Source organism: Yersinia aldovae 670-83 (assembly GCF_000834395.1).
Classification (GTDB): domain Bacteria; phylum Pseudomonadota; class Gammaproteobacteria; order Enterobacterales; family Enterobacteriaceae; genus Yersinia; species Yersinia aldovae.
Genome location: NZ_CP009781.1, coordinates 4,148,982 through 4,206,652 on the forward strand (window position 1 = coordinate 4,148,982; position 57,671 = coordinate 4,206,652).

Here is a 57,671-nt window from a genome sequence, read left to right on the forward strand (position 1 = left end):
ATTACGCCACTGGACGCGCGGGTCCAGCTTCTTCACGGCATCTATCAGCGCAGTGCGAACCAGTGCAGGTTCAAAAATCGCGCGTTGTTTGCGTGTCATAGTAATTCTCTCATCAATGTGCTAACCAAATTTGCAGGTGTTCAGCCACCGGGCCTAGCGCCAGTGCTGGGATAAAGGTCAATGCGCCTACCAGCAATACGGTACCAACCAGTAAACCGATAAACAGCGGCCCGGAGGTCGGTAGCGTGCCGTTACCCGCAGGTTGCCGTTTCTTCGCCACCAGTGAACTGGCAATGGCCAATACCGGTAGGATCACACCAAAGCGCCCGAGGAACATGGCGGCCGCCAGCAGCAGGTTATAAAACGGTGTATTGACGCTCAGGCCAGCAAAGGCACTACCGTTGTTATTGGCAGCAGATGAAAGGGCGTACAACACTTCGCTGAAACCGTGTGCGCCAGGGTTAAGAATTCCTGCTCGCCCGGCATCGGAGCACAGCGCCAGCGCGGTGCCCAGTAGCACGATGGTCGGGGTAACCAGGATGGCCAGTGCGGTCATTTTCATATCGAATACATCGATTTTCTTACCGAGATATTCAGGGGATCGGCCAATCATCAGACCGGCGATAAACACCGTCAGCAGGACGAACAACAGCATACCGTACAAGCCAGAACCGACGCCGCCGAACACCACTTCGCCAATTTGCATCAGCCACATCGGCACCATGCCACCCAGCGCGGTAAGGGAGTCATGCATCGAGTTGACCGCGCCACAGGATGCGGCCGTGGTCACTACGGCATAGATGCTGGTAGACAGGATGCCAAAGCGTGACTCCTTACCTTCCATATTGATATTACTGTTCGCGCCCAACTGCGTTAGATGTGGGTTACCGGCCAGTTCGGCGTACATCACCACCACCACTGCCACCACAAAAATCAGTGACATGGCCCAGATCAATGCATGGCCTTGACGGTTATCTCCCACCACTTGGCCAAAGGCAAAACACAGGGCGCAAGGGATCAGGAAAATGGCCAGCATCTGTACAAAGTTGCTGAATGCGGTTGGGTTTTCAAATGGGTGTGCGGAGTTAGCGCCAAAGAAGCCGCCGCCGTTGGTTCCCAGCACTTTTATCGCTTCCTGCGAGGCCACCGGCCCCATAGGTAGGGTTTGTTTCACCCCTTCCAGCGTGGTGATGTGCAGGTAGCTATCCAGATTTTGCAATACCCCCTGACTGACAAAAATCAGGGCGATGATCAGGGCTATTGGCAGCAAGACATATAAGGTAATGCGTACCAAATCCACCCAGGCATTACCCAAAGTGGCGGCGGAGTGGCGGGCAAAAGCGCGGATCAGGGCAAACGCCACGGCAATACCGGTGGCGGCTGACAAAAAGTTTTGCACGGTCAGCCCAGCCATTTGGCTCAGATAACTGAGGGTACTTTCGCCGCTGTAGGCTTGCCAGTTGGTATTTGTGACAAAGCTGACTGCAGTATTGAGTGCCAGATGCCACGACATCCCCGGCATATTTTCCGGGTTGAGTGGCAAAGAGCCTTGTGTCATCAGCAATACAAATAGCACTACAACGCCCATCAAGTTGAAACAGAGGATAGCCAGCGCATATTGCCAGCCATTCATCTCTTCATTTTTTACGCCGCTACAACGCCATACTCCGGCCTCAATTCTTTGTAATCCTGCAAAAGGTTCACCTTCGATTATTCGGGCTAAAAAGCTCCCCAGAGGGCGGGACAGCACCAATAGCACCAGCATGAAACTGGCGATAAGCAGAAATCCTGACGCTGCCATTTAAAAGTCCTCTGCGTTAAATAAGGCGTAAACCAGATAGCCCAGAAGCAGCAGGACCAACAACGCACCACAAACGATGCTGAAACTCACGATACACCTCCACAGGTCTGACTTTTGACAACCAAGTTGTTAGTCACAACAGCTTAGGGAGACGGGCGAAAAGTTCTTGATAAAAAAGGAGGGTGGGGTGTAAAAAAAGTATAAAAACGGTCAAAAAAATGACACAAACTGAGTGTAATTTAATCAGTTGACGTGTGGGTTATTTAACGGGATGCGTTAAATGCGCTTTCATGCGGTGAATATGTTTAGTTTGCCAGTAGGTAAACAATATGTGAACGAAATATAACCAGAGTTGGTTTTAAATTAACTCAAACGTAACAAAATTACAGGATTGGCCGTTTTAATCTGTTTTTTGTGTAAATTAGTGGTCGGATGAGTGGTAAAGTTTCAATCAATGCGGTAAAATTTTGTTCAGTTTCCAGATTTACTTATTTTACTTTCAGCGCCACGCGGTAAACCGGCCTTCCTTTATTTATCGGGCCAATTCACTACACGACGGCGTTTTAAAAGGAGGATCGTATGTCCATGTACAACGCATATCCATTACATCAGGTTCTCTTGCGCCGTAGCGCGGTGATCCTGCTGGGTTTATTGGCGCTGCCAGTGATGCTTTTCCGTAAAGATCGTGCCCGTTTTTACAGCTACCTGCACCGTGTCTGGGCGAAAACCAGTGATAAACCGGTGTGGTTGGCGCAATCTGAATCGGCGATTCAAGATTTTTACTAAGAGACATCAATCGATTTCATCGTGGTAAACACGCTGTAAAATAGATGGCCCGTGAGTTAGCACTCGCGGGCTTTTTTATTGCCCACGTAAATGTGTTTAGGTAAAGATATCAAGCAATACCGTAGTTCTCTGGCGACAACTGTTATGATGAAATAAATGATGTGATATTTATGGCAGTAAAAATTGGGGAGAACAGCATGTCAGGAACCCATCAGCCGATGCACAGTGCTGAATATGACCAGGTGCGCGATGAACTCGATGCGTTATGTGCCACTGGAATCACCCGTGGCAAATTAATGACTTTTCACAGCCGCTATAAATTGGTGCTGCTAGCGCATTCGCAGCCTGAATATAGAGAGATCGGCCCATTTATTGCGTCGATGGATAAGTGGCCTTCGCTGGCGGAGTTTACCGCTGAATATCGCCAGCGTTTACTTCACTTATTGTCTCATCAGCCGACACCCGCTAATCACACCAATGTGTTAATGCATGTGCAGGGCTATTTTCGGCCTTATCTCACGTCAGCTCAGCGTCAGGCTTTGGCGCAACTTATTGATCAATACCGTACAGGTGAGCTGCCCTTGAGTGTGCCGGTTGTGCAGATAAAATCATATCTTGCTGAATTTACTAATGATTATCTGTCTGAACAGCACTATTTTACTTTTTACTGCGCGCAAGGATAAGGTATGGCAACGCATCTGGTCTGGTTTCGTAATGACTTACGTATCACTGATAATCTGGCGCTGAATGCGGCGTGTCAGGACCCACAAGCAAGGGTCATTGCGCTGTTTATTGCCACGCCTAAGCAGTGGGCCGCACATGATATGGCACCGCGTCAGGCGGCATTTTTGCAGCAAAATCTGCAACTGTTGCAGAGTGCTCTCGCTGCGAAAAGCATAGCGCTGCATTATCATCAATGTGATGATTTTCAGGATGCAGTTATCTGGTTGGATAACTTCTGCCAGCAGCAACAGGTCGATGCACTATTTTATAATCAGCAGTATGAATTGAACGAACGGCGGCGGGATGAGGCATTGGCGGTGCGGCTCAACAGTGGAGCGAACGGTAGAAATATCACCTGCCACCGTTTTCATGACAGCTTATTATTGCCGCCAGGCAGCGTCCTGACCGGTAATAACGAAATGTATAAAGTGTTCACGCCATTTCGCCGCGCTTTTATCCAACGATTACTTATGAGCGATAACGCATGTGTTCCGGCACCGATGGCTCGCGATAACATGGCTGCCGCGACATCATTCCCCCCGCTCTTATTTGATTATCCGCAACAGCCGGTTGACCCTATTTTGTTCCCCGCCGGTGAAGACGCGGCACTGCAGCGTTTGCGCAGTTTCTGTCGTGAGCAGGTACAAGATTATCACCAGCAACGTGATTTCCCTGCGGTGTCAGGTACCAGTTGCCTGTCACCTTATCTGGCGCTCGGCGTTTTATCACCACGTCAGTGCTTTAACCGCTTGCGTGCGGAGTGCCCGGCCGGGCTGGAAAATCCAGACAGCGGCGCTTTCACCTGGCTTAATGAGCTTATCTGGCGTGAGTTCTATTGCCATTTGTTAGTGGCCTATCCGCGTTTATGCCAGCACCATCCCTTTATCGGCTGGACTGATGCAGTAATATGGAATCACTCGGAACTGCAATTAACCGCCTGGCAGCAGGGGCGCACAGGGTATCCTATTGTTGATGCCGCTATGCGGCAGTTGAATGAAACCGGTTGGATGCATAACCGCCTGCGGATGATCAGTGCCAGCTTTTTGGTTAAAGACTTATTGATCGACTGGCGTGAGGGTGAGCGCTATTTTATGGCGCAATTAATCGACGGCTCACTGGCCGCCAATAATGGTGGCTGGCAGTGGGCGGCTTCAACGGGTACTGATGCGGCTCCCTATTTTCGTATTTTTAATCCCACCACGCAGGGAGAGCGCTTTGATAAAGACGGCGCTTTTATTCGCCGTTGGCTGCCAGAACTGGCTGCGGTACCCGACAGTGATATCCATCAGCCGTGGCGTTGGGCCGATCGGCAACAACGGCATTTGGATTACCCACTGCCGCTGGTGGACCATAAGCTGGCCAGATTGGCTACACTGGCGGCATTTGAAACCGCTAAGCGGGATGTTCGTAAGGACCCCTAATCACAAGGAGCCGTCATGTTTTTGACCGATATTTCGACCAGACCTGCATTCTATCTTGATAAAATTGCGCGCAACGCCGTTAAAACGGGCCTGATTTTATCGTTTAGTGTTTATAGTTCGCTGTCTGCTGCGGGTTTTGAGGTGGTGGCGCTTGGCGTGGATGGTGGTGTTAGCGATAGCAATTTGACCTCTTATCTGATTCGTGATGACAGCCAACCGGTCTATTTAGCGCTGGATGCAGGCTCTCTCTTGCCGGGCATTGCCAAAGCATTAGATAAAGGCAATTTCTCTGATGTGACCGAGGAAAAGGCGGCTCCATTGACTCGGCAGGGCTATATCTTTCGCCAAAGTATTAACAGCTATTTTATCAGTCATGCCCATCTTGACCATGTTTCCGGTCTGATTATCGGCTCACCGCAAGACAGCAAAAAGACCATTTATGGCTCCGCTGATACCATTGACGTGTTGCGCAACTACTATTTTAACTGGCGTGTCTGGCCGAACTTTACGGACAGTGGTAGTGGTGTCCGGCTGGGAACCTACCGTATGCAAATGGTGCGTCCTAATCAGCCCTTGAGCCTGGGGCTAACGCGTTTGACCGGTGAGATGTATCCACTGAGTCACGATAAATCGCCATCTTCTATGTTGCTGATCAGTAACAATAATCAGTCCTTTGCCTATTTTGGCGATACCGGCCCGGATGAGATAGAAAAGTCAAAACATCTGGATGCGGTGTGGCGCAAACTCGCTGAAAAGGTTAAACAGCAGCAATTAAAAGGGATGATTATTGAAGTTTCTTATCCAAATGAGGTGGCTACTGGCAAGCTCTATGGCCATATGACGCCTAAATGGCTATTGAAGGAACTGAAAAGCCTGGAGAAATACAGTGGTGAAGGTCAGCCATTAAAAGGATTGCCGGTGGTGATCAGCCATATAAAACCGTCATTTAAGCAGGGCCAGGATGTGCGTAAAGTGATTGCGGATGAGTTAGCGCAAGGTAATGATATGGGGGTTAACTTTATCCTGATGGAACAAGGCGATAGCCAGAAATTCTAAATATTCCCTTCATACTTGAAGTCGCAGGGGGGTTGTTCGTTTGCAGCTACCTGCACCGCCAATGAGGTTGGGTATATATTTTAATGATATTGATTCAAGAACATCTATTAGTGAGGCTGATAAAATGCGCAATATAGAACTGGAAACCCTACTTAATAACCAACTGAATACTGTAGCTTTTCAAGACTATGCGCCCAATGGTTTGCAGGTTGAAGGGCGGGCAGAAGTAAAGCGTATTATCACCGGTGTGACGGCCAGTCAGGCACTATTAGATGCCGCAGTTGAGCAGCAGGCAGACGCTATTTTGGTTCATCACGGCTATTTCTGGAAAAACGAACCGGTAGTCGTGCGCGGTATGAAGCGTCATCGCCTAAAAACACTGTTAACTAACGATATCAATTTGTATGGTTACCATCTGCCACTGGATGCACACCCCGAATTGGGTAACAACGCACAACTGGCAAAATTACTCAATATTAAGGTGTTAGGCGAAATTGAACCGTTATTACCCTATGGTGAGTTTACTACGTCGTTAAATGCAGTGATTTTACGTGAGCGGCTGGAAAAATTATTGGAGCGGCCTGTTTTGCATTGTGATGATCAGGCACCCGCCGATATCCGACGAATTGCCTGGTGTACCGGCGGTGGGCAGGGATATATTCAGCAAGCCGCGGAGTTTGGTGTGGATGCATTTATCACCGGCGAAGTTTCTGAACAAACAATTCATATTGCCCGCGAGATGGGGGTGAATTTTTATGCGGCGGGGCATCATGCCACCGAGCGTTATGGCATCAAAGCACTGGGAGAATGGCTGGCTGCACAACATCAATTAGAGGTTATTTTTATCGATATACCTAATCCAGCCTGACACCATGCGATATGCACCGGTAATCAGTATCGGTGCATAATTTTCTTCTGATATCTCCCTCTCAAAACAACATTAAGACCTATATAAAACAAGGTTTTATCCTCTCTCTGGCTATTTGAAATTATCATCTGGCGGTGCTTGGGAGATAAAACGGCAGTTTTTAAGCATATCTTCCCGCTTTACTCTGATTCTAAATAAGAAAAAAATCGTATTTATCTTCCTGTCATGGTCGAAAAACGCTAAAAAGAAGTATTTATAGGGATTAATATTGACCTTTTTATCAGGTTTAGTGATTGCTCGCGGCTATTGGATAATTCAGTTCTATTGACAGTGACCAGACGCTAACGCATAAATATAAACTTATAACGAGTATTTATATAAAAAATGAAAACTAGAAATTAATCAGGGGGACGGGAGTGCAACGAGCGCGATGCTATTTACTGGGAGAAAGTGCGGTGGTTCTGGAGCTAGAGCCGCCGGTGACATTAGCAAGTCAGCAACGAATTTGGGGTTTGGCTGACAGGCTGATTCATCATCCCGATGTCGTTGAAGCGATTCCGGGAATGAACAATCTGACCCTGCTACTGACAGACCCACACAATACCGCACTGGATGCTATTGAACGGTTACAACGCTGGTGGGAAGAGAGTGAATCACTGGTGCCTGAATCACGCGATATCACTATTCCGGTGATTTATGGCGGTGAGGCAGGGCCGGATCTGGCTGAAGTGGCACGTCATACCGGTATGAGCGAACGTCAGGTGGTTGAGTGCCATGCGGGTGCGAGCTATATCGTCTATTTTCTCGGTTTTCAACCGGGATTTTCTTATCTGGGCGGGATGCCAGAACAGCTTGCCACACCTCGCCGTGGGGAACCTCGTTTAGTGGTAGCCCCCGGTTCTGTTGGCATTGGCGGCAGCCAAACCGGTATCTATCCACTGGCAACCCCAGGTGGCTGGCAACTGATTGGCCGTACTTCATTGGCCTTATTTAATCCGTTAGAGATGCCGCCAACCTTGCTACGACCTGGTGATAATGTGCGCTTTCTGCCTTTAAAGGAGGGCGTATGCTGAAGATTATTCGTTCAGGTATTTACACCACGGTACAAGATACTGGCCGTGGTGGTTTTCGTCGCTTAGGCATTAGTCAGGGCGGAGCACTTGATTTACCGGCGCTGAGTATGGCGAATATGCTGGTGGGTAATGATGCCGGTGCCGCTGGACTGGAAATCACGCTGGGGCAATTTACCGCTGAATTTACCCAACCGGGCTGGATTGCGGTTACTGGCGCGGGTTGTAATGCGATGCTCGATGATCAGTTGCTTTGGACGGGATGGCGTTATCCGGTCAAGCCGGGCCAGCAGTTGAAACTCAGTGTGCCGTATCGTGGGATGCGCAGTTATCTGGCGATTTCGGGTGGTATTGATGTGCCGGAAATGCTGGGCTCACGCAGCACTGACCTGAAAGCCGGTTTCGGTGGGTATCTGGGGCGGCTCATCAAAGAGGGCGATGTATTGCCATTGGGTAAGGCAACCCGTTTGCCGCGTGAATCAGTCGGTATTAAACAGTTGTTGTTTGGTAACCGCGTTAGAGCACTGCCGGGGCCGGAATATCATGAGTTTGATGATATCGCACAGGGGGTATTCTGGCGTGAGGCGTGGCAACTCAGCCCGCAAAGTAATCGGATGGGATATCGCCTGACCGGGCGTGAACTGGCCCGCACAACTGATCGTGAGATGTTGTCGCACGGCTTGTTACCCGGCGTGGTGCAGGTTCCTCATAATGGTCAGCCAATCGTATTAATGGCTGATGCGCAAACGACTGGTGGTTACCCGCGTATTGCCTGCGTGATCGAAGCTGATCTCTACCATTTAGCGCAACTTCGCCTTGGGGAATCGGTGCATTTTGTGCCTTGCACTGTAGAGGATGCGCTCCGTGCCAAGTCTGAACAGCAGCATTTCCTACAACAGATTGAGTGGGGTTTGCAGCCAGGGTTCGATGCGACGGAGGTTGAATGAAAATTGATTTAAATGCAGATTTAGGTGAGGGCTGCGCCAATGATCAGGCGCTGCTGCAAGTGGTGAGTTCCGCCAATATTGCTTGCGGTTTTCATGCCGGAGATGCGCAGATCATGCGTCAGTCGGTGCGTTGGGCCATTGAATATGGTGTCGCTATTGGCGCGCATCCGAGCTTCCCTGATCGGGAGAACTTTGGGCGCACCGCAATGCAACTTCCGCCCGAAACCGTCTATGCCCAAGTGATTTATCAACTGGGCGCGCTGGCCGCCATCGTCCACGCTGAAGGTGGCGTAATGCAACATGTTAAGCCACATGGCATGTTGTATAACCAGGCGGCGGTCGATCCGCTGCTGGCAGATGCGATTGCGCAGGCAGTAAGGGCGGTTGACCCATCGCTACGGCTAGTGGGGTTGGCGGGGAGCGAATTAATCCGAGCCGGTGAGCGAGCAGGTTTAGTGACCCGACAAGAAGTCTTTGCCGACCGCCGCTATCAAGCGGATGGCACCTTAGTGCCTCGTAGCCAGCCGGATGCGTTGATTGAAAGTGACGAGCTGGCCTTGTCACAAACCTTAGCGATGGTGATGCGTCATCAGGTTCAAGCCCGTGATGGCAGTTGGGTGGCAGTTCAGGCTGATACTGTCTGCGTACATGGTGATGGCGCACATGCATTGGCCTTTGCGCGCCGTTTACGCGGCAGTTTTCAGCAGGAAAATATCAGCGTTAGTGCGCAGTAATCGGGCTATAAAAATCATAACCGTCTGGCCCGGCGGAAGGCAGTTATCCATTAAATCGACTTCAGGACAGGAGAATCACCTTGGAACAAACGGTAAATCTTTGGCCGCTGATTGGGATCGCGGCGATCGTCATCGGGTTTTTACTGCGTATAAACGCAGTGTTGGTGGTAATTACCGCTGGCATTATCACCGGTGTCGCAGCGTTAATGCCAATAGCGACAATTTTGGAAAAACTGGGCGAAGGGTTCCTTAATACCCGCAACTTGCCACTGATCTTGTTACTGCCATTGGCGGTGATTGGCTTGTTAGAGCGGCATGGCTTAAAAGAGCGGGCGCAGGCGTGGATTTCGCAAATTAAGAGTGCCACGTCCGGGCGTTTACTGATTGTGTACCTATTTGTGCGCGAAGCCACAGCCGCGTTGGGCCTAACCAGCCTTGGTGGTCACCCGCAAATGGTGCGGCCATTACTGGCTCCGATGGCTGAAGGGGCGGCGGAAACCCGTTATGGAGAACTGCCGGAGAAAGTGCGTTATCGTCTGCGTGCGATGTCGGCCGCGACCGATAACGTCGGGCTGTTCTTTGGCGAAGATATTTTTGTCGCCTTTGGTGCGATCATCTTTATGCATAACTTTATGTTGGAATCGGGCGGTATTCAGACCGAACCGTTACACATTGCACTGTGGGGGATTCCGACCGCAATTTGTGCCTTCCTTATTCATGCTTATCGCTTACAACGTTTAGATAAGCATCTCGCCGCTGAATTGACGGCGCTGAATCAGTCGGCTCAGGCTGCCAAGGGAGACGCAAAATGATTTTCCAACAACAATACCTCTATTGGCTGGCCGGTGCGGTCTTACTGATCGTGGCCGTTATGTCTTTTCGCGATAAAGCCAATCCGCGTCGTATCACCACCGGGCTATTTTGGGGGTTGTACGGGCTGGTTTTTCTGGTGGGCGACTGGACTTATCGCCTGGCGAATACGCTGGCGGGGGAAGGGCCGGATGAGAAACGCATTCTGAATATTACCGTCGGCGTGGTGGTGGTCATTATGGCGCTGATTGCCGGTTTTGGTGGCGTTAAGCTGGGCAGCTACCATCAGCGTACCCCAGAGCAACGTGAGATTAGCGCCAAGCGCCTGGGTAACCGGTTGTTTATTCCTGCGTTGGCGATTCCTGTGGTCACCGTTATCGGTGTGCTGCTGTTTAATAATATTCCAGCACTGGATCAATGGCTGTTTGGCACGGGCAACCATGCCACATTGGTCACGTTGTTCTCGATGACGGTCGGCTGCGTGCTTGGCTTGCTGATTGCGGTGTTCCTAACCCACGAAACGGCAGCACAACCGGTACAGGAAGCACGCCGTCTGCTGGACTCTATCGGCTGGGCCTTTATCCTGCCGCAGATTTTAGCCACCCTTGGTCTGCTGTTTACCACCGCAGGCGTGGGCACTGCGATTGCGCATTTGACCCAGGAATATCTGGCGGTAGATCATCGTTTTATCGCCGTGGCGGTCTATGCTATCGGCATGGCACTGTTAACCATGATCATGGGTAATGCCTTTGCCGCTTTCCCTATCGTGACGGCCGGTATTGGTATCCCGATTCTGGTGTTACAACATGGCGGTAACCCGGCGGTGATGGCCGCTATCGGTATGTTCTCCGGCTATTGCGGAACATTGATGACACCAATGGCTGCTAACTTTAATATAGTTCCGGCGGCATTATTAGAGTTGCCGGACAAAAATGCGGTCATTAAAGCGCAGATTCCAACTGGGATTACCTTGCTGATTGTTAACGTATTTTTACTCTATTTCCTGATGTTTCTCTAGGAGCGGCGATGCGAAGCGTACTCATTACCGGGTTTGAGCCATTTGGCGGGGAGCGGGTTAATCCTTCCTGGGAAGTGGTGAAACAGCTAAATGATTTGATGTTGGGCGGGATCAGAGTGGTGGCTCGCCAGTTACCCTGTGCTTTTGGCGAGGCATTGGATGCGCTGAATAAGGCGATAGATGAAGTTCAACCGGTGCTAGTGCTAGCGATAGGTCAGGCGGGGGGGCGTGCTGATATCACTATTGAGCGCATCGCAATTAATATCGATGACGCGCGAATTCCAGATAATCTGGGTCAGCAGCCGGTAGATAAACCGATAGTGGCAGATGGCCCGGCGGCTTACTTTACTCGTTTACCGATCAAGGCGATGGTGCAGGGCATTCGTGACGCAGGAATTCCGGCCTCGGTGTCACAAACCGCAGGGACTTATGTCTGTAACCATGTGATGTACGGGCTATTACATCGGTTAAATCAGTTCAATAATGAGGTAAAGGGCGGTTTTATTCACATCCCTTATCTGCCGGAGCAGGCGGTTGATCACCCCGGTGCGCCGAGTATGTCAACATCATCGGTACTGATTGCGTTGGAGTTGTCTATCTCTATTGCTTTGCAAATTGAGCACGATTTGCACATTTCAGGTGGTGCAATTCACTGATTTACCAATAAAAAACGCCACCAGAAGGTGGCGTTGTCTGTTTTATCAGAACACTAAATTTGCTTATTTCTTCAACTGGCTCTTAAAATCACGCTTCGCATAACCGGTATAAAGTTGACGCGGACGGGCAATTTTTAGACCTTCCTCATGCATTTCATTCCAGTGAGCGATCCAGCCGATGGTACGGGCGATAGCAAAGATAACGGTAAACATTGACGATGGAATTCCTAATGCTTTCAGGATGATACCTGAATAGAAATCGACGTTTGGATACAGTTTTCTCTCAATGAAGTATGGGTCGTTCAGCGCAATATGCTCCAACTCCATCGCCACTTTCAACAGGTCGTCTTCCAGCTTTAATTCCTTCAAAACGGCATGACAGGTATCGCGCATCACCGTGGCGCGTGGATCGTAGTTTTTATACACACGGTGACCAAAGCCCATCAGACGGAACGCGTCATTCTTATCTTTGGCACGGCGGATAAATTCAGGGATGTGCTCAACGGTTTTAATCTCTTCTAGCATCTTCAGGCAGGCTTCGTTCGCGCCGCCATGAGCTGGCCCCCACAGGGATGCAATACCTGCGGCAATACAAGCAAATGGGTTAGCACCCGATGAGCCGGCGGTACGCACAGTCGAGGTGGATGCGTTCTGTTCGTGGTCGGCATGTAGGATGAAAATACGATCCATCGCAAGTTCTAACACCGGGTTAATTTTATATTCTTCACATGGGGTTGAGAACATCATATTCAGGAAATTGCCGGCGTAAGACAGGTCATTGCGCGGATAAACAAACGGCTGACCGATGGAATATTTGTAACACATCGCAGCCACGGTCGGCATTTTAGACAGCAGGCGGAAAGCGGTGATTTCACGATGGCGCTCGTTGTTGACATCCAACGCGTCATGGTAGAAGGCGGCCAGCGCGCCGGTCACACCACATAAGACGGCCATCGGATGTGAGTCGCGGCGGAACCCGCGGAACAGACTGGTTATCTGCTCGTGGATCATGGTGTGGCGAGTTACCGTGGTTTTGAACGTTGCATACTCTTCAGCCGTGGGGACTTCGCCATACAGTAAGATGTAACAGACTTCCAGATAGGTAGACTCATTTGCCAACTGGTCAATGGGGAAGCCACGGTGCAGCAAAATACCTTCATCACCGTCGATATAAGTGATTTTTGATTCGCAGGATGCGGTAGAGGTGAAGCCGGGATCAAAGGTAAAATAACCTTTCGAACCTAAGGTGCGAACATCGATCACCTTCGTGCCGAGGGTCGGGGTGGTAACCGCCAGTTCGATCGTCGCTCCACCTGCCAGATTCAGCGTTGCTTTTTCTTGGTCTTCATTTTTGCTTTCGTTAGCCATTACAGTCTCCTTCGCGCTTATTTTAAAAACCTCTAACAACTGAAATGTCTTAGATGCCCGCTGGGTCATCACCTCATCGGCACGGCTCTGTTTTATTCACGATTAAAACATGAGTTAGGGTACAGAGTGTCTCACCAATGCGGCCAGCGATCCGAGGGTTTGGATTGATGGCGACGTTACGAAGTTGTTAACAATTTGTCGAATACTTATCGTCTAGGGTTCGTAGCCTACGATATCTATGGGGACATTCACTCAATACACTGTTGCATAACTTAAGCTTATGGGGAAGTGTATCTGGCGACCTTTAGTACGTCATAGGGCTTATTTCTACCCTAGTTGTAATGGAAATGTTTATTCTTTGTCAAATCAGATAATTAATTTTATATAAATTGTGTGAATCGTGATCCTAATCACTGTTCAGGGGAAATGTCACCAATGAGTTTGTGTGGGAATTGTAATAAGAATGTGAACCCCCTATACTGCCGCCAGGTCTCCGGATTACCCTGAAGTAGGAGCACCCAGCGTTATACAGAACACGTCATTTAAGCATTGAGGATGTTATGTTTAAGTGTGCGATGTGAAGGGTTTCGACTCTTAACGCTGTCTGATCCCCACCCAGGCCCGGAGGAAGGAAAATAATAAGAGCTGTGTGGGCAAAACCGTGAAAAAACAAAGACCTGTCAACTTGGATCTTCAAACAATCCGATTTCCTGTTACTGCGATAGCGTCCATCTTACATCGAGTCTCTGGCGTCATTACCTTCGTTGCTGTGGGTATCCTCCTCTGGCTGTTAGGTTTGTCTGTTTCCTCGCAAGAAGGATTCATGCAGGCCGCGGCTATCATGAATAGCTTTTTTGTTAAATTCATCTTCTGGGGAATACTCACCGCGCTGGCTTATCACGTTTGCGGTGGCATCCGTCACTTGCTAATGGATTTCGGCTATATCGAAGAGAGCTTGGCCGCGGGGACCCGCTCCGCCCAAGTCGCTATGGTGTTAACCTTGGTGCTGTCAGTTTTAGCTGGAGTCCTTGTATGGTAAGCAATGCTTCTGCGTTAGGGCGTAATGGCGTACACGATTGGTTGTTACTACGTGCTTCTGCCATCGTCATCACTCTTTATATTCTGTATATCTTGGGCTTTGTTGTTATTGTCCCAGACATCACCTATGAAATCTGGCGTGGCTTCTTCGCCTCGCACATCACAAAAGTATTTACCCTGCTGACATTATTATCGATTCTGGCTCACGCCTGGATTGGTCTGTGGCAGGTATTAACGGACTATATAAAACCGCTGGCGATACGACTGGTGTTACAACTGGCCGTGGTGATTACGCTGTTGGTTTATCTGTTGTATGGAACCATTGTGGTGTGGGGTGCATAAATGAATCTGCCAGTCAGAGAGTTTGACGCTGTTGTCGTCGGTGCAGGTGGCGCAGGTATGCGCGCGGCCCTGCAAATTTCACAAATGGGGCTGTCTTGCGCCCTGATATCAAAAGTATTCCCAACCCGTTCCCATACCGTCTCTGCGCAGGGTGGTATTACTGTCGCACTGGGTAATACCCATGAAGATAACTGGGAATGGCATATGTATGACACGGTAAAGGGTTCCGATTATATCGGTGACCAGGATGCCATTGAATATATGTGTAAAACTGGCCCTGAAGCGGTGCTTGAATTGGAACACATGGGGTTACCGTTCTCCCGTTTAGAAGATGGCAGCATTTATCAGCGGCCATTCGGTGGGCAGTCGCGCAACTTCGGCGGTGAGCAGGCAGCGCGTACTGCGGCTGCCGCTGACCGTACCGGTCATGCACTGTTACACACCCTTTATCAGCAAAACCTGAAAAACCACACCACTATATTCTCTGAGTGGTATGCGCTGGATTTGGTGAAAAATCAGGACGGCGCGTTTGTCGGCTGTACCGCTATCTGCATTGAAACCGGCGAAGTGGTCTATTTCAAAGCGCGGGCCACCGTGTTGGCTACCGGTGGCGCTGGTCGCATTTACCAATCAACTACCAATGCGCACATTAATACCGGTGACGGTGTTGGCATGGCGCTGCGTGCCGGAGTACCGGTGCAGGACATGGAAATGTGGCAGTTCCACCCAACCGGTATTGCTGGTGCGGGCGTGTTAGTCACGGAAGGTTGCCGTGGTGAAGGCGGTTATCTGCTGAACAAGCACGGTGAGCGCTTTATGGAACGTTATGCCCCGAACGCTAAAGATTTGGCGGGTCGTGATGTGGTGGCGCGTTCTATTATGATTGAAATCCGTGAAGGCCGTGGCTGTGATGGCCCGTGGGGCCCGCACGCTAAATTGAAATTGGATCACTTAGGTAAAGATGTGCTGGAATCCCGTCTGCCGGGCATTCTTGAGTTATCCCGCACCTTTGCCCACGTTGATCCTATCAAAGAACCTATCCCGGTTATCCCAACCTGCCATTATATGATGGGCGGAATTCCGACCAAAGTGACCGGTCAGGCCATCACCGTTAATGAAAAGGGTGAAGATGTTGTCATCCCAGGTTTGTTTGCGGTCGGTGAAATTGCCTGCGTTTCCGTCCACGGTGCCAACCGTCTGGGGGGCAACTCATTGCTGGACTTGGTGGTGTTTGGTCGCGCAGCCGGGATGCATCTGCAAGAGTCTTTGATGGAGCAGGGCGCTAGTCGCGATGCCAGCGAATCAGATATTGAAGCTTCATTGGCGCGAATGAATCGTTGGAACAACACCCGTTCAGGTGAAGATCCGGTTGAGATCCGTAAAGCACTGCAATCCTGTATGCAGCATAACTTCTCGGTATTCCGTGAAGGTGATGCGATGGCTAAAGGATTAGAAGAGCTGAGAACTATCCGTGAACGTCTGCAAAATGCCCGTCTGGATGATACTTCCAGCGAATTCAATACCCAGCGTATTGAATGTTTGGAATTGGATAACCTGATGGAAACGGCGTTTTCCACTGCCGTGTCAGCAAACTTCCGTACCGAAAGCCGTGGCGCGCATAGCCGCTTCGATTTCCCGGAACGTGATGATGCCAACTGGTTGTGCCATTCGCTCTATTTGCCAGACACCGAGAGCATGACCCGCCGTGAGGTAAACATGCAGCCTAAGTTACGCGCGGCCTTCCCGCCGAAAGTGCGTTCTTACTGATGTATTTACCGAGTTAACCCGTTGCGGAGGAGTAGGTCATGAAACTTGAGTTCTCAATTTATCGCTATAACCCGGACGTCGATAACGCCCCGTATATGCAGGATTACACGTTAGACGCGGAAGAAGGCCGGGATATGATGTTGCTGGATGCTCTCATCTTGCTAAAAGAAACAGATCCGACACTGTCGTTTCGTCGCTCATGCCGTGAAGGGGTGTGTGGCTCCGACGGTCTGAATATGAATGGCAAAAATGGGCTGGCGTGTATTACCCCCATCTCGGCTTTGCAAAAGGGCAATAAGAAGATTGTGATTCGCCCCTTGCCAGGGCTGCCAGTGGTGCGGGATTTAGTGGTCGATATGGGGCAGTTTTATACTCAGTACGAGAAAATTAAACCTTACCTGTTGAACGACGGCAAAAATCCGCCAGCACGCGAGCATTTACAGTCTCCGGAACAGCGCGAAAAACTCGATGGTCTGTATGAATGCATCTTGTGCGCCTGTTGCTCAACGTCTTGTCCGTCCTTCTGGTGGAATCCGGATAAATTCGTTGGCCCGGCAGGGTTACTGGCTGCCTACCGTTTCCTGATTGATAGCCGTGATACCGAAACACCAGCACGATTAGATGATCTGGACGACGCTTTTAGTGTTTTCCGCTGCCATAGCATCATGAATTGTGTCAGTGTTTGTCCTAAAGGCCTTAACCCGACCAAAGCGATTGGCCACATCAAGTCTATGTTGTTACAACGCAGCGCATGATCGCTGTAACAATGATAGTTGCAACCTAGTGCATGATGTGAGTTTATTAACCTGGGGAATGGTTTCCCCAGGTTGCTTCAAGGTAGGGAATCTCTAAAAACCGGCAAGTTGTCTGTTTCTAGAGGTTCCTTGAACGGGACCGTTAAGGTCCATAACAGAACATGCATTGAGCATGTCGAGTGAACCGTTTTTACGGCAAACCGTTGATATTACGGTGTATATGTTAACCACGGCGAAAACTGAAGCTTCAAAGCTTAAGGGATCATGATGCAGAACGGCGCAATGAAGGCCTGGCTGGATTCCTCCTATCTGGCGGGCGCGAACCAGTCCTACATAGAGCAGCTCTATGAAGACTTTTTAACCGATCCTGGTTCCGTTGATGATAGTTGGCGTTCAATTTTTCAACAACTACCGACGACGGGTGTAAAACCTGATCAGTTCCACTCTCAAACGCGTGAATATTTCCGTCGCCTGGCGAAGGATTCCACGCGTTATAACTCATCTATCAGCGATCCTGAAAATGATGCCAAGCAAGTTAAGGTGTTGCAGTTAATCAACGCCTTCCGCTTCCGCGGCCATCAACATGCCAACCTTGACCCACTCGGTTTGTGGAAGCAGGAGTCGGTTCCAGACCTTGATCCTGCCTATCACCATCTAACCGAAGCCGATTTCCAGAACACCTTCAATGTAGGTTCTTTTGCCATCGGCAAAGAAACCATGAAGCTGTCTGACCTATATGCAGCCCTGAAACAAACCTACTGCGGTTCGATTGGCGCTGAATATATGCATATCACCAACACCGAAGAAAAACGTTGGCTTCAGCAGCGTATTGAATCGGTGGTCGGGAAACCCACCTTCAGCGATCAAGAGAAGCGCGGTTTTCTGAACGAACTGACGGCCGCCGAAGGGCTGGAACGCTACTTAGGGGCAAAATTCCCCGGCGCGAAACGTTTCTCACTTGAGGGCGGCGATTCGCTGGTCACCATGCTGAAAGAGATGATTCGCCATGCCGGTAAAAACGGTACGCGCGAAGTGGTACTGGGGATGGCGCACCGTGGCCGCCTGAATGTACTGATCAACGTCTTGGGTAAGAAACCCGCAGATTTGTTTGATGAATTTGCCGGTAAGCATAAAGAGCATCTGGGCACCGGTGACGTCAAATATCACCAAGGGTTCTCTTCCGATGTGGAAACCGAAGGTGGCCTGGTTCACCTGGCGCTGGCCTTTAACCCATCCCATCTGGAGATTGTCAGTCCGGTCGTTATCGGTTCTGTACGTGCGCGTCGTGACCGTCTGGATAAAGCCCGCAGTAATATGGTATTGCCAATCACTATTCACGGTGATGCGGCGATCACCGGCCAAGGTGTGGTGCAAGAAACCTTGAACATGTCACAGGCTCGCGGCTATGAAGTGGGCGGTACTGTGCGCATCGTTATTAATAACCAGATTGGCTTCACTACCTCGAACCCTCTGGATGCGCGTTCTACCCAATACTGCACCGATATTGCCAAAATGGTGCAGGCACCGATTTTCCACGTTAATGCTGACGATCCGGAGGCGGTGGCATTTGTTACCCGTCTGGCGTTGGATTTCCGTAACACCTTTAAACGTGACGTAATGATCGACCTGGTTTGCTACCGCCGTCATGGGCATAACGAAGCCGATGAGCCAAGTGCTACGCAGCCCGTGATGTATCAGAAGATCAAAAAACACCCGACGCCGCGCAAAATCTATGCTGACAAGCTGGTAGAACAAAGTATCGCCAGCCTGGAAGATGCCACGGAAATGGTCAACCTGTACCGTGATGCATTGGATCGTGGTGACTGTGTGGTGGAAGAGTGGCGTCCGATGAATCTGCAATCCTTCACCTGGTCGCCTTATCTGAACCATGAATGGGATGAAGAATATCCAAGCAAAGTTGATATGAAACGCCTGCAAGACTTGGCGCGCCGTATCAGCCATGCACCAGATGCTATCGAAATGCAGTCTCGTGTTGCCAAGATCTATGGCGATCGTGCCTTGATGGCCAGCGGTGAGAAGCCGTTTGACTGGGGCGGTGCTGAAACATTGGCTTACGCCACTCTGGTCGATGAAGGGATTCCGATTCGTCTGTCGGGTGAAGATGCCGGGCGTGGGACTTTCTTCCATCGTCATGCGGTAATTCACAACCAGAAGAATGGCTCGGTTTACGTGCCTTTGGCGAATTTACACAACGGGCAGGGTGAATTCCAGGTCTGGGACTCCGTGTTGTCAGAAGAGGCGGTATTGGCCTTCGAATATGGTTATGCCACCGCAGAACCGCGTACCCTGACTATCTGGGAAGCGCAGTTCGGTGACTTCGCCAACGGTGCTCAGGTGGTTATCGACCAATTCATCAGCTCTGGCGAGCAGAAATGGGGCCGCATGTGTGGCCTGGTGATGCTGTTGCCTCATGGCTACGAAGGGCAAGGGCCGGAGCACTCCTCCGCGCGGCTGGAACGCTACCTGCAACTTTGCGCCGAGCAGAACATGCAGGTGTGTATTCCGTCAACGCCTGCACAGGTTTACCACATGATCCGCCGTCAGGCGTTACGTGGTATGCGCCGTCCGCTGGTGGTGATGTCACCTAAGTCATTGTTGCGCCACCCGTTAGCCATATCATCTCTGGATGACCTGGCGAATGGCAGCTTCCTACCGGCCATCGGCGAAGTAGACGAGCTGGACCCGAAAGGCGTCAAGCGTGTGGTGATGTGTTCAGGCAAAGTGTATTACGACTTGCTGGAACAGCGGCGCAAGAATGGGCAAACCGATGTCGCTATCGTGCGTATCGAGCAGCTTTATCCGTTCCCACACCAAGCGGTACAAACGGTGTTGGAACAATTTGCTCATGTTCATGATTTCGTTTGGTGTCAGGAAGAGCCTCTCAACCAGGGTGCCTGGTATTGCAGCCAACACAACTTCCGTGAAGTGATTCCATTTGGTGCATCTCTGCGTTACGCAGGCCGCCCGGCATCCGCTTCACCGGCCGTTGGATACCTTTCCGTACACCAGAAACAACAACAAGCTCTGGTTAATGACGCGCTGACCGTTGAGTAGCGAGCCGGTTAACATATAAAGGATAGAGAATGAGTAGCGTAGATATTAATGTTCCTGACCTCCCTGAGTCTGTCGCCGATGGCTCTGTTGCAACCTGGCATAAAAAACCGGGCGACAGCGTCAAACGTGACGAAGTTCTGGTTGAGATTGAAACAGACAAAGTGATTCTGGAAGTTCCGGCCAGTCAGGACGGTATTCTGGATGCTATTTTGGAAGATGAGGGTGCCACCGTGATTTCGCGTCAGGTGCTGGGCCGTATTCGTCCAAGTGACAGCTCTGGCAAACCGAGCGAAGAGAAGAGTCAGAACACGGAATCCACACCGGCTCAGCGTCAGACTGCCAGCCTGGTAGAAGAAAGTAACGATAGCCTCAGCCCGGCAATCCGCCGCCTGATTGCTGAGCACTCTCTTGATGCATCTGCTATCAAAGGCAGCGGTGTGGGGGGGCGTATCACGCGTGAAGATATCGATAGCCATTTGGCCAATCGCAAAGCAGCTCCCATTGCCGCGCCTGAAGTAAAAGTTGAGGCTGCTGCTCTTGCTAGTCGCAGTGAAAAACGTGTGCCAATGACTCGCCTGCGTAAACGTGTGGCCGAGCGTCTGCTGGAAGCGAAAAACAGCACCGCCATGCTGACCACGTTTAACGAAATCAACATGCAGCCAATTATGGATCTGCGCAAGCAGTACGGTGAAGCTTTCGAGAAACGCCACGGTGTGCGTCTGGGCTTTATGTCCTTCTATATCAAGGCGGTGGTTGAAGCGTTGAAACGCTATCCAGAAGTGAATGCTTCTATTGATGGCGAAGATGTGGTTTACCACAACTACTTTGATGTCAGCATTGCCGTTTCTACCCCGCGCGGTTTGGTGACACCCGTTCTGCGTGATGTCGATACACTGGGCATGGCTGATATTGAGAAGAAAATCAAAGAACTGGCTGTGAAAGGTCGTGACGGCAAACTGAAAGTTGAAGAGCTGACCGGCGGTAATTTCACCATTACCAATGGCGGTGTATTCGGTTCACTGATGTCGACTCCGATTATTAACCCACCACAAAGCGCGATCCTTGGTATGCACGCCATTAAAGATAGGCCAATGGCGGTCAATGGTCAGGTCGTTATCCTGCCGATGATGTATCTGGCTCTCTCCTACGATCACCGTTTGGTCGATGGCCGCGAATCCGTGGGCTATCTGGTGACGGTGAAAGAGATGCTGGAAGATCCGGCTCGCTTACTGCTCGACGTATAAAAAAGATAAATGACAAGGTCAGTCTGATTGCACGGTGTTAATGACCCGCCGCCCTGCAATCAGGCTACCTGCCAGGCTTTTGCCCAACTCAGACCTTATATGGATAGAACATCATGAATTTACACGAATATCAGGCAAAACAACTGTTTGCTCGGTATGGTATGCCAGCACCAACTGGCTACGCTTGTACTACACCGCGTGAAGCAGAAGAAGCCGCATCTAAAATCGGTGCTGGCCCGTGGGTGGTTAAATGTCAGGTTCATGCAGGTGGCCGCGGTAAAGCGGGCGGCGTGAAAGTTGTTAACAGCAAAGAAGAGATTCGTGCTTTCGCTGAACAGTGGCTGGGTAAAAAACTGGTGACTTACCAGACGGATGCCAACGGCCAACCGGTTAACCAAATTCTGGTTGAAGCCGCAACTGATATTGATAAAGAGCTGTATCTGGGCGCGGTTATTGACCGTAGTTCCCGTCGTGTGGTGTTTATGGCATCTACCGAAGGCGGCGTTGAAATTGAGAAAGTCGCTGAAGAGACACCGGAACTTATTCACAAAATCGCACTGGATCCGTTAACTGGCCCACAATCTTATCAAGGGCGCGAACTGGCATTTAAGCTAGGTCTGACTGGTAAACAAGTGAATCAGTTCACTAAGATCTTTATGGGCCTGGCAACACTGTTCCTGGAACGTGACCTGGCGATGGTTGAGATCAACCCGCTGGTGATTACCAAACAAGGTGATCTGATCTGTCTGGATGGCAAGCTGGGTGCTGATGGTAACGCCTTGTTCCGTCAACCAGAACTGCGTGAAATGCGTGACCCAAGCCAGGAAGACAAGAACGAAGAGCGCGCAGCACAGTGGGAACTGAACTACGTTGCATTGGATGGCAATATTGGTTGCATGGTGAACGGCGCTGGCCTGGCAATGGGCACGATGGATATCGTGAAACTGCATGGCGGCGAACCGGCTAACTTCCTTGATGTTGGCGGCGGTGCCACTAAAGAGCGCGTGACTGAAGCGTTCAAAATCATTTTGTCTGACGATAAAGTGAAAGCGGTTTTCGTTAACATTTTCGGCGGGATTGTGCGTTGTGACCTGATTGCTGACGGCATTATTGGTGCGGTTGAGGAAGTGGGTGTCAACGTGCCAGTGGTAGTGCGTCTGGAAGGGAATAACGCTGAACTGGGTGCCAAGAAACTGGCAGACAGCGGTTTGAATATCATTGCTGCGACCAGCCTGACAGATGCGGCTCAGCAAGTTGTAGCAGCAGTGGGGGCTAAATAATGTCTATTTTAATTGATAAAAACACCAAAGTTATTTGCCAGGGTTTTACCGGTAGCCAAGGGACCTTCCACTCCGAACAAGCTATTGCTTATGGCACAAAAATGGTTGGCGGTGTTACGCCAGGTAAAGGTGGAACCCAGCATCTGGGCCTGCCAGTGTTTAATACCGTACGTGAAGCGGTAGAAACAACCGGTGCCACTGCCTCTGTTATCTACGTCCCAGCACCGTTCTGTAAAGACTCGATTCTGGAAGCGATTGATGCAGGCATCAAATTGATTATCTGTATTACTGAAGGCATCCCAACACTGGATATGCTGGTGGTAAAAGTTAGACTGGAACAGTCTGATGCGCGGATGATCGGCCCGAACTGCCCTGGTGTGATTACCCCGGGTGAATGTAAGATTGGCATCATGCCGGGCCATATTCATCTGCCGGGCAACGTGGGGATCGTCTCCCGTTCAGGCACACTGACCTATGAAGCGGTAAAACAAACCACGGATATCGGTTTCGGTCAGTCAACGTGTGTTGGTATCGGTGGCGACCCGATCCCGGGTTCTAACTTTATCGATATCCTGAAGTTATTCCAGGAAGATCCACAAACTGAAGTCATCGTAATGATCGGTGAAATCGGGGGTAACGCAGAAGAAGAAGCGGCGGCTTATATTAAAGAGCACGTAACCAAACCTGTGGTGGGATATATCGCCGGTGTGACTGCACCAAAAGGTAAGCGTATGGGCCACGCGGGTGCCATTATTGCTGGTGGTAAAGGAACGGCGGATGAGAAGTTTGCTGCGCTGGAAGCTGCGGGTGTGAAAACCGTGCGTAGCCTGGCTGAAATTGGTAATGCGGTGAAAGCGGTTTACTAAAGTAATAAATAGCATCAGTGCACTGGTTTCAGTGTTAGCTCGACACCTGGAGGCCACCTTGCGGTGGCCTTTTTAATGTCTAATCAGAACTTATTTAACGCGGTAATTAATGCAATATCAGTTTGAGCCTGTTGTTTGGCCTGTTCACTGCTTGCTGTGGTGGCTTGCTGTTGCAATGTTGCTAAAGCAGCTTGGTAGCTGGCTTTATCTTTAAATATCTTATCGTTGACATTAATAGACGCGATGTTGGTATAGCGGCCATCAGCGGTGGTCGGCACGGAAATCATCCCATAGTTAATCAACTGTTTAACAATTTGTCGCTCTTTTTCAAAGCCTTCCAGCCCTACCAGATGCCAGCGCTGCTGTGGTTTACCTTGGTAATTTCCGTCTTTTACCTCAATGAGGTAACGTATCGTTAGGTTACGAATAGTGCCTTCTTCTTCACCATATTGCACTTTACTGTCTGACAATATAGGGAATTTCTGCCCTTCAAGTACCCCCCCTTTCTGTGTCAGATGGCCCATCCGGTAACTGTTCATTCCCAGATGAATCGGGGTGCTATTTGAGACTGGCGTGCCGTCATTGAGGCGCAGATCGGTGATGCGCGAGCCTGCTGGTTGCCGTAAATCAATGGTGTAGGTCACGCCATCAAAGAAATCGTTAGTAGAGTATTTAGAGGCACGGCGTTGCGGGTTAAAGCTGTAGGTTACATCGCCCGGTTTAACCTGATTAAAGTAATCAGCCGACCATTCCATATACTGTTTCAACTCTTTGCCGGTGAGGGCGTAAACGGTAATCTCACCACCGGCATATTGATAGTTATATGCAATATCTTTGGCTTTAATATCACCCACATCTAACTTCGGACGGTCATTATCAATCTGTAAGGCAATAACCTGTGCCTGAGGCGCGAAGTGGTGAGCGGCCTCCTGATACAAGGCGCTGATACCCGTGTCCTGAATATGAACCTGAGGAATACCTTTAATTTCATCTGTCGGCACCAAATTGATGCCGCTCAACTTGGCAATTACCCGATTAGCATTGGCACGTAAAATATCATGGTAGGGCTGATAAAGGCTTTCCAGCGTTTTATCTGACTCGATATCTTTGATGGGATAGGTATAACTGTCTTTATCGATAAGATAATATTTACCTTCACGCCGCTCGAATTTCAGGTCTATACGAGACAGCGCACGGCCATATTTATCCGGCTCAGTTATAATGACACCATTGACCACTGCTTTATCGATTTTTACGTGCATGTGACCTGCAATAATAGCTGCCAGTTCGGGGTTAGCTTTAGCAATATCACCTACACCGGTTCCAGGGCGCTGGTTTTCATTATCAATCCCCATATGAGCGACTAGCACGATGGCATCGACTTGTGGCTGAAGTTGCTGAATGACCTTTTTCACTTCCTGAACCGGATCGGTAAAATGAATGCCATTAATGCGGTCTGTGCCTTGGGCGAACTCCGCAGTCATCGGGGTGTCCATACCGATAATGCCAATTTTTACGCCCTGACGCTCAATGATTTTGTAAGAGGGCAGGTAGGGTTTACCTGAATCCCAGAAGATATTGCCCGCCAGTGCGGTGCCGTTAAATTGTTTTAGTGAGGTGCGAAGCACCTTCAGGCCGAAATCAAACTCATGGTTACCCATCACCCAGGCGTCGTATTTTAAGGCATTAAAGCCCAGGATCATCGGGCTGATCGGCTCATTTTTAAAAGATTCAACAAAGTTGCCCTGAAGAGTATCACCGGCGTCGACCAGTATTATATTCGGCTGTTCGGCGCGTATTTTCCGTACTTGAGTGGCAATCTGACTCAGGCTGCCAGCCATATTTTGACTGTCGCTGGCATAGTCCCACGGCACGAAAGTACCATGTAAATCAGAGGTGCCCAGAACGATGATATCGACCTGATTTGCGGCCAGAGACGCGGTGCTGATACAGAGTAAAGTGGTGAGTGCTATTCTTTTCATTGCAGAGGTTTCTATATTTTATAATGTCGTAGCATTTTATCATGCAACAAAATGGCAACACTTGCTAACGCTTCCCTCAGGATGAACTAATATAGTCATATAAAACTCAGAATTGTGATTTTACTCACCCTGAATCTTATAAATTTAAACGTTAATCTGGATCGCATAATAGTGACGTAATAAGGCATTAAATAAACCTTAAAACTACATTTTCTTAACACTCGTGGATTATAAAAAAACAATTGAACTTTTAATTAACATGAAAAAGAATTAATTGTTCTAAATCAAGTTTTGATTATGGCAATAATGTTCATATGGGCTTAAATTGTTCTGGATCAAACTACGGCATGATAGGTAAATGGCCTATTTGTTGACCTGTATCCAGAACTCAACGCTGGGTCACGTAAAATCCTATTTATTGTGTGGGATTAGAAGCGTACTATTACCGCGGTGTAATACTGGGTAGTTGATATTGTTATTTTTGTTGTGTTTTTTTGGGCATTCACTGCTGGTAATTATACCCAAAGAAGTTGGCGTTGCAGGTAGGCAGTATGCGAATGAACGCGATGAGCTTACTCGTGTAAGTGATCCGTGTGAGTGAAGGCAGCTAACACCCCTGTGGTTTCAAATTCGAAAGGTATATGAGGCTTCCAATATAACGGAGGCCCGGTTGCCGCAAGTCGGAGTCTTCGTGCGAGGAGCAAGGAGTCAAGATGTTTGATATTGTCGAACTGTCAAGGTTACAGTTTGCCTTAACGGCAATGTACCATTTCTTATTTGTCCCACTAACGCTGGGTTTGGCGTTTATGTTGGCCATTATGGAATCGGTTTATGTGCTGTCTGGCAAACAAATCTATAAAGATATGACCAAATTCTGGGGCAAGTTATTTGCGATTAACTTTGCCTTGGGTGTTGCTACTGGTCTGACTATGGAGTTCCAATTCGGAACTAACTGGTCATATTTCTCTCATTACGTCGGTGATATCTTCGGGGCCCCTCTGGCAATCGAAGGTTTAATGGCGTTCTTCCTGGAATCTACTTTCGTCGGTCTGTTCTTCTTCGGTTGGGATCGTCTGAGTAAACATGAGCATTTGGCCGTAACCTGGCTGGTTGCATTAGGTTCTAACTTCTCTGCGCTGTGGATCTTGGTTGCCAACGGCTGGATGCAAAACCCGATTGCATCTGACTTCAACTTTGAAACCATGCGTATGGAAATGCTGAGCTTCTCTGAACTGGTTCTAAACCCAGTGGCACAGGTGAAGTTCGTTCACACTGTGGCAGCAGGGTATGTGACTGGTGCGATGTTTGTTCTGGGTATCAGCTCTTACTATCTGCTGAAAGGCCGTGATATTGCGTTTGCCAAGCGTTCCTTTGCTATTGCTGCGAGCTTTGGTCTGGCTGCCGTGTTGTCTGTTATCGTGCTGGGTGATGAATCCGGTTATGAAATGGGTGACGTGCAGAAAACCAAACTGGCTGCAATTGAAGCTGAATGGGAAACCCAACCTCCTCCGGCAGCCTTTACGCTGTTTGCTATTCCTAATCAGGAAACAATGGAGAACCGGTTTGCCATTCAGATCCCGTTCGCATTGGGCATTATCGCAACCCGCTCACTGGATACCCCGGTAACTGGCTTGCGTGATTTGATGTCTCAACATGAAGTGCGTATCCGTAATGGTATTCAGGCTTATCACCTGTTAGAGCAACTGCGTGCGGGTAATACCTCTCCAGAAGTGCGTGAAGCCTTTAATAAAGCAAAACAAGATCTGGGCTACGGTCTGTTACTCAAGCGCTATACGCAAAACGTAACAGATGCGACAGAAGAGCAAATCCAGTTAGCGGCCAAGGACTCAATTCCACGCGTTCTGCCACTGTACTTTGCTTTCCGCATCATGGTGGCTTGTGGCTTCCTGATGTTGCTGATCATCGGTCTGTCGTTCTATAACGTGGTTCGTGGCCGGATTGGTCAAAAAAAATGGCTACTACGCGCTGCCCTGTTCGGTATGCCATTGCCGTGGATTGCAGTAGAAGCAGGTTGGTTTGTGGCTGAATATGGCCGTCAGCCTTGGGCCATCGGTGAAGTGCTGCCAACAGCAATTGCAAACTCATCGGTTACTGCTGGGGATATCTTATTCTCAATGGGGCTGATTTGTGGTCTGTACACGCTGTTCCTGGTGGCAGAGATGTACCTGATGTTCAAATTCGCGCGCCTTGGGCCGAGCAGCCTGAAAACCGGCCGCTATCATTTTGAACAGCCGACTGCCCCAGTGCAGGAAGCACGGTAAACAGGAGTCCACTTATGTTTGATTATGAAGTATTACGATTTATCTGGTGGCTGCTGATCGGTGTGCTACTGATTGGTTTCGCAGTCACCGATGGTTTCGATATGGGTGTCGGTATCTTGCTGCGTATCATCGGTAAGAATGATACAGAACGTCGTATTATGATTAACTCGATTGCCCCTCACTGGGATGGTAATCAGGTTTGGCTGATAACTGCGGGTGGGGCACTGTTTGCGGCCTGGCCAATGGTGTATGCAGCGGCATTCTCCGGCTTCTATATTGCGATGATTCTGGTGCTGGCTGCGTTATTCTTCCGCCCGGTCGGTTTCGATTACCGCTCTAAGTTGGAGAACAACCGCTGGCGCAATATGTGGGACTGGGGCATTTTTACTGGTAGCTTCGTGCCTGCGGTGGTGTTCGGTGTGGCGTTCGGTAACTTACTGCAAGGCGTGCCGTTCCATATGGACAGCTACATGCGCCTGTTCTACACCGGTAATTTCTTCCAGTTGCTGAACCCGTTTGGTTTACTGGCCGGTGTGGTCAGCTTAACCATGTTGGTAACGCAGGGGGCAACTTACCTGCAAATGCGTACCCGTGGTGAGTTACACCTACGTGCCCGTGCTGCGGCGCAGATTTCCGCTCTAATAATGGGTGTTGCCTTCTTGCTGGCCGGTATCTGGTTAGTTAAAGGCATTGATGGTTTTGTTATTACTTCAGCTTTGGATACCGCAGCTGAATCTAATCCGATGCGCAAAGAAGTTGCACATCAGGCAGGTGCGTGGTTGATTAACTTCAACAAGTATCCGAGCCTGTGGGCGCTGCCAGCGCTTGGGGTGATTCTGCCGCTGTTTACCATTTTGCTGTCGCGCTTTGAAAAAGGGGCTTGGGCCTTCGTATTCTCATCACTGACCATTGCCTGTGTGATCTTGACTGCTGGGGTAACGATGTTCCCATTCGTCATGCCATCAAGCACAGTGCCAAATGTCAGCCTGACCATGTGGGATGCGACATCTAGCCTGTTGACGCTGAAAGTGATGACTGTTGTTGCGATAATCTTTGTTCCTCTCATCCTGATCTACACCAGTTGGTGTTACTACAAGATGTTCGGGCGCATTGATAAAGACTTTATCGAAAACAACAAGCACTCACTGTACTAAGGAGCATAAAGCATGTGGTATTTTGCCTGGATTTTAGGGACACTTCTGGCCTGCTCCTTTGGTATCATTACTGCTCTGGCGCTGGAGCAGAGTGAAGCCAATGCAGCAGCCAAAGCCGCGAATGATGGCGATGACGATGTTGTCCGATAAGTTATATGAACTAATGGATAAGGGCCCCTTACGGGCCCTTTCACTGGTGCTCGCATTTGCTGTGGCGTTTTGTGTGTTCTGGGACCCTTCGCGTTTTGCGGCGGCAACCAGCTCACTTGAAGTCTGGCAAGAGGTGTTTATCGTGTGGGCGGTGTGTACCGGTGTGATTCATGGGGTTGGTTTTCGCCCTAAGCGGGTGTGGTTGCGTGCTTTCTTCTCACCACTTCCTGCAATTGTTTGCTTGGGCGCAGGTTTATTCTACTTTTTCGCTTAATCTAACAGCGATTCGCCTAATCTAAATACAATCTCTCCTTTATGGGCCGCCTGGCCCATAATTATTTTCGTTCTATTCTTGCAAGTGATTCCAAAGCGTAACGCTCTTCAGTATAGTGTGTCCGTTAACTGCATTACTGGGAAGTAAAGTGAGTAATACGTTGTTTCGATGGCCGGTTCGTGTCTATTTTGAAGACACCGATGCGGGTGGCGTGGTTTATCACGCACGCTATGTTGCCTTTTACGAAAGGGCGCGCACTGAAATGTTGCGCCAACGCAATTTTCATCATCAGCAATTGTTCAGCGAGCATGTCGCTTTCGCTGTCCGCCGCATGACGGTAGAATATCTGGCACCTGCACGTCTTGATGATATGCTAGACGTTCAGAGTGAAATTACCGCAATGCGTGGGGCTTCTCTCACGTTTGCTCAACGAATTCTCGACACACATGGCAATCTTCTGAGTAGTGCGGAAGTATTGATCGCATGTATCGATCCACACCAAATGAAGCCAAAAGCGCTTCCTAAGTCTATTGTCGCGGAGTTTAAGTAGTGGCTGACATGAACATTCTGGATTTATTCCTGCAGGCAAGCCTATTCGTTAAGCTTATCATGCTGGTATTGATGGGCTTTTCTATTGCTTCATGGGCGATCATCATTCAGCGAACGCGTATTCTGAATGCTGCCACCCGCGATGCAGAAGCTTTCGAAGACAAATTTTGGTCCGGCATTGAGCTGTCTCGCCTGTATCAAGAAAGTCAGGCTCGCCGTGATACGCTGGGTGGTTCCGAGCAAATCTTCCATTCTGGGTTTAAAGAGTTTGCTCGTTTACATCGCGCAAATAGCCATGCACCAGAGGCGGTGATTGACGGTGCCTCCCGTGCCATGCGCATCTCTATGAACCGTGAATTAGAAGCGCTGGAAACTCATATTCCATTCCTTGGTACAGTAGGTTCCATTAGCCCGTATATCGGTCTGTTTGGTACTGTATGGGGGATTATGCACGCCTTTATTTCTCTGGGTGCAGTAAAACAGGCGACATTGCAAATGGTCGCACCGGGTATTGCTGAAGCATTGATCGCCACGGCGATAGGTCTGTTCGCCGCAATCCCTGCTGTTATGGCTTATAACCGCCTGAATCAGCGTGTGAATAAACTTGAGCAAAACTATGACAACTTCATGGAAGAGTTCATTGCTATTCTGCATCGTCAGGCTTTCGCCAGCGCCGAGAGCAAATAAGTAGGGGGTTGTATGGCGCGAGTACGTGGTCGTAAACGTCGCGAGCTTAAGTCTGAAATTAACATTGTTCCCTTACTGGACGTTTTGCTGGTGCTATTGCTGATTTTTATGGCGACAGCGCCAATTATCACGCAAAGCGTTGAGGTTGATCTGCCTGATGCAACTGACTCAAAAACAGTCTCCAGCGATGATAACCCACCGGTGATTGTTGAAGTTTCAGGTGTGGGGCAATATACGTTGGTGGTTGATCATCAGCGGATGGAGCAACTGCCGTCAGAACAAATAGTGGCAGAGGCGCAGGCCAGATTGAAAGCGAATCCGAAAACCGTGTTCCTGATCGGCGGCGCAAAAGAGGTTCCTTATGATGAAATCATCAAGGCGCTGAATATGCTGCATCAGGCGGGTGTGACGTCGGTGGGCTTAATGACCCAGCCGATATAAATTTGCGTTGATATTGGCTGTGGTGATAGTTCGCGACAGCTAATAGATACTCTGTTTTTAGCAATTCCGTTTTTTAGCAATAGAGCGCGGACATCGAGAGTGGAAATCGAGCGTGGGTAAGGCAACCGAGCAAAATGACAAGCTGAATCGCGCCGTTATTGTTTCGGTGGTTCTGCACATCATATTGATTGCCCTGTTGATTTGGGGCTCTTTGACGCAGACGACTGAAATGGGCGGCGGTGGCGCTGGCGGCGAAGTGATTGATGCTGTCATGGTCGATCCGGGCGCGGTGACTGAACAATATAACCGTCAGCAGCAACAGCAGACGGACGCTAAACGTGCGGAACAGCAACGCAAAAAGAAAGCTGATCAGCAAACAGAAGAATTGCAGCAAAAACAGGCCACTGAACAACAACGCCTGAAAGAACTGGAAAAAGAGCGTTTGCAAGCACAAGAAGATGCTAAGCAGGCGACGGAAGAACAGAAAAAACAAGCCGCTGAACAGCAGAAACAGGCCGCTGAGCAACAGAAAGTTGCCGCCGCCGCCGCTGCAAAAGCCAAAGAAGAGCAGAAACAGGCAGAAGCCGCGGCTGCTCAGGCCAAAGCGGAGGCTGACAAAATAGTGAAAGCCCAAGCTGACGCACAGAAGAAAGCCGCAGAATCGGCCGAGAAGGCGGCAACTGAAGCCGCAGCTAAGAAAGCGGCTGCGGATGCTGAGAAGAAAGCTGCCGCTGATGCTAAAAAAGCCGCCGCTGCTGAAGCCAAGAAAAAGGCTGCCGCAGACGCTGCAACGGCAACCGATGTAGATGATTTGTTTGGCGGCCTGGCAAACTCCAAGAATGCACCGAAAAGCGGTTCCGGTGCAGGCGCTGCCGCAGCCGGTAAAGGTGGCGGCAAGAAGAGTGGGGCGTCAGCGGGGGATATCAGCGGTTATTTAGGCCAGGTCACTGCGGCAATCCAAAGTAAATTTTATGATGCGGATCTTTACAAAGGCCGCACCTGTAATCTGCGAATTAAATTGGCACCAGATGGTCTATTAATTGATGTTAAAGCTGAAGGGGGCGACCCGGCATTGTGTCAGGCGGCCATCGCCGCCGCAAAACTTGCTAAAATACCTAAACCGCCAAGTCAGGATGTTTATGAAGTGTTTAAGAATGTTCCACTTGATTTTAAACCGCAATAAAGTTTGATTAAGAAGGACATACTGCAAGTAAACCGGACATATCACGTTGTTAATCGCCCCGTGGATTATGTAGTTTTGTTTGCGTTGGTTTGTTAAAATTCTGCTAATTATCGCGGGCATCCCGCTCGGATAAGGGAGATAAGATGAAGCAGGCATTTCGAGTTGCGCTAGGCTTTTTAGTTTTATGGGCTGCTGTTTTACATGCAGAAGTCCGAATTGAGATTACCCAAGGGGTAGATTCAGCTCGTCCGATTGGGGTTGTTCCGTTCAAATGGATGGGGCCGGGCACACCACCTGAAGAAATTGGCGCTATCGTGGGTGCGGATTTACGTAACAGTGGTAAGTTCAATCCAATTGATGCGGCTCGTATGCCACAACAGCCCTCAACTGCAGCGGAAGTCACCCCTGCTGCCTGGACTGCGCTCGGTATTGATGCCGTGGTTGTCGGCCAGGTTCAGCCAAGTGCTGATGGCAGTTATGTGGTTTCTTACCAGTTAGTGGATACTTCTGGTGCTGCTGGTAGCATTTTGGCGCAGAATCAGTATAAAGTGACCAAACAATGGTTACGTTATGCCGCGCATACTGCCAGTGATGAAGTTTTTGAAAAACTCACCGGAATTAAAGGTGCTTTCCGTACCCGTATTGCTTATGTTGTGCAAACTAACGGCGGCAAGTTCCCACATGAATTACGGGTTTCTGATTACGATGGCTACAACCAGTTTGTGGTTCACCGTTCTCCTCAACCTTTGATGTCACCGGCCTGGTCTCCAGACGGTAGCAAAATTGCTTATGTGACGTTTGAGAGTGGTAAATCAGCGCTGGTTATTCAGACGCTGGCAAATAGCGCAATCAAGCAAGTGGCGTCGTTTCCTCGCCATAATGGTGCGCCAGCCTTCTCACCCGACGGTACTAAACTGGCCTTCGCTTTGTCGAAAAGTGGTAGCCTGAACTTATATGTTATGGACTTAGGCTCTGGCCAAATCAGTCAGGTGACCGATGGCCGTAGCAATAACACTGAACCAAGCTGGTTCCCGGATAGCCAGAATCTGGCCTATACCTCGGATCAGGGCGGTCGTCCACAAGTGTATAAAGTGAATATTAATGGCGGTGCGCCTCAGCGAATCACATGGGAAGGTTCTCAGAACCAGAACGCAGATGTGAGTCCTGATGGTAAGTTCCTGGTATTGGTTAGTTCCAATGGTGGGGCGCAACACATCGCCAAACAGGATCTGGAAACGGGAGCCGTTCAAGTATTAACGGACACGTTCCTGGATGAAACGCCAAGTATAGCGCCGAACGGCACCATGGTTATCTATAGCTCGACACAAGGGCTGGGAGCCGTGTTACAGCTGGTCTCGACTGATGGGCGTTTCAAAGCGCGTCTTCCGGCAACTGATGGACAGGTCAAATTTCCTGCCTGGTCGCCGTATCTGTGATGCATGTGTAAATACGTATGTATGGCAAACTATAAAAGGATCAAAGAGATGCAACTGAACAAAGTGCTAAAAGGGCTAATGTTGGCTTTGCCAGTTCTGGCAATCGCTGCTTGTAGTTCTAACAAAAGCGCAAATAATGACCAATCTGGCATGGGCGCTGGCACTGGTACAGAAAACAGCAGCAACCTGTCTTCCGAAGAGCAAGCACGTCTTCAGATGCAAGAACTGCAAAAGAACAATATCGTTTACTTCGGTTTCGATAAATACGATATCGGTTCTGACTTCGCTCAAATGCTGGATGCACATTCTGCATTCCTGCGTAGCAACCCATCTTACAAAGTTGTTGTTGAAGGCCACGCGGATGAACGCGGTACGCCAGAATACAACATCGCGTTGGGCGAGCGTCGTGCAAATGCGGTGAAGATGTATCTGCAAGGTAAAGGCGTTTCTGCTGACCAGATCTCTATCGTTTCTTACGGTAAAGAGAAACCAGCAGTACTGGGCCATGACGAAGCAGCATTTGCTAAAAACCGTCGTGCAGTTCTGGTTTACTAAGAGAATCGCATGAACAGTAACTTCAGACGTCACTTGGTGGGTCTGTCGTTACTGGTTGGCGTAGCGGTCCCTTGGGCCGCTACTGCCCAAGCGCCAATCAGTAATGTCGGTTCCGGCTCGGTAGAAGATCGAGTCACTCAACTTGAGCGTATTTCCAACGCTCACAGCCAGCTATTAACTCAACTTCAGCAACAACTGTCAGATTCGCAACGCGATGTTGATAGTTTACGCGGTCAGATCCAAGAAAATCAGTATCAGCTCAATCAAATCGTTGAGCGGCAAAAACAGATCTACCAGCAGATGGATAGCCTGAGCGGTGGTCAGGGGGCGTCAGGTTCAGCCTCTGCGGCTGCTGGTGCTGCGGCGACAGGCAATGCTGCCACTGGAAGTAGTGATACGGCCGCAGCAGCTTCTACAGCGGCACCTGCGGCAAGTGGCGGTGATGAAAACAGCGACTACAATGCAGCGGTTTCTTTGGCACTGGAAAAAAAGCAATATGATCAAGCGATCACAGCTTTCCAGAGCTTCGTGAAACAGTATCCAAAGTCGACTTACCAACCTAATGCCAATTACTGGCTAGGGCAGTTGTATTACAACAAGGGTAAGAAAGACGATGCTGCCTATTATTATGCTGTTGTCGTAAAAAATTATCCAAAGTCTCCAAAAAGTTCAGAAGCGATGTTTAAAGTTGGGGTGATCATGCAGGATAAAGGCCAAAGCGATAAAGCGAAGGCGGTTTATCAACAAGTGATTAAGCAATATCCCAGCACTGATGCTGCTAAACAGGCACAGAAACGTTTATCTGCTCTTTAGTCTTTTCTGGCCCAGTAATTGGACATATTGACTAATTACTGGGCTTTGGCGAACGAAGAACAAGCAGTTAGACGTCTTTACAGAAATTTAAGTTGCACTGTGAAGAGAAATTAGTAATATATGCCGCCGTTGCCAAGATAACTTGTAAAACGTTAAAGCAACAGGAAATTATCGTCCGCAGTAAACATAATGGGTCGTTAGCTCAGTTGGTAGAGCAGTTGACTTTTAATCAATTGGTCGCAGGTTCGAATCCCGCACGACCCACCATTATGTTTGCCGCAAAGAATTAAGCAGTACCGCATGACAGCGGGTCGTTAGCTCAGTTGGTAGAGCAGTTGACTTTTAATCAATTGGTCGCAGGTTCGAATCCCGCACGACCCACCATTATGTCGAGTTAGCAGGGTAGCAAATCGCAGGGATGAGAGCCGTAAAGGTTCGAGCCGAGCGAAGCGAGACAACAACGCGTAGCGTTGACCCGAAGGGCGAGTTCGCAGGACGAGTCATCCCGCACGACCCACCATTATGTTTGCCGCAAAGAATTAAGCAGTACCGCATGACAGCGGGTCGTTAGCTCAGTTGGTAGAGCAGTTGACTTTTAATCAATTGGTCGCAGGTTCGAATCCCGCACGACCCACCATTATGTCGAGTTAGCAGGGTAGCAAATCGCAGGGATGAGAGCCGTAAAGGTTCGAGCCGAGCGAAGCGAGACAACAACGCGCAGCGTTGACCCGAAGGGCGAGTTCGCAGGACGAGTCATCCCGCACGACCCACCATTATGTTTGCCGCAAAGAATTAAGCAGTACCGCATGACAGCGGGTCGTTAGCTCAGTTGGTAGAGCAGTTGACTTTTAATCAATTGGTCGCAGGTTCGAATCCCGCACGACCCACCATTATTTCAAGTACCGTAATACCTCCCAAACTCAGAAGCCGCATACTACCCAATATCGTGTGGGTGAGACCCTGCGTTCAGGTTCGAGCCGAGCGAAGCGAGACAACAACGCGCAGCGTTGACCCGAAGGGCGAGTCCACAGGACGAGTCATCCCGCACGACCCACCATCAGAGACACCCTCTCCCGGCTATACCTTCCTGGTCATATGATTTATACTTCTCATTCCAGCAACCCAAACAGATCCCTATAATCATCTGATATTCCCTCCACCGCTCAGCGCCCCCTTATTTTTAACTCCATTAAACATTTTTGCCATTCTGAGACAAAATTTGGCGACTTTTAGCTAATTTTTGGTTATTTTGTTTAGGATAAAAAACAAACCAATCTTACTGGCAGCCTGAGAGATACGGTGGCTCCGGAATCACTGGCAATAGAGATGTGAGCGATGAGCGAAACCTTTGATGTGAATGCGGCTATTTACCCATTTCCTGCACGGCCCGTCCTGCTTGATGCAGATGAAAAAGCTTTTTACCGTGAGAAAATCAAAACACTGTTAAAACAGCGCGATGCCGTGTTGGTCGCTCACTATTATACCGACCCTGAGATTCAGGCATTGGCCGAAGAAACCGGCGGTTGTGTCGCCGATTCACTTGAGATGGCGCGTTTTGGCAGTAACCACCCAGCATCGACTTTACTGGTTGCAGGTGTGCGTTTTATGGGGGAGACGGCCAAGATCCTTAGTCCAGAGAAACAGGTATTGATGCCGACTCTGAATGCAGAGTGTTCACTGGATCTGGGCTGCCCGGCTGATGAATTTGCTGCATTTTGTGATAGCCATCCTGAGCGCACCGTGGTGGTGTATGCCAACACCTCAGCAGCCGTTAAAGCCAGAGCTGACTGGGTGGTGACCTCCAGTATCGCGGTTGAGCTGATTGAGCATCTCGATAGCTTGGGTGAGAAGATAATCTGGGCACCGGATCGGCATCTGGGCAATTACGTCCAGAAGAAGAGTGGTGCCGATGTGTTGTGCTGGCAGGGGGCGTGTATCGTCCATGACGAGTTTAAAACTCAGGCGCTGGCCCGGATGAAAGCGTTACACCCTGATGCCGCTGTGTTGGTTCACCCAGAGTCGCCACAAGCTGTTGTCGATATGGCTGATGCTGTCGGTTCGACCAGCCAACTGATTATGGCGGCAAAAAACCTGCCACAGAAGAAACTGATTGTGGCGACTGATCGCGGCATCTTTTACAAAATGCAGCAGGTATGTCCGGATAAAGAGTTATTCGAAGCACCAACCGCAGGTGAAGGGGCAACATGTAGAACGTGCGCCCACTGTCCCTGGATGGCAATGAATGGCCTCAGGGCCATTGCTGAGGGGTTGGAGCAGGGCGGAATGATGCATGAGGTTCATGTTGATGAAGAACTGCGTCAGCAGGCGCTGATACCGCTCAATCGTATGTTGGATTTTGCCAACCAGTTGAAGCTACAGGTCAAAGGCAACGCATAAGCATCTATACTCGTCATACTTCAAGCTGCATATGCGTTGGCCGCGCTCAATCACCCGAATCACTTACTACAGTAAGCTCGTCGGGATTCATTCGCTTGCCGCCTTCCTGCAACTCGAATTATTTAGAGTATATTCACTACTGTATTAACAGCAAAAGGATAGCCAGATGGATTTCTTTAGTACCAGTAACATATTGGTTCATATTCCGCTGGGTACAGGCGGGTATGATCTTTCATGGATTGAAGCAATAGGTACGCTGTTTGGGTTGCTGTGTATCTGGTTTGCCAGCAAAGAGAAAATCATTAACTACTTGTTTGGGTTGATAAACGTAACGTTGTTCGCGGTCATTTTCTTTCAGATCCAACTCTATGCCAGCTTGTTATTGCAGTTATTTTTCTTCGTTGCCAACATCTACGGTTGGTATGCCTGGAGTAAACAAACCTCGGATAATCAGGCTGAATTAAGAATTCGCTGGCTGTCCTTGCCGAAAGCATTGGCGTTGGCGGTGGTTTGTGCGGCGGGTATCACCTTAATGACACTGTATATCGATACGGTATTTGCCTGGTTAACCCGTGCGGCGGTGACGGTGATGCAGAGTCTGGGGGCGAATGTGCAAATGCCTGAGTTACAACCTGATGCCTTTCCGTTCTGGGATTCCACCATGATGGTATTGTCGATTGCAGCCATGATTCTGATGACGCGTAAATATGTTGAGAACTGGCTGATTTGGGTGGTGATCAATGTGATCAGTGTGGCAATTTTTGCCTATCAGGGGGTGTACGCAATGGCGCTGGAGTATGTCTTGCTGACGCTGATTGCTCTGAACGGTTCGTGGTTGTGGATTAAGAGTGCGGCGCGAAATCATTCACGCCCGCTGTCGACTCAGGATCAGTAACCACTCAGTCAGGCCACTTTTACGGGTATCCCGTTGAAGAGTGGCCTGCTTGCGATTAATGATGATGGTTATGGCTTGGTGCCGAGGGCGCTTGATTAATGGCACAATCGGGCGCTGCGCAACGCTGGTACTCCATTTGAATGGTGGCGTGGCCAATGTGGTAATGATGCAATAAATGGTGTTGGATACGTTGTAGCAACTCATCGTTATCCCGAGGGGGGATTACCTGTACATGGAGCGTCATCAGCCGTTGCTCACCCACTTGCCATAAATGGACATGATGTACATCGCGAACTTCATAAATATTGGCACATAAATCTTTGCGCAGTTTGGCGATATCAATCTCTTGCGGCGCACCTTCCAGTAATTCGTGGAAACTCTCTTTTAGCAAGCGCCAGGCACTGCGCAGCACCAGTATTGAAACTAACACTGACAAAATGGGGTCAATAGGCGTCCAACCGGTCGTCAGTATCACCAGCGCGGCAATGATAGCGCCTACTGAGCCGAGTAAGTCACCCAGCACATGTAACGCAGCAGCCCTGACATTGATATTCTTCTCTTCCTCTCCGCGATGCAGTATCCAAAAGCAGAAAATATTCGCAAATAACCCCGCAATGGCGATGATTAACATCGGCACGCCCATCACCTCATGGGGTGAGAAAAAGCGGCGAGCAGCTTCCCAGACAATCAAAACCACGATAAGCAATAATGCGGCTGCATTGACAAATGCGGCCAGAGTCGTTAGCCGCAGATAGCCAAAGGTATGGCGGGAATCAGGTTTACGCTGAGAAAAATGCACAGCCATTAACGCGATGAATAATGCGGCCGAATCAGTCAGCATATGTCCGGCATCGGCCAGTAGTGCCAGAGAGCCTGATAACCAGCCACCAATGGCTTCTGCCACCATAAACACGGTGGTGACTGCGAAGGCTATCAGCAGGCGGCGGCTATTGCGGTCTTGTGGGAGCAGTGAAGAGAGTCCAGCCATTGTTGTTCCTTTGACCGTTAAATGGGTAAAGCTATTTCTTTATGTTAACTCTGACAAAATTTCATTCAAGTCATGAATTAACTGTTCTAGCAAATTTTGCAATTGCGTATAGGCCCCGTGCGCGATTTGACTGTGCTGCATCTGGTTAATCAGTTGTTGGCACAGTGCTGCGGCTTGGGTGTTCTGTAATATCAGCAAACTGCCCTTAATGCGGTGTAATGCCTGCCGGGTGTCAGCTAATGGCTGATCCGACAAAGAGATGTGTTGGAGGTCTTGCGTCAATGAATCACACAGGGTTATCGCCAGTTTGCGGATCAGTGCCGGATGATTATTCCCTAAATGTGAAAGCATTGCTCGCAGATTATGACTAGCCTGATAATGCGTTGGAATATCCGCCTGTAGACGTAACACTTGCTCAATATCACTGAGTGTTACCGGCTTGGTCAGCCAATGATCAATAACCACGTCCCCCGGCCTGATACGGGTAAACTCCTGTACGTCCGCCGAACATAAGACGATTTTTGCCGGTTGCCCGCGTCGTTGTCGTTCTTGTCGGCGGATGATGCGGGCAACGGTAAAACCGTTCGGCGCGGGCATGTTGTAATCGATAAACAGCAGGTCAAAGGGCTGTTTTTGATGAGCGAGTAACAGCTGGTGACCGCTATCAAACAACTCAGAGTCAATGCCAAAATGTCTGAGTTGCTGTTGCATTAGCAGCAGATTACTGGGGTGATCGTCAACAATGGCAATACGTTGCGCTGGCAATGATAAGGGATGGGTTTCCTGTTGCGTGGGTAGGGCCATTGCGGGGGAAACTGCAACGGATATACGCACGGTAACCACAGTACCTTGATTCAAAACCGATGTCAGACTGATATTGCCATTCATCCGTTCGATGAGTTCTTTGCAGATTGATAAACCTAAACCGCTCCCTTGAATCATCAGGTTATCGTTGGTTTCTGCCCGATAAAATGGCTGAAACAAATGGGGGGTTTCAGATTCCGCAATACCGCACCCGCTATCGGCAACTTGCAACAGTAATTCGCCTTGTTGCCCGGCCTGTGGTTGCCACTGTATGCGGAGGCTTATCGTGCCACGACGGGTAAACTTCATGGCATTATTAATCAGATTATTCATGACCTGAAGTAAGCGCCCACCATCAATCAGAAGCGTCTCCGGTAAATTGTCGCTGTAACTGATATCTAAGGTGATGGGCCGCATTCCTAACAATGGCTGATAAACCGCACCAATATGATTAATCCACGGAATTAATGCCGTAGGCTGTGGTGACAATTGTAATGAGCCGGTCTCTAACTTGGCATAGTCTTGTAAGTCATTGAGTAAACTCAATAATGATGAAGCGGAACTGTAGATGACGGGCAGGTTACTCTTATTTTGTATCGCGTTGTTTTTCTTCAATTCAAGTTCGAGCAAGCCAAGAATTGCGTTCATTGGAGTACGTAGTTCGTGGCTAATCGTGGCAAGAAACTTGCTCTTCATCTGATTGGCGGTATCGGCCTGCTGGCGTGCGCGCTCTAATCTTTCCCTTTCACGTTGCTCTTTTCGCTGTTGAATAAAACGACGAATAGCCACCAATAGAAGCAGTGTCAGCAATATGCCGAGGGCGGTCAGCAACCAAGCGGCGGGCGGCATCATACGATTCTCATTCACCGCATCAATAATATTCTTCGGGTCGGACACCCATTCATCACGCAGGGATTGCAGCGTGGCTGAGGGAATTTGCAGCACGTTTTTATTGAGAATAGAGAGCAGCAATGGCGATTGCTGGGTAACACCGAAGGCGAGTGGGTACGCGATATTATCTGCCGTAAATGCCAATTTAATGACGCCAGCATAGCGAGAAAGCACGATGAAATTGGCAGAGATAACATTATCGATCAGCCCATCCAACTGCCCGTTGGCGAGTGCATCGTACATGGCTTTACGGTTGGGGAAGACCACGGCGGTGGTTTGCGATGGGATCAACTGTTGGCCAGGATCGCCGTCGACTACACCGAGCCGCTTACCGGTAAGATTTTTCCAAGTGGAAGTATCATTACTAAATTGGGGGGTATATACCCCCCATAAAGCGCGGTGAATCGGTATTGAACTGTCATATTGCGCTTTAAATCCTGCTGCCAGGGGTAATAATGCTCGCATCATCGCCTGATTTTGCTGCACTTGCCGATCGGCCTGACGCGGGTTACTGCTCCAGACTGGCAAAAATTGCAGGCCGGTATTTTGTGCAATGATATTAAGAATATCGACAATATAACCACGCGGTTGTTTATCGGCACCGCGATAAGTGAAAGGGTAGTCATCATCAATGGCGGCATAATAGATAATCGGATGAGCCTTAACCCACTCTTGTTCCATGCGTGTTAAATCAGCATTACCGGTATCGAGATAGCGTGGTATTTTTTTACTCCAGCGGCCCTGAATGGTATTGAGTGTCTCCATCGGGATATTCGCGATAACGTGATCAAGCATCTCAATTAAAGGTTGGTTGGTTGCGGCAAAGACCAGAGAAAGGCTGCCGGGTTTTATATCGCTTTCAACCTGATAAATTTGCCCCAGTTGTAGCTGGTCAATAATAAAACTGGCGCTGGTTTCATCAGCGATGAAATAGTCATTTTTACCATTTAATAATGAGTAAATCGCTTGCAGATTATTGTCAAATAATTGGCTATGTGAGTTTTTATTCTTAATTTCATCCACGATTTGCATACCGGCCATTTTATTGACAGCAATACGCGCATCGCCAGAGTTTAACATCACCTGTCGGGTATTTTTTCGGTTACGTAACACCAATAATTTACTAATATAATAGGGTTTTGAAATAAATAAATCAGCATGTAATGCGCTGTCGGGCAAACCAAACAGCAGATCGATATCCCCACGCTGGAGTGCCTGATTCAGCGTATTGGCATCTGCGAACCCTTTTATTTCAATGTTGGCCCCAGTTGCCTGTTGAATAGCATTAAGATAATCAGCATTCAAACCGTAAAAATCATGATCAACAATAATATTATAAGGGCTGGTATTCTCACTAAGTATACCTACTCGCAACGTTTGATTGCGCCATTGATTATTTGGCGTGGTAAATGGCGTATCAGCCGGCATATTCAAGCTATTGACCAAATGGTACTGCAATGCCGATGCTGCCTGTGCCGGGATTAACAGAGTGAATTGAACAATGAATAATAATCCCAGCCAGAGGTTTCTCATGGTTGCAACTCATTAAATACGGCGATTAATTCCAGTAAATTGGTGGCACCGGTCTTATTGAGAATATGAGTCTTATGGGTACTGACGGTTTTATTGCTGATATTCAGCAACTGGGCGATATGCAAATTAGAATGGCCTTTAGCGAGTAAGCCCAATATCTGTAACTCTTTCTGTGTCAGGTTATATTCCCCGGTATGGGGCGTTGAACCACTGTTTATACATCCTGTAGGGAATATCCGTTGACCCGCAAGCACCGCATCAATCGCCTGCAACAGTTGTTCCATCGGCTGCCCTTTATGCATAAAACCCTGTGCGCCGGCGGTATAGGCCAATTTTGCGTAAACCTCTTCCTCCTGAGCGGTATAAATTATGATGGATTGCTGCGGATAATGTCGGCGAATTTTGCGTAAAAACTGTAGACCATCCAGTTGCGGCAGGCTGATATCCAGAATAAGCAGGTCAATATGATATTCGGCCAGCAGTGCCAGAGCCTGGCGCTCATCCGCAGCACAGTGCAAGCGATAAGGCTGTATCGCCCGCGTCAGTGCGGCTTCAAGGGCAACATGCACTACTGGGTGGTCGTCAACGAGCAATAAAGTGGGCATAAAACGTATTAACCTTTTGAGGCGATTTCACGGTGGTAAGCGAAATAAGGCGCTTGATAGTGAGCTTATAACAAATAACAGAAATTGATGCTTCCATTCAATAAGTTGATGCGTCATGGGATTCGATGGTTCTGTTGCAGATAATCTGCACTAAATTCCTAAAGCAACAAAGTAGATTTACAGCGTTACATTCACAAGCTAGATTGGTTCAACTAGATTGGTACAAATAGACGCTGTGCGATGACTGTCACAAGACTTAATGGATGAACTATGACTTACCAGAATGATGACCTACGGATTAAAGAAATTAAGGAACTCCTGCCACCTGTTGCACTGTTAGAGCGGTTTCCCGCAACCACTAAGGCGGCAGAAACGGTATCCAAGAGTCGCAATGCCATTCACAACATCTTGCGTGCTAAGGATGATCGCTTGTTGGTGGTGATTGGCCCATGCTCCATTCATGACACGCAGGCGGCGACCGAATATGCGGCCCGTTTGCTGACATTGCGTGATGAACTGCAAGGCGAGCTTGAAGTCGTGATGCGGGTTTATTTTGAAAAACCGCGTACCACTGTGGGTTGGAAAGGTCTGATTAACGATCCCCATATGGATAGCAGTTACGATATTAATGACGGTTTGCGTATCGCACGTAAGTTATTGTTAGACATTAACGACAGCGGGCTACCAGCTGCGGGTGAGTTTTTGGATATGATAACCCCGCAATATCTGGCTGATTTGATGAGTTGGGGCGCTATCGGCGCGCGTACGACTGAATCCCAGGTTCACCGTGAGCTGGCTTCCGGCCTGTCTTGCCCGGTCGGTTTTAAAAATGGCACCGATGGTACGATTAAAGTGGCAATCGATGCCATTAATGCGGCCAGCGCACCGCATTGCTTCCTGTCAGTGACCAAATGGGGCCATTCAGCGATTGTAAATACCGCAGGAAACGATGATTGCCATATCATTCTGCGTGGTGGCAAAGAGCCAAACTACAGTAGTGCCCACGTTGCTGCGGTTAAAGAAGGGCTGAACAAAGCGAAGTTAGAACCGCAGATAATGATCGATTTCAGCCATGCCAACAGCAGCAAACAGTTCCAAAAGCAGATGGAAGTGAGCAAAGATGTGTGTAACCAGATTGCTCATGGTGAAAAGTCGATCATCGGTGTGATGATTGAAAGCCATTTGGTGGAAGGTAATCAGAATCTGGAAAGTGGCGAGCCACTGATTTATGGCAAAAGTGTTACTGATGCCTGTATCGGCTGGGAAGATACCGAAACGGTATTGCGTGAGTTGGCTGAGGCAGTGAAAGCTCGCCGTCAGTAAGCTATCATGCTTGCTTAAATTGCAGGTAAAGAAAAACCCCCGACATTCATAATGAGCGGGGGTTTTTTATTGAACCTGAAATCAGAGATGATTACTTCGCTTTACCCTGATTGGCAACCGCAGCGGCTTTAGCTGCGATTTCATCTGCGTCGCCCAGATAGTAACGTTTGATTGGTTTGAAGTTTTCATCAAATTCATAAACCAATGGTACGGCGGTTGGGATATTCAGCTCAAGAATCTCTTCTTCGCTCAGGTTATCCAGATATTTTACCAGTGCACGCAGTGAGTTGCCGTGGGCGGCGATAACAACGCGCTCACCGCTTTCCATGCGAGGTTTGATAACCTCTTCCCAGTAAGGGATAACGCGTTCGATGGTCAGTGCCAGGCTTTCAGTGGTTGGCAGTTCTGCATCGGTGAGTTTTGCGTAGCGTGGGTCATGACCAGGGAAACGCTCGTCGCTTTTTTCCAGCGCAGGTGGAGTGATAGCAAAACCACGACGCCACAGTTTGACTTGGTCGTCACCGTATTTGGCCGCTGTTTCTGACTTGTCCAAGCCTTGCAGTGCGCCGTAATGACGCTCATTGAGCTTCCAGGTTTTTTCCGTTGGCAGCCAAGCCTGATCCAATTCGTCCAGCACACTCCAAAGGGTGTGGATTGCGCGTTTTAGTACCGAGGTGTAAGCGAAATCAAAAGTAAAGCCTTCGTCTTTTAACAGTTTGCCTGCTGCTTTTGCCTCAGCGCGGCCTTTTTCAGATAAATCAACGTCATACCAGCCAGTGAAGCGGTTTTCGTTGTTCCATTGACTTTCGCCGTGTCGTACCAGAACCAGCTTAGTTACTGCCATAGTTCGAACTCCTCAATCTAACTTGTTCAATGATAACTATTATCATTATATTGCGGGACTGCCACCAACAGCAATCAATAGTATTTAACCATAGCCAATTTTTTATCGTAAGGTCATAAGGCGCAACGATTCTGCTAAATCTATAACCCATTAATCTACAGGGTATTAAATACCCTGTAGGGCTGCGTGGGGTTAAGCTGCTTTTTTCAGGCAGGTGCTCATAAAGGTTTTACGCGCATCGCCTTTTAACTCTTTGGTGGCGGCCTCAGCGTTACAGCTTTTCATTTTCTGCTGCTGTGGCGTCAGGGCTTTTTCATCGGGCTGAACCTGTGCTTTCAGGCACTGACTCATAAACTTCTTACGGTCATCGCCTTTTAGCGATTGAGTGGTCGCCTGCTGATTACAATCGGTCATTTTTTTCTGTTGCGCGGCCTGAGCCGGCGACGGTGTTTTCATCGTATCTGCTGCCATCACATTCGCACTAAGCAGTAATCCGGCGGAGAGTAACCATAAGGTAGTTAGACGCATAGGAGTTCCTTAAATAATGTTGAGATTTGAAAGTGTAGGCAACAGGTCATACGACCGCCTGACAGACGCTGTTAAGCGTAGTCGGCAGCCGTAAATAAGGACAGTTATAGGGCGATAAAGTGATAAACCGTGGTTGCGTGATAGGTCTTCCCCGGTTTTAACCAGCAATCGGGTTGCGGCCATTCAGGGTGGTTGGGGCTATCGGGTAGGAATTCGCTCTCCAGTGCCACACCAGTATAATTGGCATAAGTACCGCCGTTACGTGCTGGTGTGCCGCCGAGAAAATTACCGCTATACAATTGCAGCGCTGGTGCTGTGGTATAAACGCTCATTTGCACCCGATTATCCGATGACCACAAATGTGCCGCCGGGCTTTCGGTGGCACCACAAGTCCGATGCAGCAAGTAAGCATGGTCATAGCCTTTTACCCGTTGCTGGCAGCGGTCTTTCAGGAAGTCGCGCGCCAGGGTTTTTGGCTGACGGAAGTCCATACCCGTCTTTTCTACGCTGACCAGCCCACTGGTGGGAATCCCCTCGCTGTCGACAGGCAGATAACTTCCGGCAAACAGTTGCAAACGATGTGCCCGCACATCAACCCCTTCACCATCGAGATTGAAATAGGCATGATTGGTCAGGTTCACCGGACAGGTTTTATCCACCTGTGCCTGATAGTGAATCTCTAACCGGCTGTCTTCGGTGAGTAAATACTGAGCCTCTACCGTCAAATTGCCGGGAAACCCTTGGTCACCGTCCGGCGAATGCAACTGATAGGTCACCTGCTTTTCATCCTGCGTCACCTTTTGCCAGCGTTTAGTGTGAAAACCGTTCGGGCCACCGTGCAATTGGTTTGGCCCCTGATTGGGTATCAACTTAAAGGTTTCGCTGTCAGTCGTGATTTGTGCGTTGGCAATACGGTTAGCATAGCGGCCCACGGTGGCACCGAGGTAAGCCGCCTGATGCAGATAATCAGCAGGGGTTTGACAACCCAGCAGCAGTTGGCGTTTTTCACCGTTTTTTAACGGCAAAATCGCGGATAGCCACGTCGCACCCCAATCCATTAGGATGACGGCCACACCTGCTTTATTGCGTAATTCGGTCAATTCAAACGGCTGACCATCGGGTGCTAACGGGTCAAACCTGCCTGGTGGATCCGCATCGTTTTTCAGCATAAACCTGCTCCTTGTGAAGCCTGACATACATAGAACGTCTCCGTTCGACCACTGCTGTATGCCGGATATTCCCGCGCCACAGTAACCCGAACCTGCTCGACCAGCGCCTGTGGCATCAGCGCAACAATACAGCCGCCAAAACCCCCGCCGGTCATACGCACACCACCTTGCTCCCCAATGACCGATTTCACAATATCCACCAGGCTGTCGATCGGTGGAACTGTGATCTCGAAATCATCACGCATCGAAATATGAGACTCCTGCATCAGTTGCCCCATCAATTTCAAATCGCCAGCAGCCAAAGCATCCGCCGCCGCCAGTGTGCGCTCATTTTCAGTAATCACATGGCGGGCACGTTTGGCAACCACGGGGTCCAGTTCATCCTGAATAGAGAAGAACAGGCTTGGATCGACATCACGCAGGGCTTTGACACCGAAGAAACGCGCCGCAGTTTCACACTGCTGGCGGCGAGTATTGTATTCGCTATCGACCAGACCACGTTTAACATTGGAGTTGATAATCACCACTGCAACGTTTTCCGGCATCGGAACGGCGCGGGTTGCCAACGTGCGGCAATCAATCAGCAATGCATGGTCCTGCTGACCCAACGCTGAAATCAACTGATCCATGATGCCGCAATTACAGCCGACAAACTGGTTCTCTGCTTCTTGCCCGTTCAGCGCCAGCTCCACGCCGCTCAGCGGCAATTGATAGAGTGATTGCAGCGCCTGGCCCACCGCCACTTCCAGCGAGGCTGAAGAGCTAAGGCCAGCACCTTGTGGCACATTGCCACTGATCACCAGAGAGGCACCGCCAAAATCAGCATGGCGCAGTTGCAAATGTTTTACCACGCCGCGCACATAATCTGCCCAGCGAAATTCAGGGTGTGGCACGATGGGGGCATCAAGTGAGAATATATCTTGCTGATTATCATAGTCAGCAGCGATAACATGGATCTGGCGATCGTGGCGTTTACCACAACTGATCACCGTTTCATAATCGATAGCACAGGGCAGGACAAAGCCATCGTTATAATCGGTATGTTCGCCGATAAGATTAACGCGGCCCGGTGCCCTAATAGTGATTTCAGGCGCATGACTAAACTGCTGGCGGAAAATGGCTTGGGTATGCTGCTGCAAACTCATTATTTGACTCCTGCTTCTCGATAATGAACATCACTTACAGCCCGCAGCAGCTCCGCCGCCTGTTCTGCCGTAAGGTCACGCTGGGTTTCGGCCAGCATTTCATATCCAACCATAAATTTACGCACTGACGCCGAGCGCAATAATGGGGGGTAAAAATGTGCATGTAGCTGCCAGTGCGTATTGTCACTGGTATTATCATTGCTATGAATGCTATCAGCTCCGTGAATGTTATAAGGCGCACCGTGCCATCCCATTGAGTAGGGGAAGGAGCATGAGAATAGATTGTCATAACGGCTGGTGAGCTTTTTCAGTGCAACGGCCAAGTCACGGCGTTGTTCGGCCGAGAGGTCTTCCATGCGCAATACATGTGTTTTGGGCAGTAATAAGGTTTCAAACGGCCATGCCGCCCAGTAGGGTACTACGGCCAACCAGTGATCGGTTTCCACCACGGTTCTGCTGGTGTCACGACGTTCACGCTCGGCATAATCGAGCAGCATTGGGGCGTTATGCTGCTGGAAATAGTGCCGCTGTAGCCGGTCTTCTCTGGCGGCCTCGTTCGGTAAGAAACTATTGGCCCAGATTTGCCCATGCGGATGTGGATTAGAACACCCCATCGCGGCACCTTTGTTCTCAAACACTTGAACCCACGGGTAAATTTTACCTAACTCGGCACTTTGTTGTTGCCAGGTCTGGATAACCTCCTCCAGCGCTGGCAGTGTCAGTTGCGGCAAAGTTTTACTGTGATCGGGGGAGAAGCAGATAACCCTGCTAGTGCCGCGTGCGCTTTGGCTGCGCATCAGCGGATCATCACTTTGCGGCGCATCGGGGGTGTCCGGCATCAGCGCGGCAAAGTCATTGGTAAATACATAAGTTGACTGATAGTCAGGATTGATATCGCCAGTCACGCGGGTATTGCCGGGGCACAAGAAGCAATCAGGGTCATGCGGCGGTAAGTTCTCTGTGGCTGGCGCTTCCTGTTGGCCCTGCCACGGGCGCTTGGCTCGATGTGGCGAAACCAATACCCACTGATCGCTCAATGGGTTGTATCTGCGGTGTGGATGGTCTACAGGGTTAAAATCAGTCATAACGATACCTTAATCGGGATAGCCCTGAGGGTTTTTTGATTGCCAACGCCAAGTGTCTGCTGCCATTTCATCAATTGAACGGCTGACTTGCCAGCCTAATTGTTCAGCGGCTTTGGTGGGGTCGGCCCAGTAAGCTGGCAGGTCACCTTCGCGGCGTGGCGCAAAATGGTAAGCCAGTGGTTTCCCGCACGCTTTGCTGAATGCCTCAACCACTTGCAAAACACTGTGGCCGACACCGGCACCCAGATTGAAAATATGCACACCGGGCTGATTGTGTCGCTTTTTCATGGCGGCTATGTGGCCGTCAGCCAGATCTACCACATGGATATAGTCGCGCACCCCGGTGCCATCAGGGGTCGGGTAGTCATTGCCAAAAATGGCCAATGATTCACGGCGGCCAACCGCAACTTGAGCAATAAACGGCATCAGGTTGTTAGGGATACCTTGTGGATCTTCGCCCATCAGCCCTGATGGATGGGCACCAACCGGATTGAAGTAACGCAGAATGGTCATATTCCATTGCGGGTCAGCCAGTTGCACATCTTGCAAGATTTGTTCAACCATCAATTTGCTGTGACCATATGGGCTGGAAGGGGAGCCGGTCGGAAAACTTTCAACATAAGGAATCTGCGGCTGATCGCCATAAACGGTAGCAGATGAGCTGAAAATAAAGTTTTTAACCTGTGCTGCTTGCATGGCTGCCAGCAGCACCAGTGTGCCGAAGACGTTGTTATCGTAATAGGCTAGTGGTTTGCTGACGGATTCACCCACCGCTTTTAGACCCGCGAAATGAATGACCGCGTGAATAGGATGAGCCGCGAATATTTGGTCGAGCAGCGCACGGTCACGAATATCACCTTGATAAAATTCAGGTGTATGGCCGGTCAAGCTGTGGATCCGCTCTAATACACTGGATTTGCTGTTGCAAAGGTTATCGAGGATCACCGGTTTATAACCAGCTTCAATCAATTGCACACAAGTATGGCTACCGATGTAACCGCTACCACCCGTTACCAGAACGTACATAAAAGACTCCTCGAATAACTTTAGTTTAAGAAAGATAGCATGACATTACGTGAAAAAAGGTGATCTGCACTCAATAATGGAATCGTTTACATTTTATTTGCTGTTAGCGTAATTCTCGTGAGTGCATAAATACAAGGAGACAAACAAGGATAGGCAAGTAATGAGAGAAATGATGGTCACAACAAAGATATCTGAAGTGGTAGCGTTCTCATCCATCAATTTAGCAAGAATGTCCTGCTCCAAATGGACTGAGGCCGATAGCTGACAGATTCAGATATCGGCTCAGCATCAGAGTGGTTAGTGCGATAAATACAGTGGATAGGTGAAGAACAGTAAATGCATTAAGTTGAGTGCGAAATGGAATGCCACCGCAACCCATAAGCGCCCGCTCCACAACCATGCCAGACCATAAATCACCCCAGCCAGTGCGGCAAATACCATTAACAGCGGGCCGCCTGCAAAATGCGCCGCACCGAAGAGGAGTGCGGTGATCAATAGCGCCGGATAGGAGCCTAGCCATTGGCTTAATCGTTGTTGTAGATACCCACGGAAAAGTGCCTCTTCAGCCAGGCAGACAAAGAATACGTTGGCGATAACAAAAGAGCCAATCCACGGTGGCGTGTGCAGTTCAATCTTCAGACCGCCTAACGCCACCGCCAGTAACAGTAATGCTGGTATGCAGGCGATCAGCGCGGCCCAAGCCATACGGCCAACCGAGGGATGTTTTGAGACAACAAACAGCGTCGGCAGACAGGCCAATAAGATGAATGGCACCAGTGCTTTATCGAGATTGTAATACATACTAAAGGGCGCACTGAGTGGCCCTGCTTTAACGTGATCCAATACTTTTAGATTGTTAAAGCCGGGAACCAGGTGCAGGAACAGCGCGATCGACGCGAATACCAGCAGCAGCTCCAGCCCATAGGCCAACCACGTTCGTTGACGGTATTTTTGTAATAGCAGGGCAATAAGCAGCGTCAACAGCAAGAAGGCGGCTGAGGGGAGTGTCAGAACACCGTGATAGAGAGCCATTGCCAACGATAACAGCATGAGAAACAGGGCTAGCACCCGGTTTAGTGACAAGAAAAGTAAAGAAGCTGCAAGCATGCCCCACATAAGTCGTCCCTTTGTTGTTAAATCCTAATGAGTTATTGAATATTGTGAGTCAGATAAGGTCAGACATTATCCGCCATCAGCTCTGGGTATGGCTGATGGCAGGCATAATAACATAACAGACAGAGGATAAATGCCAGACTAATTGAGAAATATCTCACTGATTCTGTTGAAAAGAGTGTAACGATAAATGTCAGTTATGTTTGGCGGGCAACCTATCCTGCCGGTAGTAATAAATATCATCGCTGGGAACAAATGTTAGGCGATGGGTAATACATTGCGGTGCATCTTCGGCATGGTGAGAGACGAATAACAGTTGGGTTTCTCCCTCGCTAATCATCACATCAATAAAACGCCGTACCAGCAGGCGGTTAATGGGATCCAGACCTTGTAGCGGTTCATCTAGAATCAACAGCGCTGGGTGCTTTACCAGTGCTCTGGCTATCAAAGCCAGCCGTTGCTGACCCCAGGATAAGCTGTGAAAAGGCTGATTGGCCGTGGTGGTAGAGAAGCCCAGTAAAGCCAGCCATTGGTCAGCCAATTGCTGTTGGCGATCAGATACTGCCTGATAAATACCAATCGAGTCGAAAAATCCGGATAAAATCACACTACGCACACTGGCACTGACGCGGTAGTCCAAATGCAGGCTGCTACTCACATAGCCAATATGGCGCTTGATATCCCAGATGGTTTCGCCACTACCACGGCGGCGGCCAAACAGTGTTAAATCGTTGCTATAGCCTTGTGGATGATCGCCGGTTATCAGGCTGAGCAGGGTGGATTTCCCCGCCCCATTCTGGCCGATGATTTGCCAGTGCTCACCGGGGTTTACCTGCCAGGTCAGGTTATGCAAGATAGGGCGGTCATTGTATTCGACTACACAGTTATGCAATTTAATCAGTGGTTTATCCTGTGGTGGGCGCACCTGTTGTTGTGGGTTTTCCGCGTCGGGTAGCGACAATCCAGCAAGATTTTCGCTGTGGGCCAGTTGTGCAATCAGCGCTTCGGACATGATTTGCTGACGTGGGCCGGTATGCGTTAGGTGGCAATCCGCCAGCACGCCAATGAATCGTACAAAATCGGGGATATCATCAAAACGATTAAGCACCAAAACCAGCGTTACCCCTTGGGCACAAAGGGCTGAGAGCATTTTTGCCAGTTGCGCGTGCGCCGCCACATCCAGGCCATCAAAAGGTTCATCCAGAATCAGCAGGTCCGGTTGTGACATTAACGCCTGGCACAGCAGTGTTTTGCGAGTTTCACCGGTAGAAAGGTACTTGAAGCGGCGTGAGAGCAGGTGGCTGATATTAAATTGCGTTGCCAGTTGCTGGCAACGTTGTGGAGCGTTGACCTCTTCTTGAATGATTTCAGCGGTGGTGCGGCCGGTATCGTCTTCATCGGCGCTGAGTAGGTCAGTATTATTGCGTTGCCACTCTTCGCTGACTAACTGTTGTAGCTGCTCGAATGACAAACGTACACCGTGGTGAAAGTTGCTCTGGCGCGAGCCGTTCAGCAGGATCAACTCACCTGATAATGCTCTGGCTAGCGCAGATTTCCCGCTGCCATTCGCGCCAACAAACGCCCAGCTATCGCCCGATTTAATGTTCAATTGTGGCAAGATGAGTGTCTGAGTGTCACTCAGGCGAAAACAACCTTGCGATATTTGCAACTCAGTCATCATTTTCCCCACATTTTGCAACACAGTATGGCGTTAGGAGTAAGCGGAAAAGTATCGAATGTCAACAGACACATTTAATATTCAGAGTTAATTACCAAGCTAAGTTATTCAGCAAAGTGTCGCGATAATGACTCTATCTGCATTAAATTGTGCGATAACATCACTGCCAGCGCGTAAGTTAAGGTTGTGTAATTCACGGTTGTTTTGTGTCGAGCATAAACTGACTCCCCCGGCTAACGTGACAATAACTTCACTGTGGTCATGGCCCGGTTCGATACTGGCGACCGTGCCTCGCAGAGAGTTATCCGCCGCCCCCACCAGTGCCTGATCTGTAACCAGTTTTACCCACGGCGCTTTAATTAGGGCTAACACCTCTTTGCCTGCTGACAGTTGCAGGCGGTCGGCACTTTGTTGAGTCAGTGCGGCAGATAAACGGGTTTTGCCATCGGAGAGCAGGATATTGACATGCTGCTGCACCTGTTGGTGATCGCGCTCAATGACGGTACCGAAAAACTGATTACGGGCGCTGGTTTGCAGCGAGAAACGCGAAATGGCTGCCAGCAGGCTATCTAACGGCAGTGAATCATCTTTCAGGACATCAAAGGCTTTTTGCTGAATCTTGGCGAGCAAATCATACAACTGAATTAAGCGTTCACCGTAGCGGGTCAGGTTGGCACCCCCGCCCCCTTTGCCACCGGTTGCCCTTTCTACCAGTGTATCCTCGGCCAACGTATTCATTTCATTAATTGCATCCCAGGCACTTTTATAGCTGATTCCGGCGAGTTTCGCCCCCTGGCTAATCGATCCGGTATGTTGAATTTGTTTCAATAGTGCAATACGGCGCGGATCGGCAAATAGGCGTTGCTGAAGTTTTAGGGTAAGAAGAATTTCGGCCTGCATATTTTCTACTCCGGCGGGAAAGGGTTACTGTTATCTAACCGCCTGTTTATACTTAAATCGCACGTTTGGCAGGTTACATTTTTTTCTCATTGGTTAAAATAACAGGGTTCATTCATTGCTGATATGATTTACAGTAAATGATAGGTGTTGGTTATTGTGATAACGTTGGGTTATCGCGAAATAAGCTGTAATGAGAGGCTGGCATGTTAGAACTATTGAAAAGTCTGGTCTTTGCCGTGGTCATGGTACCGGTGGTGATGGCAGTGATTTTGGGGCTGATCTATGGGTTGGGTGAGGTGTTTAACATCATCTCCAAGAGCGGCCACAATAAAGAACGCTCTTGATCTGATTTCTACATGCCCGGTGTATCAACGCTGGGCATTTTCGTTTTTACCCCTCAGCCTGCACTTTTCCACTTTTCCACTTTTCCACTTTTCCTCAACCTCTTGCCCTCACTCAAGTTATCTCACATCTTGCCGATAAATCACATGACCTGCCTGTGATGTTACGTTATATTCAAATTTATATAACGAGCATAACTAACGCGGAGAACAACATGAAGAATCAATACGGTAAAGTGAGCCAATGGGCAGCGAGCGCAGTACTGCTGGCCGCATTTTCTGGCCCTACCATTGCCGCTGACAACATTACGGTATTTGCGGCCGCCTCGCTAACCAATGCCTTACAGGAGATAGCGGCGCAATATAAAAAAGAGAAACAGGTCGATGTGGTGGCCTCTTACGCTTCCTCTTCTACCCTGGCTCGCCAGATTGAGCAGGGCGCTCCGGCGGATCTGTTTATCTCCGCTGACCAGCAATGGATGGATTATGCCATTGATAAACTGCAAATAGTGGCTAATACTCGCTATACCCTGTTAGGCAATGAGTTGGTATTGATTGCGCCGCAAGACAGCAAAATTGATAAAGTGGTTATTGATAAAAAAACCGATTGGAAGACGTTACTGGAGGGCGGTCGTCTGGCTGTTGGTGACCCTGATCATGTTCCGGCGGGGATTTATGCTAAAGAGTCATTGGAGAATTTAGGTGCCTGGGCAACTTTAGCGCCGGAAATGGCGCGGGCCAACAACGTACGCAGTGCCATGGCACTGGTAGAACGTGCGGAGGCACCACTGGGTATTGTCTATGGTTCAGATGCTATAGCCAGTAACAAAGTTAAAGTTGTCGGGATATTCCCGAAAGCGAGTCATAAGCCGGTTGAATATCCGATGGCGATTGTTAAAGGCCATGAAAATCAGACGGTTAGCGATTTTTATCATTATCTAAAAAGCCCGCAAGCCGCTGAGATTTTCAAAAATTATGGATTTACCCCACGCTAATGATATTAAGCGAGTATGAGTGGCAGGCCATTATTCTTAGCCTGAAGGTTTCCGGTGTCGCGGTGGCGTGCAGTTTGCCCTTGGGTATTTTAATGGCATGGATTCTGGTGCGTTGCCATTTCCCCGGTAAGTCATTGTTAGACAGCGTTATTCACTTGCCACTGGTGTTGCCGCCGGTGGTGATTGGTTATCTGTTGTTGATAAGTATGGGGCGGCGCGGTTTTATCGGTGAGTGGCTCTACGACTGGTTTGGCATCAATTTCAGTTTCAGTTGGCGTGGTGCAGCGCTGGCCTCGGCTGTGGTTGCTTTTCCGCTGATGGTCAGGGCTATCCGGCTGGCACTTGAAGCGGTGGATACTCGGCTGGAATTGGCGGCCCGCACCTTAGGCGCTCACCCTTGGCGGGTATTTCTCACTATTACGTTGCCGCTCTCGTTGCCGGGGGTGATTGCCGGTACGGTGCTCTCTTTCGCCCGTTCACTGGGTGAATTTGGTGCGACCATCACCTTCGTCTCCAATATCCCCGGAGAAACGCGCACTATTCCGCTGGCCATGTACACCCTGATTGAAACCCCCGGCGCTGAGGCCGCTGCTGCCCGTTTGTGTGTCATCGCGATTATCCTGTCGCTGGTGTCCTTACTGTTATCTGAATGGCTGGCCCGCTGGGGTAAAAAACGCATGGGGGTTCCATGCTAGAACTGGATTTCAGTCAACAGTTGGGTGATTTGGATTTACGGGTTACCGCCAATCTGCCCGCTGAAGGTATTACGGCCATTTTCGGGTTGTCGGGGGCGGGTAAAACCTCGCTTATCAATGTGATTGGCGGCTTGACTCGCCCACAGCAGGGCCGAGTGGTGCTTAATGGCCGGGTGCTGGTGGATGCGGAGCAACACATTTACCTGCCACCGGAAAAACGCCGCGTGGGTTACGTATTTCAGGATGCGCGTCTGTTTCCCCACTATCGCGTGCGGGGGAACTTACAATACGGTATGGCTACGTCGATGCGTGGGCAGTTCGACACTATTGTTGGTTTGCTGGGCATTGAGCCATTATTGGGGCGCTTCCCGCTGACGCTATCGGGGGGGGAGAAGCAGCGGGTAGCCATTGGTCGCGCGTTGCTAACCGCACCTGAGTTGTTGCTGATGGATGAGCCTCTGGCTTCACTGGATTTACCGCGTAAGCGCGAATTGTTGCCCTATTTGGAACGGTTAGGGCAAGATGTAAAAACGCCTATTTTATATGTCAGCCACAGTATGGATGAAATCCTGCGTCTGGCCGATCAGGTGGTGGTGATGGATGCCGGTAAAGTCCGTGCGGTCGGTGGGCTGGAGGAGGTGTGGGCCAGCAGCGCATTGCGCCCGTGGCTGCAACGAGAGGAGCCGAGTAGCATCTTGCGGGTCAATGTGATTGGTCATCATGATCGTTATGCCATGACCGCACTGGCTTTAGGCGATCAACGCTTGTGGGTGGGTAAACTGGGTGCTGATGAAGGCAATTCAATGCGTATTCGCATTAATGCCGCAGATGTGTCATTGGTGCTACAGCCGCCACAAAGCAGCAGTATTCGCAATATTCTGCCAGTGAAAATTGCCGAGTGTCTGGATGTTGACGGGCAGGTGGATGTTAAACTCGCGGTCGGTGATCAATGGCTGTGGGCGAGAATTACGCCGTGGGCAAGGGATGAACTGGGGCTGAAGCCCGGTCAGTGGGTTTATGCGCAGATAAAAAGCGTTTCGTTTAATCGGTAGAATTAAACGCTCAGCACTACCCGCCGGTGAATCAAGGGGCGGGCACTCCGACGGCTTATGCCGTTAGCCCGAACGGAGTGTTTCCCATTGATTCAGCTTTATAAGTTGCCTGAAGCGAGCCTAACAGGGGTACTCTTTAGACTTAGCTATCAAGCCAGTACATGCTGGCGGATAACGTGAGCAATGCCCGGCTGCTCGTTATCGGCAATCACCAAATCTGCGCGCTGCTTGATGGCATCGGCACTGTTGCCCATCGCCACCCCCAGACCTGCGGTTTCCAACATGCTCAAATCGTTAAAGTTATCACCAAAAGCGACCACCTCCTTCATGCTCAGCCCTTGAGATTCAACCCACTGTTGCAGGCGTTTACCCTTGCTGTTGCCCGCTTGCGCGACATCGACCTGATCATGCCATGACCATTCGCAGGCCAGCCCCATCTCGCCTTCGATGGTGGTGGCAAAGGCTTTTAACTGTTCGATATCGACATGGGAAGTGGCAAATTTCCAGATTGATGTCGCACTATAAGCGGCATC

Annotated in this window: 55 protein-coding genes, 4 tRNA genes and 3 other RNA genes (2 of these 62 cut by a window edge); 44 read left to right on the forward strand and 18 right to left on the reverse strand. The window is 49.5% G+C overall.

Annotated elements, in window-relative coordinates:
• The 3 genes in view from kdpB to AT01_RS22620 are tightly spaced (at most 13 nt apart) and all read right to left on the reverse strand, a layout consistent with a single transcriptional unit that may run on beyond the window.
• Positions 1–99: the 5' portion of a potassium-transporting ATPase subunit KdpB gene (gene kdpB / locus AT01_RS18645; RefSeq protein ID WP_042548201.1), read on the reverse strand. The gene continues 1,968 nt to the left of window position 1, outside the view; 99 of the gene's 2,067 nt are visible here — the first part of the coding sequence; it begins with the start codon at positions 97–99; the stop codon falls past the left edge of the window.
• Positions 100–112: 13 nt separating this feature from the next.
• Positions 113–1,801 (reverse strand): potassium-transporting ATPase subunit KdpA, encoded by a 1,689-nt coding sequence (gene kdpA / locus AT01_RS18650; protein WP_042548202.1) that lies wholly within the window; start codon positions 1,799–1,801, stop codon positions 113–115.
• A complete protein-coding gene (locus tag AT01_RS22620) occupies positions 1,802–1,891 on the reverse strand; it encodes a K(+)-transporting ATPase subunit F (RefSeq protein ID WP_033850939.1) in 90 nt (29 codons plus the stop codon).
• A gap of 489 nt (positions 1,892–2,380) precedes the next feature.
• Between AT01_RS22620 and AT01_RS18660 the strand changes: the two genes are divergently transcribed.
• From AT01_RS18660 to pcp, 11 genes are all read left to right on the forward strand, one after another.
• Positions 2,381–2,587 (forward strand): YbfA family protein, encoded by a 207-nt coding sequence (locus AT01_RS18660; RefSeq protein ID WP_042548203.1) that lies wholly within the window; start codon positions 2,381–2,383, stop codon positions 2,585–2,587.
• Between the two features lie 197 nt (positions 2,588–2,784).
• Entirely contained in the window at positions 2,785–3,270 is a 486-nt protein-coding gene (locus tag AT01_RS18665; RefSeq protein WP_042548204.1) for a YbgA family protein, read from the forward strand.
• A 3-nt stretch (positions 3,271–3,273) separates the two neighbouring features.
• Positions 3,274–4,731, forward strand: a complete 1,458-nt coding sequence (gene phrB / locus AT01_RS18670) for a deoxyribodipyrimidine photo-lyase (protein ID WP_042548205.1) — start codon at positions 3,274–3,276, stop codon at positions 4,729–4,731.
• 15 nt (positions 4,732–4,746) lie between these two features.
• Complete coding sequence (locus AT01_RS18675; RefSeq protein WP_042548206.1) at positions 4,747–5,787, forward strand: MBL fold metallo-hydrolase; 1,041 nt, start codon at positions 4,747–4,749, stop codon at positions 5,785–5,787.
• A 124-nt stretch (positions 5,788–5,911) separates the two neighbouring features.
• On the forward strand, positions 5,912–6,655 hold the full coding sequence (locus AT01_RS18680) for a type 2 GTP cyclohydrolase I (RefSeq protein ID WP_042548719.1): 744 nt from the start codon (positions 5,912–5,914) through the stop codon (positions 6,653–6,655).
• Between the two features lie 416 nt (positions 6,656–7,071).
• Complete coding sequence (gene pxpB / locus AT01_RS18685) at positions 7,072–7,728, forward strand: 5-oxoprolinase subunit PxpB (RefSeq protein ID WP_042548207.1); 657 nt, start codon at positions 7,072–7,074, stop codon at positions 7,726–7,728.
• The gene (gene pxpC, locus AT01_RS18690) at positions 7,722–8,672 is read left to right on the forward strand and encodes a 5-oxoprolinase subunit PxpC (protein WP_042548208.1); all 951 of its coding nucleotides are present in this window, start codon (positions 7,722–7,724) and stop codon (positions 8,670–8,672) included. Before pxpB ends, pxpC begins: the two co-directional genes overlap by 7 nt.
• Positions 8,669–9,406, forward strand: a complete 738-nt coding sequence (gene pxpA / locus AT01_RS18695; protein WP_042548209.1) for a 5-oxoprolinase subunit PxpA — start codon at positions 8,669–8,671, stop codon at positions 9,404–9,406. Before pxpC ends, pxpA begins: the two co-directional genes overlap by 4 nt.
• 80 nt (positions 9,407–9,486) lie before the next feature.
• Entirely contained in the window at positions 9,487–10,218 is a 732-nt protein-coding gene (locus AT01_RS18700) for a DUF969 domain-containing protein (protein WP_004700697.1), read from the forward strand.
• Complete coding sequence (locus tag AT01_RS18705; RefSeq protein ID WP_042548210.1) at positions 10,215–11,234, forward strand: DUF979 domain-containing protein; 1,020 nt, start codon at positions 10,215–10,217, stop codon at positions 11,232–11,234. Before AT01_RS18700 ends, AT01_RS18705 begins: the two co-directional genes overlap by 4 nt.
• Positions 11,235–11,242: 8 nt before the next feature.
• A complete protein-coding gene (gene pcp / locus AT01_RS18710) occupies positions 11,243–11,890 on the forward strand; it encodes a pyroglutamyl-peptidase I (RefSeq protein WP_042548211.1) in 648 nt (215 codons plus the stop codon).
• Between the two features lie 63 nt (positions 11,891–11,953).
• Here the strand turns inward: pcp and AT01_RS18715 are convergent, their stop codons facing one another.
• A complete protein-coding gene (locus AT01_RS18715; RefSeq protein WP_004700693.1) occupies positions 11,954–13,258 on the reverse strand; it encodes a citrate synthase in 1,305 nt (434 codons plus the stop codon).
• 649 nt (positions 13,259–13,907) lie between these two features.
• Here AT01_RS18715 and sdhC point away from each other — a divergent pair.
• The 8 genes from sdhC to sucD all read left to right on the forward strand — a co-directional run bounded on the left by sdhC (position 13,908) and on the right by sucD (position 23,625).
• Complete coding sequence (sdhC, locus tag AT01_RS18720; protein WP_042548212.1) at positions 13,908–14,297, forward strand: succinate dehydrogenase cytochrome b556 subunit; 390 nt, start codon at positions 13,908–13,910, stop codon at positions 14,295–14,297.
• Positions 14,291–14,638, forward strand: a complete 348-nt coding sequence (sdhD, locus tag AT01_RS18725) for a succinate dehydrogenase membrane anchor subunit (protein ID WP_042548213.1) — start codon at positions 14,291–14,293, stop codon at positions 14,636–14,638. The genes sdhC and sdhD overlap by 7 nt, the downstream gene beginning before the upstream one ends.
• The gene (gene sdhA, locus AT01_RS18730) at positions 14,639–16,405 is read left to right on the forward strand and encodes a succinate dehydrogenase flavoprotein subunit (RefSeq protein WP_004700689.1); all 1,767 of its coding nucleotides are present in this window, start codon (positions 14,639–14,641) and stop codon (positions 16,403–16,405) included.
• Positions 16,406–16,443: 38 nt separating this feature from the next.
• Positions 16,444–17,160: a succinate dehydrogenase iron-sulfur subunit gene (locus tag AT01_RS18735; protein WP_004700687.1), complete on the forward strand. Its 717-nt coding sequence runs from the start codon at positions 16,444–16,446 to the stop codon at positions 17,158–17,160.
• A 267-nt stretch (positions 17,161–17,427) separates the two neighbouring features.
• Positions 17,428–20,235, forward strand: a complete 2,808-nt coding sequence (gene sucA / locus AT01_RS18740) for a 2-oxoglutarate dehydrogenase E1 component (RefSeq protein WP_042548214.1) — start codon at positions 17,428–17,430, stop codon at positions 20,233–20,235.
• A gap of 29 nt (positions 20,236–20,264) precedes the next feature.
• On the forward strand, positions 20,265–21,479 hold the full coding sequence (gene odhB / locus AT01_RS18745; RefSeq protein WP_004700683.1) for a 2-oxoglutarate dehydrogenase complex dihydrolipoyllysine-residue succinyltransferase: 1,215 nt from the start codon (positions 20,265–20,267) through the stop codon (positions 21,477–21,479).
• Positions 21,480–21,592: 113 nt separating this feature from the next.
• Entirely contained in the window at positions 21,593–22,759 is a 1,167-nt protein-coding gene (gene sucC, locus AT01_RS18750; RefSeq protein WP_042548215.1) for an ADP-forming succinate--CoA ligase subunit beta, read from the forward strand.
• Entirely contained in the window at positions 22,759–23,625 is an 867-nt protein-coding gene (gene sucD / locus AT01_RS18755) for a succinate--CoA ligase subunit alpha (protein WP_042548216.1), read from the forward strand. Before sucC ends, sucD begins: the two co-directional genes overlap by 1 nt.
• 83 nt (positions 23,626–23,708) lie before the next feature.
• On the opposite strand, the gene AT01_RS18760 is transcribed toward sucD, so the two are convergent.
• Positions 23,709–25,607 carry a bifunctional metallophosphatase/5'-nucleotidase gene (locus AT01_RS18760; RefSeq protein WP_042548217.1) on the reverse strand — a complete coding sequence of 633 codons (1,899 nt, stop codon included), beginning with the start codon at positions 25,605–25,607 and terminating at the stop codon, positions 23,709–23,711.
• Positions 25,608–26,320: 713 nt separating this feature from the next.
• Here AT01_RS18760 and cydA point away from each other — a divergent pair.
• The 20 genes from cydA (at position 26,321) to pnuC (ending at position 38,423) form a co-directional block, all read left to right on the forward strand.
• Positions 26,321–27,889 (forward strand): cytochrome ubiquinol oxidase subunit I, encoded by a 1,569-nt coding sequence (cydA, locus tag AT01_RS18765; RefSeq protein ID WP_004700680.1) that lies wholly within the window; start codon positions 26,321–26,323, stop codon positions 27,887–27,889.
• 14 nt (positions 27,890–27,903) lie between these two features.
• Positions 27,904–29,043 carry a cytochrome d ubiquinol oxidase subunit II gene (gene cydB, locus AT01_RS18770; protein WP_004700679.1) on the forward strand — a complete coding sequence of 380 codons (1,140 nt, stop codon included), beginning with the start codon at positions 27,904–27,906 and terminating at the stop codon, positions 29,041–29,043.
• Between the two features lie 12 nt (positions 29,044–29,055).
• On the forward strand, positions 29,056–29,193 hold the full coding sequence (gene cydX, locus AT01_RS18775) for a cytochrome bd-I oxidase subunit CydX (RefSeq protein WP_004700677.1): 138 nt from the start codon (positions 29,056–29,058) through the stop codon (positions 29,191–29,193).
• On the forward strand, positions 29,180–29,467 hold the full coding sequence (gene ybgE, locus AT01_RS18780; protein ID WP_186367025.1) for a cyd operon protein YbgE: 288 nt from the start codon (positions 29,180–29,182) through the stop codon (positions 29,465–29,467). The genes cydX and ybgE overlap by 14 nt, the downstream gene beginning before the upstream one ends.
• A gap of 148 nt (positions 29,468–29,615) precedes the next feature.
• Positions 29,616–30,017 carry a tol-pal system-associated acyl-CoA thioesterase gene (gene ybgC / locus AT01_RS18785; RefSeq protein ID WP_042548218.1) on the forward strand — a complete coding sequence of 134 codons (402 nt, stop codon included), beginning with the start codon at positions 29,616–29,618 and terminating at the stop codon, positions 30,015–30,017.
• Positions 30,017–30,703 (forward strand): Tol-Pal system protein TolQ, encoded by a 687-nt coding sequence (gene tolQ, locus AT01_RS18790; protein WP_004393307.1) that lies wholly within the window; start codon positions 30,017–30,019, stop codon positions 30,701–30,703. Before ybgC ends, tolQ begins: the two co-directional genes overlap by 1 nt.
• 12 nt (positions 30,704–30,715) lie before the next feature.
• A complete protein-coding gene (tolR, locus tag AT01_RS18795) occupies positions 30,716–31,144 on the forward strand; it encodes a colicin uptake protein TolR (RefSeq protein WP_004700671.1) in 429 nt (142 codons plus the stop codon).
• 112 nt (positions 31,145–31,256) lie between these two features.
• On the forward strand, positions 31,257–32,327 hold the full coding sequence (gene tolA, locus AT01_RS18800; protein WP_042548219.1) for a cell envelope integrity protein TolA: 1,071 nt from the start codon (positions 31,257–31,259) through the stop codon (positions 32,325–32,327).
• A gap of 143 nt (positions 32,328–32,470) precedes the next feature.
• On the forward strand, positions 32,471–33,763 hold the full coding sequence (tolB, locus tag AT01_RS18805; protein ID WP_004700665.1) for a Tol-Pal system beta propeller repeat protein TolB: 1,293 nt from the start codon (positions 32,471–32,473) through the stop codon (positions 33,761–33,763).
• A 48-nt stretch (positions 33,764–33,811) separates the two neighbouring features.
• A complete protein-coding gene (gene pal, locus AT01_RS18810; RefSeq protein WP_042548220.1) occupies positions 33,812–34,318 on the forward strand; it encodes a peptidoglycan-associated lipoprotein Pal in 507 nt (168 codons plus the stop codon).
• 9 nt (positions 34,319–34,327) lie between these two features.
• Positions 34,328–35,131 (forward strand): cell division protein CpoB, encoded by an 804-nt coding sequence (cpoB, locus tag AT01_RS18815; protein ID WP_042548221.1) that lies wholly within the window; start codon positions 34,328–34,330, stop codon positions 35,129–35,131.
• 191 nt (positions 35,132–35,322) lie between these two features.
• A tRNA-Lys gene (locus tag AT01_RS18820) sits at positions 35,323–35,398 on the forward strand.
• A 41-nt stretch (positions 35,399–35,439) separates the two neighbouring features.
• Positions 35,440–35,515: transfer RNA gene (locus AT01_RS18825), tRNA-Lys, on the forward strand.
• Between the two features lie 14 nt (positions 35,516–35,529).
• A non-coding RNA gene (locus AT01_RS21150) (RtT sRNA) lies at positions 35,530–35,651 on the forward strand.
• Positions 35,652–35,692: 41 nt separating this feature from the next.
• Positions 35,693–35,768: transfer RNA gene (locus tag AT01_RS18830), tRNA-Lys, on the forward strand.
• Between the two features lie 14 nt (positions 35,769–35,782).
• Positions 35,783–35,904, forward strand: a non-coding RNA gene (locus tag AT01_RS21155) — RtT sRNA.
• Positions 35,905–35,945: 41 nt separating this feature from the next.
• Positions 35,946–36,021 (forward strand) — tRNA-Lys (locus AT01_RS18835).
• Positions 36,022–36,063: 42 nt separating this feature from the next.
• A non-coding RNA gene (locus AT01_RS21160) (RtT sRNA) lies at positions 36,064–36,188 on the forward strand.
• Positions 36,189–36,466: 278 nt separating this feature from the next.
• Positions 36,467–37,528 (forward strand): quinolinate synthase NadA, encoded by a 1,062-nt coding sequence (nadA, locus tag AT01_RS18840; RefSeq protein WP_042548222.1) that lies wholly within the window; start codon positions 36,467–36,469, stop codon positions 37,526–37,528.
• 166 nt (positions 37,529–37,694) lie between these two features.
• The gene (gene pnuC, locus AT01_RS18845; protein WP_042548223.1) at positions 37,695–38,423 is read left to right on the forward strand and encodes a nicotinamide riboside transporter PnuC; all 729 of its coding nucleotides are present in this window, start codon (positions 37,695–37,697) and stop codon (positions 38,421–38,423) included.
• A gap of 55 nt (positions 38,424–38,478) precedes the next feature.
• Here the strand turns inward: pnuC and zitB are convergent, their stop codons facing one another.
• Genes zitB through AT01_RS18860 form a run of 3 tightly spaced genes read right to left on the reverse strand, consistent with a single transcriptional unit; the run spans position 38,479 to position 43,244 of the window.
• Entirely contained in the window at positions 38,479–39,411 is a 933-nt protein-coding gene (zitB, locus tag AT01_RS18850; RefSeq protein ID WP_042548224.1) for a CDF family zinc transporter ZitB, read from the reverse strand.
• Positions 39,412–39,450: 39 nt separating this feature from the next.
• Positions 39,451–42,639 carry an ATP-binding protein gene (locus AT01_RS18855; protein ID WP_042548225.1) on the reverse strand — a complete coding sequence of 1,063 codons (3,189 nt, stop codon included), beginning with the start codon at positions 42,637–42,639 and terminating at the stop codon, positions 39,451–39,453.
• On the reverse strand, positions 42,636–43,244 hold the full coding sequence (locus AT01_RS18860; RefSeq protein WP_042548226.1) for a response regulator transcription factor: 609 nt from the start codon (positions 43,242–43,244) through the stop codon (positions 42,636–42,638). Before AT01_RS18860 ends, AT01_RS18855 begins: the two co-directional genes overlap by 4 nt.
• 270 nt (positions 43,245–43,514) lie before the next feature.
• Here AT01_RS18860 and aroG point away from each other — a divergent pair, with 270 nt between their 5' ends.
• Positions 43,515–44,567 carry a 3-deoxy-7-phosphoheptulonate synthase AroG gene (gene aroG / locus AT01_RS18865; protein WP_042548227.1) on the forward strand — a complete coding sequence of 351 codons (1,053 nt, stop codon included), beginning with the start codon at positions 43,515–43,517 and terminating at the stop codon, positions 44,565–44,567.
• A 91-nt stretch (positions 44,568–44,658) separates the two neighbouring features.
• On the opposite strand, the gene gpmA is transcribed toward aroG, so the two are convergent.
• The 9 genes from gpmA to modE all read right to left on the reverse strand — a co-directional run bounded on the left by gpmA (position 44,659) and on the right by modE (position 54,055).
• Positions 44,659–45,411, reverse strand: a complete 753-nt coding sequence (gene gpmA, locus AT01_RS18870) for a 2,3-diphosphoglycerate-dependent phosphoglycerate mutase (RefSeq protein ID WP_042548228.1) — start codon at positions 45,409–45,411, stop codon at positions 44,659–44,661.
• 192 nt (positions 45,412–45,603) lie between these two features.
• Positions 45,604–45,939, reverse strand: a complete 336-nt coding sequence (locus AT01_RS18875) for a PsiF family protein (RefSeq protein WP_042548229.1) — start codon at positions 45,937–45,939, stop codon at positions 45,604–45,606.
• 104 nt (positions 45,940–46,043) lie between these two features.
• Positions 46,044–47,108: a galactose-1-epimerase gene (gene galM, locus AT01_RS18880; protein ID WP_042548230.1), complete on the reverse strand. Its 1,065-nt coding sequence runs from the start codon at positions 47,106–47,108 to the stop codon at positions 46,044–46,046.
• On the reverse strand, positions 47,102–48,253 hold the full coding sequence (gene galK / locus AT01_RS18885) for a galactokinase (protein WP_004704127.1): 1,152 nt from the start codon (positions 48,251–48,253) through the stop codon (positions 47,102–47,104). Before galK ends, galM begins: the two co-directional genes overlap by 7 nt.
• On the reverse strand, positions 48,253–49,338 hold the full coding sequence (gene galT, locus AT01_RS18890) for a galactose-1-phosphate uridylyltransferase (protein ID WP_042548231.1): 1,086 nt from the start codon (positions 49,336–49,338) through the stop codon (positions 48,253–48,255). The genes galK and galT overlap by 1 nt, the downstream gene beginning before the upstream one ends.
• A 9-nt stretch (positions 49,339–49,347) precedes the next feature.
• Positions 49,348–50,364 (reverse strand): UDP-glucose 4-epimerase GalE, encoded by a 1,017-nt coding sequence (gene galE / locus AT01_RS18895; protein WP_042548232.1) that lies wholly within the window; start codon positions 50,362–50,364, stop codon positions 49,348–49,350.
• 297 nt (positions 50,365–50,661) lie between these two features.
• Positions 50,662–51,480: a CPBP family intramembrane glutamic endopeptidase gene (locus AT01_RS18900; RefSeq protein ID WP_042548233.1), complete on the reverse strand. Its 819-nt coding sequence runs from the start codon at positions 51,478–51,480 to the stop codon at positions 50,662–50,664.
• Between the two features lie 190 nt (positions 51,481–51,670).
• Positions 51,671–53,155, reverse strand: coding sequence for a molybdate ABC transporter ATP-binding protein ModF (gene modF, locus AT01_RS18905; protein ID WP_042548234.1), 1,485 nt, complete (start codon positions 53,153–53,155; stop codon positions 51,671–51,673).
• Positions 53,156–53,263: 108 nt separating this feature from the next.
• On the reverse strand, positions 53,264–54,055 hold the full coding sequence (gene modE, locus AT01_RS18910) for a molybdenum-dependent transcriptional regulator (RefSeq protein WP_042548235.1): 792 nt from the start codon (positions 54,053–54,055) through the stop codon (positions 53,264–53,266).
• Positions 54,056–54,258: 203 nt separating this feature from the next.
• Between modE and AT01_RS18915 the strand changes: the two genes are divergently transcribed.
• From AT01_RS18915 to modC, 4 genes are all read left to right on the forward strand, one after another.
• A complete protein-coding gene (locus tag AT01_RS18915; protein WP_004704117.1) occupies positions 54,259–54,399 on the forward strand; it encodes an AcrZ family multidrug efflux pump-associated protein in 141 nt (46 codons plus the stop codon).
• 212 nt (positions 54,400–54,611) lie between these two features.
• Positions 54,612–55,391, forward strand: a complete 780-nt coding sequence (gene modA, locus AT01_RS18920; RefSeq protein ID WP_042548236.1) for a molybdate ABC transporter substrate-binding protein — start codon at positions 54,612–54,614, stop codon at positions 55,389–55,391.
• Positions 55,391–56,086 carry a molybdate ABC transporter permease subunit gene (modB, locus tag AT01_RS18925; protein WP_042548237.1) on the forward strand — a complete coding sequence of 232 codons (696 nt, stop codon included), beginning with the start codon at positions 55,391–55,393 and terminating at the stop codon, positions 56,084–56,086. The genes modA and modB overlap by 1 nt, the downstream gene beginning before the upstream one ends.
• On the forward strand, positions 56,080–57,138 hold the full coding sequence (modC, locus tag AT01_RS18930) for a molybdenum ABC transporter ATP-binding protein ModC (RefSeq protein ID WP_042548238.1): 1,059 nt from the start codon (positions 56,080–56,082) through the stop codon (positions 57,136–57,138). Before modB ends, modC begins: the two co-directional genes overlap by 7 nt.
• A 149-nt stretch (positions 57,139–57,287) precedes the next feature.
• Here modC and AT01_RS18935 read toward each other — a convergent pair whose 3' ends face one another.
• Positions 57,288–57,671, reverse strand: the 3' portion of a protein-coding gene (locus AT01_RS18935) for a pyridoxal phosphatase (RefSeq protein WP_042548721.1). 438 nt of this gene lie beyond the right edge of the window; 384 of the gene's 822 nt are visible here — the last part of the coding sequence; its start codon lies beyond the right edge, outside the window; its stop codon occupies positions 57,288–57,290.

Excerpts from the sequence above, each read along its gene's own strand:
- kdpA (WP_042548202.1), bottom strand. The coding sequence starts at position 1,801 with ATGGCAGCGTCAGGATTTCTGCTTATCGCCAGTTTCATGCTGGTGCTA.
- AT01_RS18660 (WP_042548203.1), top strand. The coding sequence starts at position 2,381 with ATGTCCATGTACAACGCATATCCATTACATCAGGTTCTCTTGCGCCGT.
- AT01_RS18665 (WP_042548204.1), top strand. The coding sequence starts at position 2,785 with ATGTCAGGAACCCATCAGCCGATGCACAGTGCTGAATATGACCAGGTG.
- phrB (WP_042548205.1), top strand. The coding sequence starts at position 3,274 with ATGGCAACGCATCTGGTCTGGTTTCGTAATGACTTACGTATCACTGAT.
- AT01_RS18675 (WP_042548206.1), top strand. The coding sequence starts at position 4,747 with ATGTTTTTGACCGATATTTCGACCAGACCTGCATTCTATCTTGATAAA.
- AT01_RS18680 (WP_042548719.1), top strand. The coding sequence starts at position 5,912 with ATGCGCAATATAGAACTGGAAACCCTACTTAATAACCAACTGAATACT.
- pxpC (WP_042548208.1), top strand. The coding sequence starts at position 7,722 with ATGCTGAAGATTATTCGTTCAGGTATTTACACCACGGTACAAGATACT.
- pxpA (WP_042548209.1), top strand. The coding sequence starts at position 8,669 with ATGAAAATTGATTTAAATGCAGATTTAGGTGAGGGCTGCGCCAATGAT.
- AT01_RS18705 (WP_042548210.1), top strand. The coding sequence starts at position 10,215 with ATGATTTTCCAACAACAATACCTCTATTGGCTGGCCGGTGCGGTCTTA.
- pcp (WP_042548211.1), top strand. The coding sequence starts at position 11,243 with ATGCGAAGCGTACTCATTACCGGGTTTGAGCCATTTGGCGGGGAGCGG.
- AT01_RS18715 (WP_004700693.1), bottom strand. The coding sequence starts at position 13,258 with ATGGCTAACGAAAGCAAAAATGAAGACCAAGAAAAAGCAACGCTGAAT.
- sdhD (WP_042548213.1), top strand. The coding sequence starts at position 14,291 with ATGGTAAGCAATGCTTCTGCGTTAGGGCGTAATGGCGTACACGATTGG.
- sdhA (WP_004700689.1), top strand. The coding sequence starts at position 14,639 with ATGAATCTGCCAGTCAGAGAGTTTGACGCTGTTGTCGTCGGTGCAGGT.
- AT01_RS18735 (WP_004700687.1), top strand. The coding sequence starts at position 16,444 with ATGAAACTTGAGTTCTCAATTTATCGCTATAACCCGGACGTCGATAAC.
- sucA (WP_042548214.1), top strand. The coding sequence starts at position 17,428 with ATGCAGAACGGCGCAATGAAGGCCTGGCTGGATTCCTCCTATCTGGCG.
- odhB (WP_004700683.1), top strand. The coding sequence starts at position 20,265 with ATGAGTAGCGTAGATATTAATGTTCCTGACCTCCCTGAGTCTGTCGCC.
- sucC (WP_042548215.1), top strand. The coding sequence starts at position 21,593 with ATGAATTTACACGAATATCAGGCAAAACAACTGTTTGCTCGGTATGGT.
- sucD (WP_042548216.1), top strand. The coding sequence starts at position 22,759 with ATGTCTATTTTAATTGATAAAAACACCAAAGTTATTTGCCAGGGTTTT.
- AT01_RS18760 (WP_042548217.1), bottom strand. The coding sequence starts at position 25,607 with ATGAAAAGAATAGCACTCACCACTTTACTCTGTATCAGCACCGCGTCT.
- cydA (WP_004700680.1), top strand. The coding sequence starts at position 26,321 with ATGTTTGATATTGTCGAACTGTCAAGGTTACAGTTTGCCTTAACGGCA.
- cydB (WP_004700679.1), top strand. The coding sequence starts at position 27,904 with ATGTTTGATTATGAAGTATTACGATTTATCTGGTGGCTGCTGATCGGT.
- cydX (WP_004700677.1), top strand. The coding sequence starts at position 29,056 with ATGTGGTATTTTGCCTGGATTTTAGGGACACTTCTGGCCTGCTCCTTT.
- ybgE (WP_186367025.1), top strand. The coding sequence starts at position 29,180 with ATGTTGTCCGATAAGTTATATGAACTAATGGATAAGGGCCCCTTACGG.
- tolR (WP_004700671.1), top strand. The coding sequence starts at position 30,716 with ATGGCGCGAGTACGTGGTCGTAAACGTCGCGAGCTTAAGTCTGAAATT.
- tolB (WP_004700665.1), top strand. The coding sequence starts at position 32,471 with ATGAAGCAGGCATTTCGAGTTGCGCTAGGCTTTTTAGTTTTATGGGCT.
- pal (WP_042548220.1), top strand. The coding sequence starts at position 33,812 with ATGCAACTGAACAAAGTGCTAAAAGGGCTAATGTTGGCTTTGCCAGTT.
- cpoB (WP_042548221.1), top strand. The coding sequence starts at position 34,328 with ATGAACAGTAACTTCAGACGTCACTTGGTGGGTCTGTCGTTACTGGTT.
- nadA (WP_042548222.1), top strand. The coding sequence starts at position 36,467 with ATGAGCGAAACCTTTGATGTGAATGCGGCTATTTACCCATTTCCTGCA.
- pnuC (WP_042548223.1), top strand. The coding sequence starts at position 37,695 with ATGGATTTCTTTAGTACCAGTAACATATTGGTTCATATTCCGCTGGGT.
- zitB (WP_042548224.1), bottom strand. The coding sequence starts at position 39,411 with ATGGCTGGACTCTCTTCACTGCTCCCACAAGACCGCAATAGCCGCCGC.
- AT01_RS18855 (WP_042548225.1), bottom strand. The coding sequence starts at position 42,639 with ATGAGAAACCTCTGGCTGGGATTATTATTCATTGTTCAATTCACTCTG.
- AT01_RS18860 (WP_042548226.1), bottom strand. The coding sequence starts at position 43,244 with ATGCCCACTTTATTGCTCGTTGACGACCACCCAGTAGTGCATGTTGCC.
- aroG (WP_042548227.1), top strand. The coding sequence starts at position 43,515 with ATGACTTACCAGAATGATGACCTACGGATTAAAGAAATTAAGGAACTC.
- gpmA (WP_042548228.1), bottom strand. The coding sequence starts at position 45,411 with ATGGCAGTAACTAAGCTGGTTCTGGTACGACACGGCGAAAGTCAATGG.
- AT01_RS18875 (WP_042548229.1), bottom strand. The coding sequence starts at position 45,939 with ATGCGTCTAACTACCTTATGGTTACTCTCCGCCGGATTACTGCTTAGT.
- galM (WP_042548230.1), bottom strand. The coding sequence starts at position 47,108 with ATGCTGAAAAACGATGCGGATCCACCAGGCAGGTTTGACCCGTTAGCA.
- galK (WP_004704127.1), bottom strand. The coding sequence starts at position 48,253 with ATGAGTTTGCAGCAGCATACCCAAGCCATTTTCCGCCAGCAGTTTAGT.
- galT (WP_042548231.1), bottom strand. The coding sequence starts at position 49,338 with ATGACTGATTTTAACCCTGTAGACCATCCACACCGCAGATACAACCCA.
- galE (WP_042548232.1), bottom strand. The coding sequence starts at position 50,364 with ATGTACGTTCTGGTAACGGGTGGTAGCGGTTACATCGGTAGCCATACT.
- AT01_RS18900 (WP_042548233.1), bottom strand. The coding sequence starts at position 51,480 with ATGTGGGGCATGCTTGCAGCTTCTTTACTTTTCTTGTCACTAAACCGG.
- modF (WP_042548234.1), bottom strand. The coding sequence starts at position 53,155 with ATGACTGAGTTGCAAATATCGCAAGGTTGTTTTCGCCTGAGTGACACT.
- modE (WP_042548235.1), bottom strand. The coding sequence starts at position 54,055 with ATGCAGGCCGAAATTCTTCTTACCCTAAAACTTCAGCAACGCCTATTT.
- AT01_RS18915 (WP_004704117.1), top strand. The coding sequence starts at position 54,259 with ATGTTAGAACTATTGAAAAGTCTGGTCTTTGCCGTGGTCATGGTACCG.
- modA (WP_042548236.1), top strand. The coding sequence starts at position 54,612 with ATGAAGAATCAATACGGTAAAGTGAGCCAATGGGCAGCGAGCGCAGTA.
- modB (WP_042548237.1), top strand. The coding sequence starts at position 55,391 with ATGATATTAAGCGAGTATGAGTGGCAGGCCATTATTCTTAGCCTGAAG.
- modC (WP_042548238.1), top strand. The coding sequence starts at position 56,080 with ATGCTAGAACTGGATTTCAGTCAACAGTTGGGTGATTTGGATTTACGG.